Raw genomic sequence first — 41568 nt, forward strand, 5'->3', positions numbered from 1 at the left:
GAATGGACTTGTCCTCAATGTGGCACTCACCATGATCGTGACGAGAATGCCAGTGCAAACATAAGAGCAGAAGGAATCAGAATGCTTTCCGTCTCTGGAACGGGGACGGCTGCGGTAGGAGGGGATAGAAGTCCTAAACTTGGTCGTCAGGTCAAATTTGGGCATTCCCCTACGAGTATCGAAGCCCCGACCTCGCGTTAGCAGGTTGGGGTAGTTCACCTGAGGCACAGAATACTCATCATTAGAAGGGATAGTCAAAGGTGTGACCTAGTTTTAAGCCTAAGAGAATCCATTCTTCCAGAACAGAACGTAATTCATTTGCACATTCGCCTTGAGTTGGGGCAAAGGCAATCACTCCTTTTGCTGGTGGAATACGACCGCAAACTCTCCCATCTTCAAGTTCTTCAAAAATTGCTTGTGATAGGGCTTCTTCAATGTATTGAGTCAAGATATACCGAACACTCACTAACTAAACCTCATCATAAATTCCTTTAAGGTTTCCACCACTTCAGGGGTAATTTCATGCTGCATTGGAAACTCGCGGTAGGTCACGTTAACCCCTTGTTGTTCTAGTGTATCTCTAGCTTTTTGTGCTGCACTCACTGGAACAACTGGGTCTTGTCTGCCATGAACGATTAGCGTGGCTGGACTGTTTGCACTTACTTTCGGTTCGGAATGAAGATAGCCGGATAAGGCACATAACCCGGCAAAAGGAAAAGACAATCCCACATCTAACGTCATTGCGCCCCCTTGGGAAAATCCAATTAGAAAGGTCCGTTGGGAAGGAACACCGGTGTTTTGTTCTAAAGTCCTTAGCCAAGTAGTGAGGGTTTGACGACTCTGGTTTAAACCGTCTTCATCTGGCTGCTGCAAGTCGTACCACATTTTCCCCCCTGGCACTTGCGGATGGGGAAAGGGGGCATTCGGGAACATCATTTGGGTATGTTTCCAATCCAAAATCGGCGCTAAACTCGCTAAGTCTTGAGCATTTGACCCCCAGCCATGTAAGGCAATTAAGAGATATTGAGGAGATTCACTTTGGGACGGAATAGTAATTGTTTCTAAGGTCATTTGTTTAGTTACGATATTTCATCGAATATCTTTTATTTAGCGTCCTGAGAAGATGCTCACTAAAGCTCCGCTCCGATATAGCGAGAGCTTGTCGGGCTGATGAACCAGGACATTTACAATCAGTTTACCTATCTTGTAAGGCATTGTTGAATTAGAGGAGGTTTCGCGATGTGGCGAAGCCACCGCCCTTCGGGCATCGCGCAGATTTAGTCTTGTCATATCTTGATTCAGCAACGCCGACATTCCAGGAACCTATGCAAAAGATCTAAATTGGTAAAACCTGGTTAAACTCCACAATATTTGACCTAGCGTGAGCACTTTTTGCACACCTGTCGGCTGTACTTCTTAATACTCTGAGTGACATCTCCCGTCGCTAATTGCTGACGCAATATAGCGCGGGCTTCCCATCAACTCCACCTATCGGTTCGGATACTCGATGGGCTTTACTACTGGCGGGATGCCCCACCGCCAAATTTTTGATATTAATACTGGCATTCAAATCCCTATCTGCTTCGTAACCACAGAAGGGACAAGAATGCCATCTATTACTTAGTTCTTTCTTGACTACCTTTCCGCAATTGGAACAAGTTTGGCTCGTGCCGTTGGGATTCACTGCTATACTTATCAGTCCAGCATTTTCGGCTTTGACTTTAAGGAGAGACAGGAATTGTCCCCAACCGGCATCATGAACCAATTTGCCCAATCTTGTCCGAGATAATCCTTTGATGTTTAAGTCTTCATAAGCAACAATATCATACCGATCTAGCAAGCTCTTGACTACCTTGAAGTGGAAGTCCTTTCTAGTATCTGCGACCTTTTTATGTTGTTTGGCTAGTACTCAACCAAGGAAGTTATGACAGGTGGAAAATTTATAAAATAATCGAAATGTCAATTCAATCACATTATAGTCTGCTGTCACAGTCACTATAGTTAATTTCTCAAAGCTTATTAACTTTAAAAATCATAAATAAAAATGATAGATAACTAAATATAAAAGTGTTCTGAATTACCTAAAATCAACATTGATCAAAAACCTAACCGGTTCGGAGTTTAAACCAAAATAATAATAATTGCATAGCTATTCTTGTGTAAGTTTTGTCAGTAATCCTACTGAACAATAGTTGTAAATTCTTAACTTTCTTGATATTTTTACGTGTTTTAACGTATATTTACTGAATTTACTCTAGGAAAATAAATTAAATTTCTTAAAATATTTATTGAATTTAGAGATTCATCGTTGTTTTTTTACGTATTTTCATCTAAGATATGACTCAGTGATATTCACTAAATAATTTATTGACCTCTATCAAATTAAGGTAGTGTTTATGTTTGATTTATTGCTCGATGCTCCCATACCTTCAATTGATGAAGATGATTCTGGCTTTGTGACAGGTAGCGTTATTAATTTAGATATACCTGGTAACGAAGTAACGCTAGAGATTGACTTTGGTGATCCGTTATCACCACCACAGACGCAATCATTCACAGTCAAAGATGATGGTACAGGTGCTGATCTCGTTGCTGGGGATGGTATTATCGAATTTTCAATTCCAAAACAATACTTAGATGACAACCCGACAGGGACGCCGTTTGATGACTACACCGTTGATGTCAGCGCTCGCGAAAATGTTGTCAGTGGAACTGATGCAGTTTTCGTTATTGACGTTTCGGGAAGTACAAGTAGTAGATTCGGGAGTATAGATGTTGATGGTGACGGACTCAACGACAGCATTCTTGAAGCAGAAGTGGCAGCATTTAAAGCGCTTAATCAAGATCTAATTAATCGAGGTTTAGGAGACACGGCTAAAGTCTCCATTTCAGCCTATGGCTCAGGTGCAAACCTCCTTGATCTCGATCCAGTAACAACAGGAGTTCAAACCTTTACCACACCCAATGCAGATGCTGACGGTAATGGCGTTCGAGATGTAGACCAAGCACTAGGTGATCTATCCAGTGGTGGCGGCACTAATTTTGAGGCAGGACTTCAGCAGGCAATTACTGCTGTCAACAATGCTGGAACACCTCCTGGTGGTGGTAGCGTCATCTTTTTATCCGATGGTTTTAACAACACGGGTGGCTCTCCTCTAAACGAAGCAGATACCATTCGCAACACTTTGGGCCAAAATCTTCGGGCTTTTGGTGTCGGATCGGGTTCCTCCCTACCAGACCTACAGGACATTGATCCTAACGCGGAAAAATTCACAGACATCTCCGAATTGCTGGGGTTATTTAGCGGTACGGGGTCAAATGTCAATCAGGATTCTGAGTCTACAACTGTCACAGTTAACAATGTAGCTCCCACAGTTAACCTCGACCAGCCAAGCGATATTAATGAAAGTGAAACGCTTACTCTAACAGGAGCTTTCCAAGATCCAGGTTCCCTTGATACCTTCACTGCTGAAATTGCTTGGGGGGATGGTTCTGCTGATTCCACATTCACTCTCCCCGACATTGGCGGATTAACTGCAGGCGATACCTTTAATTCAACCACTGATAGTGCTGTTTTTACCGTTACATCCATTGATGGGAGTGCTGGTGAAGTTGGCTTCAGCGTTGACCACACTTATCAGAATGATGGCTCGATCAATATTGATGTCTCTGTAACTGACGATGATACTGGTGTCGGTACTGCAGCGGTTCAGCTTGAAGTTCTAGATGCAACTACTCCTACTATCCCAGTGATTCCTAACCTTAAATTCGATCCTCTCAATGCTGTGGGTGTGAGTGGAACAGATGACAATGATGCCCTTACAGGTACAGAGGCTGACGAGCAATTAGAGGGCTTCGCGGGGAACGACGTTATCTCTGGTGGAGCTGGTACTGATTTAATAGATGGCGGTGAGGGCAATGACACTGTTGTCTATCAATTTGATGATCCAGGTGTCGTTGTCAATTTGGACCAGGGAGGTGCGGTTGACGGCAACGGCGACACAGACACCATTGTTGACATTGAAAACGTCATTGGCTCAGAGTTTGATGATGTCATTGGTGGTGATGACGATAGCAATAATCTCTCTGGACGTGCTGGAGATGACGTAATCTCAGGTTTAGGGGGCAACGACTTCATCGTAGGCGGTGCCGGCGCAGATGAGTTAGAAGGTGGCTTAGGAAGCGACAACTTTGCATACATTATGCCTTCCGACGGTGGAGACACAATCTACGATTTCGAGACTGGAGTAGACAAGATCTTCATTGTTGGAGGCGTCTTCCAGAACTTTAGCACTGGAATTTCAGGTGGTCTGGTCTCCTCAGAGCAATTCTTCTCTGGCGCCGCTGCTAGCTCAGGAGATCATCGCTTTGGTTATGACTCTACTACCGGGGATGTTCTTTTTGACAGCGATGGGCTTGGTGGGGCTGATGCCCAAGTCTTGGCAAACATTGGCGCAAATACTCCGTTTACCAACACTGACATAACCGTTGTCTAAATTACAGTAAAAGCTCAACGGAAAAATTGGATATTCCGTTGAGCTGTCACTTCAATTTGCTTGCTACCTATTGTAGTTTTAGTTGAAGCTTTTTTGAGCAAATAGAAACAGTTTGCTCCACCTAATTTAATCAAAAAATAGTGATCTTAAAGGATTTCATGTAATGATTCAATCTTCATCCTTAACCCCTGAAACCTTAATTGTTGCGACCCAGACTGCTGTTATGGCTGAGTTAGGTAGCGAGGCAATTGTACTCGACACGGCATCGGGTAATTACTACGGTTTCAAAAATGAGGTGAGTACTCGCATCTGGCAATTGATTCAACAGCCTACCCCAATCAGCAAGATTTGTGAAGCCATATATACAGAATATGAAATTGATTTGGCACAATGTAAAAGTGATGTGTTAAACTTTTTAAAAGTGATTTTCGATAAAGAGCTAGTGGAAATTTACGATGAAAAAGTTGCTTAGGTTGCTGGCGCTTAGCCAGTCTGAGCGCTATTTACTTCTCCTAACCTTGCTTTGGCTGGGAAGAATACGATTTAGGCTCTGGTTGCTTCCATTTCAACAGCTACAGCAACAGTTGACTGAGGTGAGTCAAAAACCTCACTGCTATCCCTTCCGGCCATTGCCATCAGTCAGCAAGATTGTCTGGGCGGTTCAGGTTTGTAGTCGTTATCTGCCCGGCAAGGTCAGATGCCTAGCCCAAGCCCTAACGACACAAGTCATTGCTTCTCAGCTGGGTTACTCACTTGACCTCCAAATTGGTGTAATGAAACGTGATACTTGTCAATTAGAAGCTCATGCTTGGGTAACCTACCAAGGCAAAGTTGCCATTGGTTCCCTTCCTTATTTAAGCCAATTTGTTCCGATTTGGTCGCTCTCAGGAGGAAAGCCATGAGTGGGATCTGTGGTTTCTATTACCGTCAGGATGAACCGGTCAAGTCCAGTCAACTTTCCAAAATGTTGGCGCAGCTGACCCATCGCGGTCCCGATGATTCAGGAGTATGGTCTCAAGACTCAGTCGGGTTGGGACATCGCCTGCTCTGGACGACACCGGAATCGATGAATGAGCAACTGCCCAGAGTTCATCCGAGCGGTCAATTCGTGATCACAGCTGATGTCCGCCTCGATAACCGGCGGGAACTCCTCTCTGCTCTCAAGGTCAAAGCAGATGGCGCAGAGACCATCACCGACACTCAATTGATTCTCGCTGCCTATGAACAGTGGGGAGAGCGTTGTCCCGAATATTTGTTAGGGGATTTTGCCTTTGCCATTTGGGACCACCGCGACCAATCGTTGTTCCTTGCCCGAGACCATTTTGGCGTCAAACCCCTGTATTACTATCTCAATCCTCAGCTTTTCGCCTTTGCTACTGAAATCAAAGCTCTACTTTCTTTACCCGAGATTCCTCATCAACTGAATGAGGTGAAAGTTGCTGATTACTTACTAGGCGCGTTTGAGGATCAAACGATTACTTTTTATCAAGATATTTGGCGGTTAGCCCCCGCTCATTGTCTCAAAGTCAAAGCGCAAGGGCATCAGCTCCATTCTTATTGGGAGTTAGACCCGACCCAAGAGCTGCATTTAGACTCCGATGAAGCCTATGCTGAAGCTTTTCGGGAACACTTCACGACTGCTGTGCAATGTCGGTTGCGCAGTGCTTTTCCTGTGGGCTCCCTCTTAAGCGGCGGCTTAGACTCCTCATCCATTACTTGTGTCGCCCGAGAGTTGCTCTCTGAGAAAAGGAAACTGCCCTTAAAGACGTTCTCCGCTGTCTTTGACCAGGTGACGGCGTGTGATGAACGGCCCTTTATCCAAGCCGTTATCGATCAAGGCCAGATTGAACCGCATTTTGTTCCTGCCGATCAAATCAGTCCCTTAACGAATCTCAAGGCAATGTTTTGGCATCAGGATGAAGCCTTTTATGCCCCGAACTTATTCATGCATTGGGCGTTGTATCAATCGGCGCACCGGCAAGGAGTGCGGATTATATTAGATGGATTTGATGGGGATACCACCGTCTCCCACGGCTTTCCTTACCTAAATGAACTGGCTCGTCAAGGTCGCTGGATTAGCTTAATGCAAGAAATTCAGGGAGTCTCGCGCCATTTTAACCGTCCTTTAGCTCCTCTTTTGTGGCAGTATTTCTGGGGACCGGGCATCAGACCTCGTTTACCGCTCTCAGCTCAGAAACTGGAGCAACGCTTGACCCAGAAATGGCAACGGCAGAAGCAACCGACCCTGGGGATAAACCCTGATTTTGCCAAGCGTATGAGGTTAGGAGAGCGTATTGAGCAAATCAATGCCCAACGTTCTACAAAGAGCGATACCGCTCGCGAAGCGCATTATCGGCGCTTAAGTTGGGGGGTTCTGCCTTTCACTCTCGAAGTCGCAGACCGAGCCGCTGCCGCTCACACAATTGAACCGCGCTTTCCCTTCTTCGACAAGCGCCTCGTTGAATTTTGCCTGGCAGTTCCCCCAGAACAAAAAATTCGCCAAGGTTGGACGCGGCTGATCATGCGCCGAGCCTTGAATAATTCTCTCCCGAGCCAAGTGCAGTGGCGCGGTGGCAAGTCCGATCTCAGTCCCAACTTTCATCAGGGACTGCGCAGACGAGACCGACCTTGCTTCGACCGCGTTCTGCGGGAAGATACAGACTTGATCGAACCCTATGTGGATATTGCTCTCTTGCAGCGGACTTATCAGCAATTTCTTAGTGATCAGACCCTGCCCGATTGCGATGTCCTTTCGATCTGGAAACCGGTCACACTGGCCTTATGGCTCAAGCAAACCGGATTAAACTGATGACGTTTTATTTTAATTAAGGAGAATCTAATCCGATGAAATCGCAAATGAAAAAACCTTACGCTAAACCTCAATTTGTTGTTTACGGTCCCATGGAAGTCATTACTCAAAGCGGTGGCTCGGGTGGTATCGATGGCATCATCGGCATTGATATTGATGGGGATGGCAATGTTGATGTTGGCACGGGTGTCACCACTGGATCAGTTTAATCATTGGATTGGTCAAGGTGTATTTTTATCAAGCTTATCGCTTAAGAATTTATTCTGCTCTGCCGCTACCTGAGCTGGTTGCTCATTCCGGAGACAAACCGGATGTTGTCATTCAGTTTGGGGAGCTAATGCCGCCCCCAACAACTGAGGAAACAAGAAACCATCACTACTGGCTGGCTGGGCAGGATATTTACTTGTTTTGGCGAGAGTTGGGGACCTTTCGGGTTCGGGAGGGGCGGGAAATTATGATTGACCCCGCACCCAACATAAAGGAAGTTCGCCTGCGACCCCCGATCCTAGGAGCTTGCATGGCTGTGTTACTCCATCAACGGGGCGATCTGGTCCTCCATGCCAGTGCCGTGCAACTCCCCACAGGCGTTGTTGCTTTTCTGGGGGATAAAGGCTGGGGCAAATCGACCATGGCGGCCGTTCTGCATCAGCGCGGCCATCCCTTTGTCACCGATGACATCCTGGCGGTTGCACTCAACTCTTCTTCTCAACCTCTCGTTTTTCCGGCTTTTCCCCAAATGAAACTTTGGCCCAGTGCCGTTGTTGCCCTGGGGGAAGATCCGGAAACTCTACCCCGTCTCATTCCCCAACTTACGAAGCGGCAGCACCGTGTTGCGATGACGGCTAGCCAAACCCCAATGCCACTGCAAGCGATTTATCTGCTGGGTCAAGGCCCCTCTCTCAAGATTGCGCCTCTGGCGTCACCAGAAATCTTTGCTGCTTTATTGCGTCATTCTTACGGCGGACGCTTTGGCAAAGCTTTATTACAGCATGGCGAAGCCAGTCATTTCCAACAATGTATGACCCTCGCCCAACAGGTACCCACTTACCAGTTGCAGCGTCCGTCCGACCTCTCCTTGTTACCAACAATTGCCGAAGCTGTGGAAGGGCATGGGAGGGAGAGTGCGACGAATTAAGTCAGTTCTTAGGGACAAAGTAGAGAAGCGGTTACACCTCCTGCCTACCCTTCGTTTAGTGTGGAAAAGCAGTCCGCGTTGGACGATGGCTCGGAGCTTGCTCCTTGTTCTTCAGGGAATTCTTCCTTTACTATCGATTTATTTAGCCAAGCTGATTGTCGATACCCTCACTACCAGTCTGACTGTCGTGGATCAAGGCGCTGTTTTTCAGTCGATTATCCTCTGGCTTGCCTTGGCAGCAGTCGTCACGCTTCTGATTACCCTTTGCAATTCACTCAGTAACTTGGTGCAAACGGCTCATTCCCTACGCGTAACTGATTACATGCAAGGGCTGATTCACGCCCAATCCATTGCGGCAGATCTCGAATACTATGAAAATGCTCGCTATTACGATACCCTGCGGCGGGCTCAGCAAGAAGCTTCCCAGCGCCCGGCGCAAATTATCAATCGCTTAGCAGAACTCGGACGGAATGCCATTTCCTTACTCGCGATGGCGGGACTCCTTTTCGCCCTCCACCCCTTGATTGTGCTGGTGCTTTTTGTCACCGCTATTCCCACGGCATTGGTACGCTCTCGTTACGCCCGCCTTCTCTATCGCTGGCAGCGACGACGGACGCCTTGGGAACGGCAGTCTCGATATTTAGGGTGGCTCCTGACGACGGATTTGTTTGCCAAGGAAATCCGTTTATTTAATTTAGGTTCCTTTTTCAGTCAGTGGTATCAACGGCTTCGGCAGCAACTTTATCAAGAGCGGTTAAGTATTACCGCTCGTAGCACGGTTGCTAACTTTCTTAGCCAAGGGCTCGCAGGACTGTTTGTCTTTGGTATCTACGCTTATTTGGTCTACCAAACCCTGCAAGAACAACTGACCCTCGGGGATCTGGTGCTCTATCACCAAGCCTTACAACGAGGACAGTCCAATTTGAAGGGACTGTTCAGCAGTCTCTCGGGACTAGATGAAGATAATCTCTTTTTGGCGAATCTGTTTGAATTTTTTGCCTTAAAACCTCGGGTTAAGGAACCTCTAATTCCCGAACCAGTGCCCTCTCCACTCCACAGGGGAGTCGAATTTCAGGACGTGGATTTTCACTATCCCGGCACCACTCGCCTGGCTTTGAATCAAATCAGCTTCAAAGTTCGTCCTGGGGAAACCATTGCGCTAGTGGGAGAAAACGGTTCCGGCAAAACGACCTTGATTAAACTGCTTTGCCGCCTTTACGATCCCACAGCTGGCACGATTACCCTTGACGGCATTGACCTCCGCCAATTTGCAATTCCCGATCTCCGTCGCCACATTAGCGTCATTTTCCAAGATTATGCCAAATATCATCTCACTGCTCAAGAGAATATCTGGCTCGGAGATGTTGACTTACCGGCTAATGATGCCAAAATTCCTCAGGCAGCCTGTCGTGCCGGGGCAGATGAAGTGATTCGGCGGTTACCACAAGGCTACGACACGCGATTGGGCAAGCTGTTTGCAGACGGAGAAGAACTCAGCATTGGCCAATGGCAGAAAATTGCTCTGGCAAGGGCTTTTTTAAGAGAGTCGCCTCTGATTGTCCTCGACGAACCTACTAGTGCGCTGGATCCGCAAGCGGAAGCGGAAGTCTTTGGGAAATTTCGCCAGCTCATTGAGCAGCAAGCGGCGATTCTCATCAGCCATCGCCTCTCTACCGTCAAAATGGTAGATCGGATTTATGTGATGGCACAAGGAAAGATTGTTGAAAGTGGCACTCACTCTGAACTGATGCAAAAACAAGGAACTTATGCTCACCTCTTTGAAACCCAAGCTCAACAGTACCGATAATCAAGCGACAGATTCCCAAAAGCAATTCTCTTCTTTCTCCCCTGAATTTGAGTTATTACTCAGTTGCGTTCGGATGCACTTCCATCCCGACCAGGGAATTCTACCCCTCTGCCAACCAGGGATGGACTGGCATCAGCTTCTCCAACTCGCCTCTCATCATGGGGTCTTGCCCCTTTTGCATCAGAGCCTGGAACAACTGGATTCCGATGCGATTCCTCCTTACGTTTCACAACGCCTTCAACAGTATTGCCGAGTGAACGCAATGCGCAATCTGGGCTTAACCCGAGAACTGGTGCGGTTACTGTCAGTGTTTGAGGCTCACAAGATCCAGGTAATCCCTTATAAAGGCCCCACACTGGCAATGATGGCCTATGGCGACTTATTCCGGCGTCAATTTTGCGATCTCGACTTTTTGATTCCTCCCCAGGACTGGCTTCGAGTGCAGAGGGTATTGGAGGCGGAGAGCTATTGGTTGCGATGGGAAACGGTCATGTCTCCGGCTCAGCAAGCACTCTATTTTCAATCGAGCTGTGAATATACGTATATTAGTGCCGATCAGAATTTTGCCGTTGAACCTCACTGGAATATCCTCCCGAGGCGGTTTTGGATTCCCTTGAATTTTCAGGCTTTTGGGGAAGCCCCAACCTCGGTTCGGTTGTTGGGCCAACCGGTTGCTACCTTTAGCCCAGAAGCGACACTACTGATTCTGTGCTTGAATGGCACAAAGGACCGCTGGCGGAAGCTGAAACTGATCTGCGATGTCGCAGGGCTCGTACAAACTCATCCTGCTCTCGATTGGGATTGCCTTTTAGAAATGGTCGCCCATTCCGGATGCCGACGCATTTTATTTCTGGGGCTATTGCTCGCAAAAAGGCTGCTGGCTACCCCGTTGCCCGACTCAATTGGACAAGCGGTGCAAGCCGATCCCGTCGTTCAGGCTTTGGCGGCGGAAGTGATGGCGGGGTTCAAGGATCCGGCGAGGGTCGCGTCTAAGCCGGTGGGGATCTCCAACTTTTCCCGGTGGGACCTCAAGGTTCGGGAACGTTGGCCGGACAAGATAGGGTACTGCTGGAATTTGCTTGTGACTCCCAATGAAGGAGATGCTGCTTGGCTTGAGTTGCCTCCCTCTCTTTATTGGCTTTATTCACTGCTGCGACCGTTGCGACTGCTCAGCCGACAAGTAAAAGCACTGGTAAGTCAACTTTAGTCATAGCACAACTGTCCTGATTCATCTCTCACACCTGGGTGAGGGTCTTCTCAGGACGTAAGATAAAAGAGAGCTAGGAGGTACTTTAATAGTGCTGCTCAGCATAACTTTTCGGGACAAGATAAAGAAAGAGCCACCACCAAACTAAAATAGCCACACTAACGGGTAGCGTTAACCACCAAAGATGAGTTATCGACCAAACCGCTGTGGGAATAACAATTCCTGTTAAGATAATTGACCAAGGTTGGCACCACCAAGGCTTTTTTTGCCAAATTGAAGGACCTGTTTTTTGTTTTGTCATTTTAATCAAAAATTGTTGAGTGTTATGTTACCTCAAGAGCGAATTATTGTTCCTTTAGATGTTCCCGATTTAGAAAGCGCGATCGCGCTCGTAGAAAAACTCCCCGATGTAACATTTTGGAAAGTGGGACTCGAATTATTTGTAAGTGCAGGAACTTCAATTTTAGATTATCTCAAAGAACAAGAGAAACGGATTTTTCTTGACCTTAAATTCCATGATATTCCGAATACCATTGCTGGGGCTTGCCGTTCTGCGATTCAATACAACGTCGATTTACTCACCATCCATGCTACAGCAGGAAAACAAGCCTTACAAGCAGCAGCAGAAGCGAAAAAAAGCATCAATGGAACCACTAAATTAGTTGCCATTACCGTTTTAACGAGTATTAATGCCCGGGAACTAGCAATTGAATTAAAAGTCCCCCTTGAGCTCCCTGAATATGCCCTACAAATGGCAATTTTAGCGCAAGAAGCAGGACTTGACGGTGCAGTTTGTTCTCCTCAAGAAGCCAGTGAATTGAGGCGGGTTTGCGGGGATGATTTTTGGTTAGTTTGTCCAGGAGTCCGTCCCAGTTTCTCTCAAATTGGCGATCAAAAACGAGTGATGACGCCCAAAGAAGCCTTACAAGCAGGGGCTGATTATTTAGTGATTGGTCGTCCCATTACTGGGGTAGAAAATCCAGAAATGGCATGGCAACAAATTTGTCAGGAGATTATGAATTGATGCGGTATTTTCTCGTGGGATTAGGCAGTGTGATTGTCCTTTCATTACCCGTAGCGGTGAAAGCCCAATCCGCTTGTTCTCAAACGATTCATTCTCTCACGACCAACCTCTTAAAAGATCTCCCAGGATATGCGAATCGTGTTATTCAACGTAGCCGACTGCCTTCTCGTCATCAAGGCAATTCAACATATATTATTCTTGCCGGACAACCCGATTTTAATCCCCTAACTGAAAACCTTGCTGGAAACTATACGCCGGCCTTTCCGCAAGCAGAAACCGAGGAAGTTAAACAAGTTTTTTTTACTACCTTAGAACGCCGCTATATTGAGCAAAAAGTATATTCGGTAGAGAGTTATCATTGGCTATTTTTAACCGCAACGGAGGAAGGATGGTATTTGGTTACCCTCTATTCTCGCTTTGGTTTACCGGATAAAACTCATCCTCCTACCCCTCCTCAGGAAACCAGTAATGGGATTATTGGCAAAGCGATTCAACTCTGGTTACGGGATTGTCGGTTTCAAGAATAGTTGATGTCTAGCCTTCTGCCGTCAAATGATCGCGCACTTGATTCGTTAAAATTTCTGCACTCACAACTCCCCCATGTAACCCCGTATCACCTTTTAAAGTCAGCCAAAGTTACGCCAATAATGTCTGCTTCATCATTACTGGGGCTTAAGGCATGACAGCGAAGCTACAAAAATGAAGATGCCAGCTGCATTTGCAAGGATTATGGTAATGCGGCATCTGGCTACTAATCTCTTACTAAAGAAACGGGGTCTAAGTAAGAAATCCAGGCTAAGCGTTTGCAAGCGGGATGCAATAGTGATTAAGACCACATATAAAGACAAGCAACTTTTTTTCCTCATAATTCTGAAATCTGAACTATCCTCCCAGTAGGCGAATGGAAACGTTTATGCTACAAGAAATCTTGTTCAGAATCAGGAAGCGCTTTACTTTCAAAATTTGATATTATAATGAGAGCATTGTAAATAAATATTACGGTTTTATTGATGTACCTTTATTACGCTCTTGGATTTATCGCATTGCTCCTTGTGATTGGTATTGTTGTCTACCTCATCACAGCTCGTAGTTATGAATCGTCTGAGACAGTCGCCAATTCCTACGATGAATGGACGCAAGATGGGATCTTAGAATTCTACTGGGGCGAACATATCCATTTAGGTCACTATGGTTCACCGCCACGACGCAAAAATTTTTTGCAAGCCAAAGCTGACTTTGTACACGAAATGGTGAAATGGGGAGGGTTAGATTCCTTACCCCGCGGGACAACTATTTTAGATGTCGGCTGTGGTATTGGCGGAAGTACTCGCATCTTAGCCAAAGAATATGGGTTTGACGTTACCGGGGTGACGATTAGCTCCAAACAAGTCCAACGGGCAACAGAATTAACTCCGGAGGGGGTTACGGCTAAATTTCAAGTGGATGATGCTTTAGCATTATCTTTCCCGGATAACAGTTTCGATGTGGTTTGGTCAATCGAAGCGGGTCCTCATATGCCAGACAAAGCAAAGTATGCTTCAGAAATGGTGCGTGTCTTAAAACCCGGAGGAATTTTAGTGGTTGCAGACTGGAATCAGCGAGATGACCGGCAAAAACCACTCAATTTCTGGGAAAAAATCGTCATGCGCCAACTCTTAGACCAGTGGTCACATCCTGCGTTCTCCAGTATCGAAGGCTTTTCTGAACAAATAGCAGAAACCGGATTAATAGAAGGAGATGTCGTAACAGCAGATTGGACTCAAGAAACCCTCCCCTCCTGGTTTGACTCCATTTGGCAAGGAATTATTAGACCGAAAGGATTAATTAAGTTCGGTTTCTCAGGATTTATCAAATCCCTCAGAGAAGTACCGACCATGTTGTTGATGCGATTAGGATTTGGGGCTGGTCTTTGTCGATTTGGAATGTTCCGCGCTGTTAAATCGCAAGCAGTTTCCCAACCAACAGAGACATCTACTACGAAAGCGGTCAACGCCTAAGTAACCAAACACCAATTGTCGAGAAATATGCTACAGATGAAAATCAAATTGACCGATCAATCTGTAGCATTCTTCATAGAAAAACAAACTGATGCAGGATGAAATTGCAATAGTCGGCGCAGGGATTGGTGGTTTAACTCTTGCTCGCAGCTTAGAGCAAAAAGGTCTTCCTTTTCAACTATATGACCAAGCAGATTCCTTTGAAGCTTTAGGATATGGAATTCAAGTCAGTCCTAATGTGGTAAGAGTACTAAATGACTTAGGTGTCAAAAAACATCTAGAGAGCATATCTCATCGTTGTCTGGGTTTTGAATTGCGATCTTTTAATTCCGATAAAGTTTTAGCAAAATGGACGCTAGATTGCAATACACCTTATTATCAATGCCGACGGGCAGATTTACACCAATTACTGTTTAATTCCATTCAAGACAAAAGTAACATTCATTTCTCACGACGCTTGGCGTCTTATCAGCAAAACGGAAATCACGTATCTCTCTACTGGGACAACTCTGAACCCATAACTGCAAAAGCATTGATCGCAGCCGATGGGGTTCGTTCAGCGGTCAGGCGATCGCTGTTTCCCCAGCATCAAGTTCAATATGCAGGGTATGCTGCTTTTCGAGCAATTTTACCCTATCGAGAAAAATATCGTTCTTTCCTGGGTCAAGCAACGGTTTGGATGGGAAAAAATCATCATGCTGTGGTCTATCCGATTGGGAATGAACAGGAGGGTAAATCTTGGCTCAACTTAGTCTTAGTTGTCAAAGATACCAATTGGCACGAGCAAGGTTGGACAATTCCTGCCGATAAAAAAGCAATCGCTCGAGATTTTGCTAATCAATCCGATGAACTTAGTGCTCTTTTAGAGGATTTGCTTGCAAGTCCCGAACCTTGCTTTAAATGGGGCTTATTCATCCATCAGCCACTCCCTTATTGGTCAGAAGGGAACGTCACTTTATTAGGGGATGCTGCCCACCCAATGCTTCCTTTTCAAGCCCAGGGAGCAGCAATGGCAATCGAAGATAGCTATGTTTTAGCGCACTATCTTGCTCGTGAAAGTGATATCGAAAAAGCCTTTGTTAAGTATCAAGAAGCTCGAATCAAACGTGCTACAAGAATGCAGCAAGTATCAAGAAATAATGCGAATGTCTTCCATGCTTCAGGAGTTAAAGCAGCTTTGAGAAATTTCGCTTTGGGGTTAGTGTCGGTCATTAATCCTAATTTACTCAATAAAAAATCCGCTTGGATTTATGATTATGATGCCAAAACTGGTTAGGGAATTAAAGACCTTTCCACTCAATCATGATCTTAAACGCCAAGATCAATCATTTCTAATCAATTTCTCCCAGCGCAATCTTACTCAAAAAAAATGAACTGTGTGACAACAAGCTTGATAAAAATACAACAACTTAAAGCGAGGAGTACGATCAGCTAACTGAGATCCAAAATAAAGATTTTAAACTAGATATAAGGCAGATCCGGTTAAGAAAATAGGTATTCTCAACTTTCTGCCCTTCGCTTATCCCAAACTCAGGTAAATTATGCTAGAAGGCTCAATTTTAGAAAAACTCTATACTGCTCACCAAAATACAGATCACCCCCTGAATTTGGGTGTCTACTATAAAAATACGTTAGTGGCACTGTGTCATGCCCTGGAAGATTTTATTCTCAATAGTAAAAGTAATCCCTTGGTCATTACTGCCTTTCAGCAGGGGAAGTGGTATATGCAAGAAGCGGATCGTTATGGGGATATTGCTCAGAAAGCCCAGAAAATTGCAATTATGGCAGCTCCAGGGGCTGGTTTTTCCGAACATCCCACCAGTCAGAAAGAAAATGTTGATTTAGTGAGTCTAGATGCAGCTACTGATCCAGTGGCTCAAGAATGGCATCTCATGATTTGTTCTCCCAGCTATACAGCAATGGTGCTGTGTCAAGAACTATCAGAAGAAGATTATGGGAAAACGGGGAAACCGGAACATGATTTAGAACGAAAGTTTTATGGGTTTTGGACATTTGAACCTGATTTGGTTTTAGAAACAGTAGAAATCGCGATCGCGCACATTGGCAACTATAATCGTGCCCTCTCCGCTGAGTTAGAACAGCATTTTCTCGCGATTACCTCAGCTTTGGGCACTGTAGAAACAGAAGACACCGGTGTAGTTGTTTCCCAAGTGGTTGATTATCTCCAAAACTCCCAAGCCGAACTCCTGAATCGTCAACAAGCAACAGCCGATCGCGAAGCCTCCTATTTACCGCAAGCTCAAAACTTGGACGATAATTTACTGTCCAACGAAATGCAAGCCTTCTTACGGATGGCACAACTGATTGACCAAGCTGATATTCAGAATCCGATGGCTGCTTCAGAAGTGGCTGCTTTAGCAGAAACCATGGGACAAGTCTTAGATCTACCCGCTTGGCAACAAAAACGACTCCGGTTAGCCAGTTTATTGCACCGTTTGGTTCCTTCCTTGGGAACAACACCCAAACCAGAAAGAGATGAAAATGAAGCTCCTTCCTGTGAATTAATCCCGAGTGTAGAAGCCTTGCGAGCGATGCCCAGAATGAGCGCGATCGCGCGGATCATTACCCATCAAACCGAACACTGGGACGGCACCGGCACCCCAGGACAGCTTGCCCATGATAATATTCCTCTAGAATCGAGAATTTTAGCCCTTGTCAGTTACTTTCAACACTGCGTGAATGATTTACGCATGAAGGGACAAACCGACACCCGGGAAGCAACGCTCAACCAAGCCTACGACGAGTGTAAAGAGCGGACCAATACAGTTTTTGATCCCAAATTGGTGGAAGCGCTTGGTTTACTTGTTATGGGAATGCAACAGGGCATGAGCTTGGAAACGGCTCAACCCAAAATTTCTGCAGGGATGTGGCTTTTAGACACAGAACAAGAAGAAAATCTCACACGAACTTAAGGCAAAGAACATGGATATTGAAGCAATCCGGAGTGGCAAAATTCAAGAACTGGCAGGGGTAGACCTAGAAGATGAAATATTAACAGAAGCCAACTTAGAGAAAGTAAACTTGAGCGGTGCAAATCTGGTTGGTATTGATTTATCTCATGCCAAGTTACAATCAGCTCACCTCAATGGAGCTAACTTACTAGGCGGAAATCTTACTGCTGCCGATATCCGGGCGAGTTTGATGGGAGTTAACTTAACCCAAGCCAACTTAGAAGGGGCTGATCTGCGAGGAAGCAACCTCCGCGGCGCCAATTTAATGGGGGCAACCTTATCCCGAGTGAGCTTAGCCGGTGCATTTCTCAGCGGTGCTAATCTCAGCGAAGCGAATTTGCAAGGAGGAGATTTACGCAGCAGTGATCTACGAGGCGTTAATTTTCAAGGGGCAAACCTCAAGGGAGCTAATTTATCTGATGCAGAATTACAAGGGGCGAACTTAAGTGGGGCGAACTTAGAAGAAGCAGATTTACGAGGGGCAAATTTAAGCGGCGCCAACTTAGATTCGGCTAACCTCTTGTGTGCAGAATTGGATCGAGTAAACCTTAAAGGAACTAATTTAGGAGGAACTTGTTTGTTGGGGACACAGGAAGACATTTCAATTATAAAGTCCTAGTTTCCTGTCTTCTGTTCGGGGCGGAACGCCCTTCAGGAGCTGGTCACTGGCTACCTTAATCGTATTAAGCCGCGCTCAATTAAAAAGGATATTGATCAATAATTTCTCCCTCTACAATTCTATAGCCCCATTCGGGATGTTTTCTAATTTGTTCTTCCACCCAACTGCGGGTCATCGGAGATTGATAGAGTTTTTGTAAGTCTTGCCAGCTAGGAATATCGGATGTTTTTTCCTCTTCTTCTGGGGATAAGGTTTTTTCGGGCGGTTGATCTTCTTCTAACAAGGGTGTATTGCCTTGTAACTGTGAAAATTTTGCCATGACACTTGCTTTGGTCACCGTGGTTTGCTCACTAAAAGCCGGGGGAAGATAGGGGGTTTGGACCCCTGCCTTTTTCGCTTTTAGGGCTTCATCCGCAACGCGATCGCATTTTCTTAAAAATCCATCCCATAAGTCTTTAGCTTTTACGGGGTTGCGTAACTCAGATCGCGCCTTGGCTACCGCTGCTTCTAAGGGTTCCCCTTGATGGACATAATACTGAATCCGTTCACTTTCAAACGCCGGATAGGGAACTCCGGGTTCAATTTCCCATTCCTGTTGGACTTTTTGGCTTTCCCCAAAGGGAATCCCTGCCACAAATTCATCCCAGAAGGGAGATTTGATGCCTTTGCTGATGCTGTCAATAATCTTAAAAACCCATCCCCCGGGATTAGAATAACCCCGGTGTTTAGCGTAGTTGAGAAGCGCATCTTGAAAAGCGTCTAATTGTTGTTGCGATTCCCAGGGACCTTCAAATTGATAGTGCGGTGTGACATTAACCGCTATGGGTTGACGACGAGGAGGGAAATAGGGGTCACGTTTAGCCGATGTTGGTGCAGGAGAAACTGTTTGGTCGAAAACGGATGGATGATTCAGCAATCGCTGTTCCAATTGCTCCACGTTTAAAGTATAGGAGTAAACAGGCGGTTGCGAACAAATCAAACTAAATTCAAGCAGCGATCGCGCTTTCAGGGCATCTCTGGCTAATGCTTGCTCTTCCTCGCTTAATCCAGTGGCAGCTGTCATTTCTTGAGACGAACACTGTACCGTTGCCTTTTGACCCAGCCAATGCCATAAGGTTTGATAGAGAATAGCAGCACTGACCCCTCCCATTTTTTGTGCTAACTGAGGATAGTAAACTGCTCCTTCACCGAAACTTTGCCAGAATTGCCTTAAATCCATTCGTCTCTATCGTTTTGCTGGTCCAGCCCAGGTTGCAAGGGCTCGAGGAGTAAATCCATTTGTCGTTTGTGCCGTTGGGTTGCCATCGGAATAGCGGCTCTGCTTTTTTAAAATTATACGAGCAATGTACAAAGGGAACCGGGGTTGATGATAGAGTGAGTGAAGCATCAGTGGTGATGTCGGAGAATTTGGAATGACAGAAGAAAATAATAAGCCTTCAGAAGAAACGCCAACACCAGAAACAGAATCGGAAACCCCAGCAACGGAACCGGCAAAAGCAAAGCCTGGCTTTTTCACAGGGCTAATCATTCGCCTCTTGCGAGGGATCATTGCTCGTTTGGAAAAGACAGTTGAAACACTAGAAACACAATCGACAACAGAAGCCACGGCAACCGCAGCAAGCCAACCTCAAGTTCCCACCGAAGAACTGCGGGGCTGGGATAAGATTTTACAGCAAGTGAGAAATCGAGTTCCCTTGACTGGCAATCTTCCTGATTTTTTACTCACCACCCTTTTAGTCGGAGCAAGTTTGGCGATTGTTTGGGGGGCAGTTGCAATTATTCCAGAAGGTTTGTTCTCTTCAACTCCCTCATCACCGCCGGAAGAAGAAATTTCCCAACAGCCCGAGCAACCGGAAGCACCCATCCCCCCGCCGGAAGCGAGAGAAGAACCTGAAATTAGTCCGGAACCGCCATCGGAGTCACGACCAGCAGCAGAACCGGAACCCGAACCGGAATTAACCCCAGAACAAGGCTTAATTGCTGCGATTCAGGAACAAGTTTCTGAAATCACCACCCGTTATGCGGAAGGACTTATTGAGTCCATTGAAGCCAACTTCCGAGATGGTCGTTTAATCATCGCCATCAGCGATCAGTGGTTTGAGTTATCCGATGCCCGTCAAGATGAACTGTCTAAAGAAATGCTAGCGCGATCGCGCCAACTCGACTTTACTCGCCTTGTCCTGACTACCCCGGATGGTAAACGCTTAGCCCGTAGCCCAGTGGTGGGAGAGAAAATGGTTATCCTGCAACGGGATAATCCTTCTTCTCCCCCTAATCCAGCTTAGTTCTCTTTCGCAGAAGAACGACGGCGACGACGACGAACTACCTTTTGTTCTTGGGGAGGCTCTTCTGAGGTAGCAGATGCAGTTTCCTCTGGCCCGGCAGCGATTTTAGTTTCTTCACTCGTCTCGCTAGCAGCAGAAACGGTCTCGGTTTCTACCGGTTCAGGTTCAGGAGCAAACTCTGGAGCTGAGGTTTCACCGTCCCCTGTTTCCTTCTCCAGTTCTTTGGTATTTTCCTCACGACCATTATCCTCATGAATCGGGGTTTTGGTTTTAATACTTCCCTCTTGACCATTGGTGTCTGGGCTTTTTTCACCCGGTGCAACTGCATAAACCAAGGTTTTGCGCCGATCCACTTCTTCGTCTAAACGCACTAACGGGGATAACCCCATCAAGGCATACATTTCCTGTTCAAGCGGGCTCATTTCCACCGCAATTTTCTGTTTTGGTTCTTCCCGTTGCGGCGAACGACTACCAGATCCTGCTTTTGTTTTAACCTCTTTACTCTCTTTTCCCTCTTTACCATTCTTTTGGCTGGTCTCGGAGTCATTACTTCCTCCTTTAGCGCCATTACTCACTTTCGGTTTAGAACCCGAGTCCGCTTTAGTGGGAGGATCAATGCTGCGACGACGGCGACGACGAGTCACACTATCCCCACCTGACTCTTGATAGCTAGGATGATTCACCAACTCTAAATCTGAGCTATCTTCTTGGGGAGAGTAAGGCACAGATGGCGTCGGCAAGGCTTCAACTGGTTTTTCTTGGGTATCTTTGGCTGATACTCTAGGCAGTGTCGGAATGCCTGCCACAGGAACCGCTGGCACAGCTTCTTGTTCTCCCGGTAAATGGACCAAATGTCCTAACCCGCCACAAGTGGGACAAGTCTGCCCAAAAATCTCGTAGAGGCTTTGTCCTTGGCGTTTACGGGTTAACTCAATTAGTCCTAACTCCGATAACTGAGAAATTTGGGGACGGGCTTTATCTTTTTTCAACGCTTGTTCAAATGCTTCGAGAACCTTCATTTGATCCTGGCGAGAGTCCATATCAATAAAATCAACAATAATTACACCGCCAATTTTGCGTAATAACAATTGACGAGCAATTTCCACCGCTGCTTCACAGTTCGTCCATAAAACGGTTTCGCGAGAAGTGGCTGAGCGCGTAAATGAGCCAGAGTTGACATCAATGACGGTTAAAGCTTCCGTCGGTTCGATAATGATATAGCCTCCTGAAGGCAAATCGACCCGTGGTTTGAGGGCTTCGCGAATCGCAGCATTGACGCGAAAATATTCGAGAATGGGCTGTCGTTCCCGATGATGATCCACCAATACCCCATTGGGTAAACGTCCACCACTCCAACTAGCCAGTTGTTGTTTGACGCGTTTGACACCAATATTGGAATCAACGACAATCCGGTTCACTTCACTGGTGTAAATGTCCCGTAAGACCCGTTGGATAAAATCATCATCACGGTTTAACAAAGCAGGGGGACGGGTGGTATTCGCTGCTTGTTGAATGGACTCCCATTGTTGTTTAAGAGCCTCTAAATCTTCAATAATGGCTTCTTCCGGCTGTCCTTCTGCCTCAGTGCGGACCAGCAAGCCCATTCCGGCTGGTTTCACTAGAATAGCCAGTGCGCGTAAGCGACTCCGTTCGCTCTCTTTCTTGATCCGTCGGGAAAGATTAACCCCACGACCATAGGGCATCAGGACTAAATACCGCCCCGGTAAACTAATATTGCCGGTTAGCCTCGGTCCTTTATTCCCCGTCGGCTCTTTCATCACCTGAACCAAAGCCTTTTGTTGCGGAGCAACTAACTCAGTAATTGCCCCAGCACTACGTTTTAAGCGTAACGGTCCCAAATCTGTGACGTGTATAAACCCATTGCGCTCAGCATCGCCAATATTGACAAAAGCCGCATCAATTCCAGGAATGACATTCTCGACAACGCCCAGGAAAATATCTCCAATTTGTTGATTTCCTGTAGCAATAACCATCTCTTCAATGAGATTTTCGGAAAAAATTGCGGCGGTGTGGTGTTGCTCTGCAATAATAATTTGTTTTGGCATTCAATTCCCTCAAATTTCTTGCATATAAACTCGGCAATTAACAATTAAGAATTAACAATGAATGACGTTGAATTAATTGTTCATTGTCAGTTGTGAATTATTTAATCTGTCTCTAAGAACGGGTTGGTGTTGAACCATCAAAATTTTTTTCAGTTCTCCTTTATTAGGAGCGTTAACTATATCTTTTCCCACGATTAAGGTTTTAAGATAGCATCTTGCCAAAACTTATGGTCACCAGTTTGAGGATAAATGTTTCTCAAATGACAAAGCCTTGGCACGGCTCGGTTGATGGCTACGTTGTGATCATCGTCTGAGTTGTTCGTTGAACAAGTTTGGCTTTACTGTATCTGCTGAAGATACGCCACAAGCGAAAAATGAAATCGGTTTCCTAAAGGAGACTCTAGAACAAAAAACATGAATGGGTCAACGCAACTTTTAGCATTATCCTGAAAGACAAAGGGAGCTTGCTACATCTGGATTTAATCCTCAGTTGGCTAGCAGCGCCCAAGTTCCCTGCTATTTTATCACGAAAGTTTCATTGGTCGTTGCCCCAAAAAAGCAGAGGAAGCAACTTCTCCCCCTGCTTCAGCGTATTGCATGGTGAAAGTCTTACTAGAATGTTAGATGACAGTATCATCAGGAATCGTTGCATTTTTCAGGATGACAACGATACCACTGCGAATATAAAAGCCTTCGTCTTCACGATTAGCTTCTTCTACGCGGTCTTTGTTCATGATTAAAACGTTCTTACCAATGCGGGCATTTTTATCCACGATCGCGCGACGAATTTTACTATTTTCGCCAATGCCAATCGGAATCTGATTATTTTGCCGTCCCCCCGAGGCTCTCTCACCATGAGATTCATAGTAATCTGCTCCCATAATCATACTATTTTCGACGGAGCAGCCCTTTTCAATGCGCGTGCGAATTCCTAATACAGAATTGCCGACGGTACATTCTTTGAGAATACACCCTTCACCAATGATTGATTCAGTGACATCGCAGTGTAAGAGTTTTGTCGGGGGAAGATAACGGGCGCGCGTATAAATCGGTGCAGCTTTATCGTAGAAGCTAAAGGGGGGTTCTGGCTGCATGGTCAGGGCAAGATTTGCCTTGTAGAAGGCTTCGATGGTTCCGATATCTTCCCAATAACCATTGAAGAGGTAAGCTTGTACGCGGTGATCTGGTGCAGCAGAGGGAATAATTTCTTTCCCGAAGTCCGTCTGTTCCGGATTGGCCTGTAATAATTTTCCTAAAACTTCTTTCTTGAAGACATAAATCCCCATTGAGGCAATATAGGGCATTTGTTGCGCTTGGGCGGCATCTAACCCCAAAGTCGTCGTATCGACCTTCATTTGCCGGAGGGCATCCCCTTTGGGTTTTTCACTAAAATCAACGATCCGTCCGGTATCGTCAATTTTCATTAATCCGAAGCTGCTCGCGCGTTTTTCATCAATCGGAATCACCGAAAGCGTAATATCGGCATTGGTTTCTCGGTGATGATGAATGAATTTATCATAGTCCATCCGATAGAGATGGTCCCCAGATAAGATTAAGTATTCATCAACATCCCACTCTTGAAATAACCATAAATATTTTCGGACTGCATCTGCCGTTCCTTGGAACCAATTCGGATTTTGTGGGGTTTGTTGGGCAGCAAGAACCTCGGCAAAACCATCGGTAAAACCAGAAAAATTATAGGCGCGACTAATGTGACGGTTTAATGAAGCAGAGTTGAATTGGGTCAATACATAAATTTTTTCTAAGCCGGAATTGATACAGTTACTGATTGGAATATCAATGAGGCGATATTTTCCAGCGAGGGGGACGGCTGGTTTAGCGCGTAATTTAGTTAAGGGATACAGGCGCGTTCCGGCACCGCCACCAAGAATGATACTTAAAACTCTTTTCATAAAAAATTTCTCCTGAGTGCCAAGGTTGCCCTTGCGGAAAGAGGGTCTGGGAAAGAACTTCTGTTGTAGAAACCTTTCTCCCTAAAGTGTAGGACTGTGCGGTCAACCTGGAAAGAGGTAAATTTTACCAGCAGCGATTTGTCTTTGATGATTGCTCAGTTGGGTCACGCGCTGAGAGGGTAATCGAGTAAACCCGGTTAAAGGGATTGTTAACTGTGCTGTAGGCTTTCCTCATTGAATGACCCTTGACGAATAACCAATGACCGACAAAAGAAGATAAATTAGTAGAGGACTCTCATTGTGAAATTGACCGTAACTTATGCCAGAACAGCCTCAAGCCGCTTCTCTTTCTGAAGACAATGCCCGTGAATTATTGCGACAACTCCGACAAAAAGAAGGAAACTGGGTTGAGTGGGGAAAATCTTGTCAACAGTTACACAAAGCAGGATACGATACACAAACGATTTTTGAAGCCACTGGATTTGAACCGATTCACCAAAACCAAGTTATTGTTGCCTCACAAGTGTATGATAGCCTGATGCAAGTTGGGGTAGCCGAAACGGTGCAAGAACGTTTTACCAGTGGGGGAAGTGATATTTTGTATGAGTTCCGGATTTTGCCGCCAAAAGAACGCTCTCAAGCGGCAACCCTCACTGTAGAAAAGAATTTAACCCAACCGGAAGCGCATGATATTGCCAAAGCGATTAAAGATTTTTTGTATTTAAGTTCTCTACCCGAAGGATTTACCGATTCGGCTGGAGATGCGGTGGGGTATCATTACTGGAAATTGGCGCGGGGGAAAAAAGATTTACAAGCGCGATCGCGCCTCATTGCCCAAGGGTTACGGTATGTGGAGTCCCATACCGCTCGGGAAAAAATCGAAAGCCTCCTCAGCGATTTCACGGTTGTTCCAGCCACCCCTGCTCCCAAGTTGCCCATCTATCGTCTCGAACAAGAAGAGGAATTACCGCGCCTTCTGCCGGTTGCTCCCCATTTAAAGATTACTCCTGACCAATTGCAGCATTATTCGCAACCGCAACCGCAAGGCTTGTTTAGTGTCACCGCACTTTCGGGAGAAGGACAATGGGTGGCGCTTCCCGGTTGGCACATGATTTGTGCGGCTAGCGATCCCATTGCAATTCCTTGTACCCGTGAAGATCTCCCGAAATCAGAGTCGCTGGCGAATGAACCCTTACTCTTAGTGGTGGATCGCGCTGAGACGCAATGGTATCTTCACAGTTACTTTTTAGTTGCCCAAGGTGACGGCTTAGGAGTGCAATGGTTTGAACAAGCCCCGAACCAAGAGCTTTTAGGCAAACTAATTTTGATTTTACGTCCCAAACGCATTGTCGATGAGGGCGCGATCGCGCAAAGTTGGCAACTGGAAGAGTAATTGATTACAGATGGGTCAAGGGAAGGATGGTGTAGCATGATCGAATCAGACCCTGAAACAAAGGACATCAAGATGGAAATCGGCGTTCCCAAAGAAACCAAAGACCAAGAATATCGCGTTGGGTTAAGCCCTAGTAGTGTTCGTAGTTTGTGCGAAAGGAAGCATCACGTTTTTGTTGAAACCCAAGCTGGAGTGGGAGCGGGTTTTACGGATGAAGATTATCAAGACGCTGGGGCGACAATTGTTGTCGAGGCAAAAGCCGCCTGGAATCGGGAGCTCGTCGTGAAAGTGAAAGAACCGCTTCCTGCTGAATACACCTATTTACAAAAAAATCAACTATTATTTACTTATCTTCACCTGGCGGCGGATCGGACGTTAACAGAAGCTTTAATTGATTCGGGGATTACTGCGATCGCCTATGAAACGGTGGAACTTCCAAGTGGCAAATTGCCCCTTCTCAATCCGATGAGTATTATCGCGGGACGATTGTCCGTTCAATTTGGAGCCCATTATCTGGAAAAACAACAGGGCGGACGCGGTGTTTTACTCGGTGGCTTTCCCGGCGTGCGTTCCGGGCGAGTGGTCATTCTCGGGGGCGGCGTCGTCGGAACAGAAGCGGCTCGCATGGCAGTGGGAATCGGTGCGCAAGTCCAAATCCTGGATGTCAACGTGGAACGCTTAGCAGAACTGGAAAACCTTTTTGGATCCCGCATCGAACTCCTCTATAGCAATTCCTCACAAATTGAAACGGTGGTTCCAGAAGCGGATTTGCTCATTGGTGCCGTGCTCACTACTGGAAAACGCGCCCCCAAGTTGGTGACGCGTCAATTAGTGCAACAAATGCGTACCGGTAGTGTGATTGTCGATGTCGCCGTCGATCAAGGGGGTTGTGTGGAAACATTACAAGCAACGTCTCATAGCCATCCCACTTATACCGAAGAAGGCGTCGTTCACTTTGGGGTTCCGAATATGCCTGGCGCTGTGCCATGGACCGCGACGCAAGCTTTAAACAACAGCACCCTTCCTTATGTCATCCAACTGGCGGATCAAGGCTTAGCCGCACTGAAAACCAATCCCATTCTCGGTAAAGGGTTGAATGTTCAGCAGCAGCAACTCGTCCATCCAGCAGTGCAAGAAGTCTTTCCAGATTTAGTGTAATAGCTATGGCTGCTAAATGATCAATCAGGGCAAATTGGTTTGGAATAGCTTTCGGTTACCTTTCCACTTGCAACGGGGTTTCTTGATCCGGTTCTAAGTCTTCTGCAACTGCTTGAATCAGGAGCGGTAAACCAGCTCCTTTTAACCCCCGGCGAATTTGCTCTGAGGTCTCTGTAAACCCAACAAAAAGCGGATAGGCTTTTTGCGTTCCTTCACTGAAGATATGTTCTTTACCGAGAGGCATCATCCATTCATATTCTTGATTCAGCCAGACTTCAGTTTGTCGCCAACGACGGAGTAATTCCGAAAATTGTTCTTGGGGGCGATGGATAAAGACCATAATTTCTACTCCCATTTTGATTTTCCATTCGGGATCACAGGTGAGAATGGCTAAGTCACAAGGCAGTTGCACGGCTTTGGGATGAGAAAAACTACCGTCAGCAGATTTTGCTGTTCGTAAACGAAGTAGGGGTAGTGGAATCGTAATGACACTTTCATCAGGACGACGCAAACTCGGTAACATTTCCAAATAAGGTCGATATTGTCGCAAGAGCGCGATCGCGCTGGAACGATTGCTATATTCAGCAAGTAGGGTTTCGTACTGTGACTGTCTAATCAGCATAGTTCGTCTAAAAATCAGATTAACCCCTTTAACCGAGTTGGTCAAAGATTTTGAACATGGGGAGATACATCGACAAAAGAATGACACCGACCATAGTGGCAACGCCAACCATCATCAGTGGTTCAATTAAACTCGTAAGCGCTTTTACAGCTTGTTCTACCTCATCTTCATAAAAGTCTGCCACTTTCATCATCATCGCATCGAGTTCCCCCGTTTCTTCCCCAATGCTCATCATTTGAATCGCTAGGGGAGGAAAAACTGCTTCTCGCTGTAAGGCGAGACTAATCATTCCCCCTTGCTGAACTTCTTGTTTAGAAGCTTCAATGGCATTGGCATATACTTGATTCCCCGCCGTATCACGAACAATATCTAACGTACTTAAAATCGGAACCCCTGAGCGAGTCAAGGTTCCGAAAATTCGACAGAATCGTGCGACAGCATTTTTTTCTAGCAAATCCCCAAAAACAGGAATTTTCAACATCAACTTATCGATTTGTAAACGTCCCACCGGCGTTTTGTAGTATTGTCGAAGACCAAAAACAGTACCACCGATGATGACAATGGGAATCAGGATTCTGGGGCTTCTTAAAATCGCACTGAGATTCAGCATAAACTGAGTTAAAGCCGGCAATTCCACCCCTAACCCTTCAAAAATCCCAGCAAAAATCGGAATCAAAAATACGGTCATGCCAATAAACACGGCAAACGCAAATAAACCCACTGCGACTGGATAAGCCATGGCAGATTTAATTTGTCCTTGCAATCTCGCCATATCTTCTAATAATTTCGCGATCCGATTGAGCACCTCATCGAGAACCCCACCTGCTTCTCCTGCTTCTACCATACTCACATAGAGTTGGTCAAAACACTCGGGATGTTTACTCATTGAATCCGAAAGATTCACGCCTTGTTGGACATCACTACTAATCCCGTTTAAGGCTTTACGTAATTTTGGATTGGCGCATTGCTCACCGAGAACTCCCAAGCAACGGACAATTCCCACCCCCGCATTCACCATCGCGGCAAACTGACGAGAAAAAACCGCTTTGTCCTTAACGCCAACACTAGACAGCTTTTCTTCAATAACCGATAAATCGATATCGAGATCTAATCCGGCTTTTTTCGCCCGACCGATTTTCGGGTATTTCCCCCGCAATAAGCGCTGGGCTTCCACAGGCGATCCGGCCTTCACTTTCTCTTTCGTCCGTTTTCCTTTCGCGTCTTGAACTTCTACCAAATAAGTTGTCATGGCTTGATTTCCCTAATCACTCATCTTCTTCTAGCGACGTGCATTTGCTCTCACTTTTGCCCGGCCTGAGGCGCCTCCTGCGGTTAAGCGGTAAAGCTCATCGGGTTTACTACTTTTGGAGAGTGCTTCTTCCATGGAAATGACCCCCTTATTCACCCACTCGGCAAGTGACTGTTCCATCGTTTGCATCCCCAACTTCATTCCCGTTTGAATCGAAGAATAAATCTGTGACGTTTTTCCTTCTCGAATTTGGTTGGCAATTGCCGGTGTCACAACCATAATTTCCTGCGTTAAGGCGCGTCCAAATTCACCGGGTTTCGGATTTTGCTTTTTCGGTAAACATTGACTGAACACGGCAATTAAGGATCCTGAGAGTTGTGCCCGAATTTGCTCTTGTTGTTCAGCAGGGAAGACATCGACCATCCGATCAACTGTCGCAGCTGCAGAACTGGTGTGTAAGGTTCCAAACACTAAGTGACCGGTTTCTGCTGCCGAGACAGCCAGAGAAATCGTTTCTAAGTCCCGCAATTCTCCCACCAGAATGATATCCGGGTCTTCCCGTAAAGCGGCTTTTAGAGCATTGGCAAAGCTTTTCGTATCTTCACCTTTTTGGCGCTGGTGAAAGAGACATTTGTCATTGGGGAAAACATACTCAATGGGATCTTCAACCGTTAAAACGTGCTCATGGCGCGTGCGATTAATTAAATCCAGAATCGCAGCTAGAGTCGTGGTTTTTCCAGAACCCGTCGGTCCCGTTACTAAGATCAAGCCTCGCGGGCGACCTGCCATTTCTTTAACCACATCAGGTAAGCCTAGCTTTTCGTAGTTGGGAATTTTTGAGGAAAGTGCTCGTAAACAAGCGGCGTAGCAACCCCGTTCTTTATAAACATTGACCCGGAACCGCGCCAGTCCTTTTACCCCATAGGAACAGTCTAATTCCCAGTTTTGCTCTAACTGTTTGCGTTGGCTATTGTTGAGCATGGTAAAAATAAGCCGTTGCGTTTCCTGGGGAGTCAACGGATCATCAGTAACCGGTTCTAATTTCCCGTTGTAGCGGAAATAAACAGGAGCACCGGCTTGAATATGCATATCCGATCCGCCTTTTTCCACCAATTCTTCCATTAAGTCTTCAATCATTAAATCCATCGCGATTATTCCTCTAGGATGACAAAAAGTTGAGTTGAGGTTTTTAGGGTCTAGCTTTCCCTAATCTTGGAAGCGAGGTGTCAAACAATAAGGGCAATCTAACCATTCCGGTTGCAGTTCCGCTGAGCAAGTATTGCAACTGAGTGAACTCTTGCGTTTGGCTTTAATTTCGGCTTCGAGACCGGAGTCGGTAAAGGTCACTCGTTCCACTTCCTCTAAGGTGGTGTATCCTTCTCGCACGAGGTTTAAGCTATAAGACAGGAGCGTTTTCATCCCTTCTTCCACGGCAGCTTCTTTAATCCGTTCGGTGGGTGCTCCTTCATTGATCAAAGTTTGTAAATGCTCGCTCATTGCCATGATTTCATAGACCCCAGCCCGCCCTTTGTAACCGACGCCATTGCATTTACTGCACAGTTTATTTTTCTGACGCGCTGTTTCAATTTCATCCGGTTGCAGGGTGTTGGCTTTGTAGAAAGTGATTTCTTCTTCTTTGGCGGCAGATAAACCAAAACGAGCTAATTCTTCTTGACTGGGATTATAAGCAATTCGGCATTCACTACAAACGCGACGCATTAAACGTTGGGCTAGCACTCCGATCAATGATCCCGAAACCATAAAGGGTTCCACTCCCATTTCGTCTAAGCGCGCGATCGCGCCGGCAGCATCATTGGTGTGTAAGGTCGTTAAAACTAAGTGTCCCGTTAATGCGGCTTCAATTGCCGTTTTTGCCGTTTCTTTATCTCGCGTCTCACCCACCAGAATAATATCGGGATCTTGCCGCAGAAAGGACCGTAAAATTGACGCGAAATCCATTCCTTTTTCTCGAATAACCTGTACCTGCGTAATGCCGGGTAAGGTATATTCAATCGGGTCTTCTGCTGTGCTAATATTCACCCCCGGATCATTGCGTTCTGCCAAAATGGAGTACAGTGTGGTTGACTTCCCAGAGCCGGTGGGACCAGTTACGAGAATTAATCCAAAGGGGCGGCTTGCCATATTTCGCACTAAGTCGAGACTAGCGGGATCGGTAATTAATTTATCGAGCCCCAACTGCGTAGCACTGTTATCCAAAATCCGCAACACAATTTTCTCTCCGAAGCGACTGGGTAAACTGCTCACCCGAAAATCCACATTACGCCCTTGATATCGGCGGCGAATCTTACCGTCTTGCGGTAGCCTCCGTTCAGCAATATCTAATTCAGCCATAATCTTAAAACGGGCTGCGATCGCGGGAGCAATTTTAATCGGCAAATGATCGAATGTTTTTTGGAGAACCCCATCCCGGCGCATTCGCACTCTCACATGTTCTTCTTGCGGCTCAATATGAATATCAGATACTCCTTCTTTCAAGGCTTTAATTAAAATCCGATTCACCAGATTGATAATCGGTGCTGCTTGGGCATCTCCCAGGGATTTTTCTAGATCGGCATCTGCTTCATCATTAACCTCTTCTAAACCTTCCACATCGAGGTTAGCGATGTCTTTAGTAACATCGAGTTGATCGTCTTCTGCCGCTTTTTCTTCCTTAGCCGATTGTTCATCTAGATATTTACCAATGATTCTTTCATAATCCTCCAAAGTCATGACCACCCGCTGTGCAATCAATCCCTTGGGACGAAGAATTCGGAGCAGATCATCTTGAGCGGTAAGTTCATCAGGGTCTACCATCCCCACTAATAGCGATGGGGGACGGGTATCGCGCTTGGTTAAAGGCAGCAATTTGTGACGACGACACAGATCAAGGGGGATAACATCGTCAATTAACTCTGTAATTGGATATTCCTCAAGGTCAGTTACTTCCGGATCAAGAGACTCTACCCCATAGTAAATTTTTAATTCAAATAGATGATGTTTTTTATACTGACGATACAGTTCCGGTGGCAAGTCTTTTCCGGTGACAGCCCTCAGAGCTTCTGTAAAAGATTGCTTGCCTTCGGATTGGGTAACTTCTTGTCTAGCTTGTTCAATCTCTTTGCTGCTTGCATAGCCAGCTTGAATTAATTTATTCCCAAACGGGGAAGAGTCACGTAAAGTTGTGAGAGCTCTTTGACGTTTTTTAGCCGATGAGGAATGAGTCATAGCAATAATCGCTGCAGATAGGACATTATACGAATGGTTGTTGGAAACTCGATCTTTATTAAAGGGAGAGCTTGATTTCAAGCTTGCTTGGTTCAAGCAGATGCTCTCACTTCAACAACAGAGTAATCTAGGAATGGTTACTTTTTGTAATTAAAATCAAATTAATTTAGTAATTTCAATCTTATCTATATATTTATAGGATGTCGATCATCATCTGAAGAAACTAGTGTCATTCTTGGTATTACCACTTATTGTTCCCTTGTATTTCGTTTCGATGATCTCCCCTCTCTTCTTCCTTAGCTCAGGACGGAAAAGAGTAATAATATTGTCAATATTCTTTATAAAATAGTGCTTTAGTGCTATTGGCTTGCTAAAAAGCTAGCTCAAAATCAATCAGGGTATCGGCTTTCAGCTTTCTAAACTCGATCTTGAATCCTGTTTTTTGTTTTTGTAACTATTTATATAAAATAGTTTTATAAATTTTTTTAATACAACTTTGATTTAGCTCAAAAATATTCTAAACAGATTTTAGCTATCTTACTTCTTTAATAATATTTTTAGCTTTGTTTAACGTCCTAAGTTTCATTAACCCAGTCTTTCATTTTCAAAATCGCTACGTAATAATTGCAATTAACTAGGCAAAGAACGAGGAAAACACTGTGAAGTTATCAGTTTACGGAAAAGGCGGAATTGGAAAATCGACGACAAGCTGCAACATTTCAGTCGCCCTAGCCAAACGAGGTAAAAAAGTATTACAAATTGGATGTGACCCAAAGCATGACAGTACTTTTACCCTGACTGGATTTTTAATTCCGACGATTATCGATACCTTACAAGAAAAAGATTTTCACTATGAAGATATTTGGCCGGAAGATGTCATCTATCGCGGTTATGGCGGCGTAGATTGTGTAGAAGCCGGCGGTCCTCCTGCTGGTGCTGGTTGTGGCGGTTATGTGGTCGGCGAAACGGTGAAGTTACTCAAAGAACTGAATGCGTTTGACGAGTATGATGTCATTCTGTTTGATGTGCTGGGTGATGTCGTCTGTGGCGGTTTTGCTGCCCCCCTTAATTATTCCGACTATTGCATGATTGTGACGGATAATGGCTTTGATGCGCTATTTGCAGCCAACCGGATTGCAGCTTCCATTCGAGAAAAATCTCGCACTCATCCCTTACGCTTAGCGGGGTTAATTGGTAATCGGACCTCGAAAAGAGATTTAATTAACAAATATATTGAAGCGGTTCCCATGCCAGTTTTAGAAATCTTGCCCTTAATTGAAGATATTCGCGTGTCTCGGGTGAAAGGAAAAACCATTTTTGAAATGGCAGAAACAGAACCGATGTTAGAGGAAGTAGCGCAATATTACCTCAACATTGCCGATCAACTCCTTGCCTTACCCGAAGGGGTTGTTCCGGATGATGCGCCTGATCGCGATCTCTTCTCTTTATTATCTGATTATTACCTCAATCCGGCTGATGGCAACAGCACGAAAGGTGCGCCAGTAGAAGAAAGCGAAGAATTAGAAGCATTAATGGTTTAAATAGTCCTTTGTCCTTCGTCCTTGGTGATTCGTAAGGCAAGAACAAATGACGAATGATAAAAATACGGAGAAAATAATGGCTGCAGAAGAACAAACGGCTTTAAATTTTGAATGTGAAACAGGAAATTATCATACCTTTTGCCCGATTAGTTGTGTAGCGTGGCTGTATCAGAAAATTGAAGATAGCTTCTTTTTAGTCATTGGTACGAAAACTTGCGGCTATTTCCTGCAAAACTCGATGGGGGTGATGATTTTTGCTGAACCCCGTTATGCGATGGCGGAGTTGGAAGAAGGGGATATTTCCGCTAAACTCAGTGATTATGATGAATTGAAGCGGCTATGTTTGCAAATTAAGCGCGATCGCAATCCCAGTGTCATTGTTTGGATTGGCACTTGCACCACCGAAATTATCAAAATGGATTTAGAGGGAATCGCACCGAAACTCGAAGCCGAAATTGGAATTCCCATTGTGGTGGCGCGGGCAAATGGCTTAGACTATGCCTTTACCCAAGGGGAAGATACGGTTTTAGCGGCAATGGTGAATCGGTGTGATGAGACGCCCCAAATTGAACCAGAAGCGGAACCGGAACAAAAGAAAAACGGATTGTCTCGCTTCTTGAACTTCGGACAGAAAGAAGAAGAAGAAGCGCAACCGGAAGCAACAGAATATAAAGACCATCCTCCCTTAACTTTATTTGGATCCGTTCCAGATGCTGTAGAAACTCAATTAAGTCTGGAGTTGAAAAAACAGGGGATTAAAGTTTCCGGGTGGCTACCCTCCAAACGCTTTACAGAGTTACCCAGTATTGAAAAAGGAAATTATGCCTGTGGCGTACATCCTTTCTTAAGTCGGACGGCAACGAATTTAATGCGTCGCCGCAAGTGTAAACTCATTGGTGCGCCCTTCCCCATTGGTCCGGATGGCACTCGCGCTTGGATTGAGAAAATTTGTTCTGTCTTTGAGATTGAACCGGAAGGTTTAGAGGAACGAGAAGCCCAAATTTGGGAAAGTGTAGAAGACTATGTGAAGTTAGTCCGTGGCAAGTCTGTCTTCTTTATGGGGGATAATCTCTTAGAGATTTCCTTAGCCCGTTTCCTCGTCCGTTGCGGAATGACGGTTCATGAAATTGGTATTCCTTATATGGATAAACGCTATCAAGGGGCAGAGTTAGCTTTATTAGAAAAAACCTGTGCTGATATGGGTGTGGGACTGCCAAGAATTGTCGAAAAACCGGATAATCATCATCAAATTGAACGGATTATGGCAGAAAATCCGGATCTGGTCATTACGGGAATGGCACACGCGAATCCATTAGAAGCCCGTGGCTTTAGTACCAAGTGGTCGGTTGAGTTTACTTTCTCGCAAATTCAAGGCTTTACTAATACTCGCGACTTACTAGAATTGGTCACTCGTCCCATGCGTCGCAATAATAACTTACAAGAGTTAGGCTGGACTAACTTAGTGCAGGAAGAGGACGCAAAACGAATTACAGTTTAATTTAGCATTCTTCTTTTCTTCTTCGGTCAGAGATTACGCCTTCCTAAACTGCGGAATGAGGAGGGACCCTGCGCGGGTTTCCCGCGCAAAGGAACGCCCGACGATGCGGTGCCGCTTTCCAACTGGAATTCGATTCCAGTTGGGTCGGCACGAAAGGCGCCTATCCTCACTAAAGCTCCGGTGACCGTTGGTCAGAGCGTGGTAATTTTGAGCAAGATCATCACGCTTTTTTCCTTGGGAAATGGAGGACAAGTTGCTATCATACAGCAGTAGAGTCTTTAATACCGCTTTAAGAGAGAATAGGAACTATGGATATTTTGACACTGGGTTGGGTTGCATTTTTAGCTCTGTTTACTTGGTCGATTACGATGGTGGTTTGGGCACGTAACGGATTCTAAAAGAGGTGGACTGTGGAAATTTTAACTCCCCTAAATGTACTGTTTCTGGTTGCGTTTGTCTTGTTGATCTTAGTCAGTGGTGGAATTTTGTATCTCACCGCGATCGAGTGGCGTGACAGACGTCGTCAGTCGCGGGATCAAAAGGGGAAGTAACCTCTCCCAGCTTCAATCAGAAACAGATTTACCCGACAAACCTTTAGCGTTAAAAGCAAATACTAAAGCGACTATTGGGCGGAACGAATTTCCGCCTAGTTTTTTTTGCACTAGGGATTAACCAGTAAAAGACTCCTCCTGAATTCAGAGGAGGAGAGAAAATAGAATGTATGGGCAATTAATTGTAAATCAATCTAGTTTTCGGCTTGTTGGACTCGCGATTCTGCTTTTGCCATGACTTCGGCTTTATTATCGAGCATTTGACCCGGATAGTGTTCTAATTCTTTGGTGGACAAGGCAATCCGTCCTTGATATTCATCCACATCCACAATCATCACTTTAATGGTTTCGCCAACGGTTAACACTTCTTCGAGAGATTCGACCCGTTTTTGACTGACTTGCTTGATATGAAGTAAGCCGGTGACTCCCGCAGCCAGTTCAATAAAGGCACCATAAGGCTTAAGATTAACCACTTTCCCTTCGATCAAGCTACCGGCAATAATTTGACCCATCGCATCGGCTTTCGCTGCTTCCCGTTGCGATAGCACCAACCGTTTGTCTTCGGGATTGACTTCAATGAGGAGTCCAGTTACGCTCTGACCAATGAGGTCATCTAAATTATCCGCTGCTAAGAGATGCGATCGCGGTACGAATGCCCGCAACCCCATAATTTCTCCCTTGACACCACCGCGATTACTGCCAGTCACTTGCATTTCTACTGGTTTGCGATCCGTTTGGTACGCTTCTAACGTTTCCCAAACCCGTTGTTCTTGTAGCTGACGGCGGGAGAGTGTGACTTGTCCGTCTGCATTTTGTTCGCGAATTACTAAAAATTCCAATTCTTCATCCAGGGGAATGATGTCATCAAAACGAGTGGCGCCACCGAGATTGGCTTCTGAAAGGGGGAGGAGTCCAGGAGATTTTCCGCCAATATCAATGTATGCCACCTCATTATCATAGTTAACTGCTTTCCCACGCACCACTTGTCCTTTTTGAAAGTGGTAATCATAATCGGCAAGGGCTTTGGCAAAATCATCTTCAGAGAAAGGAACGTTCGCTTGAGATTCGGGAGAAGGGGTGAAATCAGAGGTCATCTTCAATTAAAGAGTATGCGTAGAAAATAGAGGTGGGGGAAACGGTTAAGAAATATTTATATTGGCTTCCCCCGGTTGGGTTACGTTGACTGGTTTACTGCTTCAGAGTTTCCTGAAACAATCCTTTGACTCGTTCCCAGGCATCTTGAGCAGCGGTTGGGTGATAGCTTGCTCGTTGGTCACAGAAAAAGCCGTGATCGGCTCCATCATAACGAAAGATGCGGTGAGGAATATTCTGTTTTTTAAGTTCTGCTTCAATTTGGTCAACTTGTTCTAAGGGAATGAGAGGGTCTTGTGTCCCAAAGAAGGCGTAAATGGTCCCTTTAATCTCTTTGGTGCGAGTAATCGTCGGTTTTCCCCCACCCGGCGTTTGTGTGGCAATGCCAGCACCATAGAAGGAAGCGGTCGCTTGAACATCAGGGAGAGTAGCAGCGAGATAGGCAACATGACCGCCGAAACAAAAGCCAATGCAGCCAAACCCCTTGCCTTGGCATCGAGGAAGAGATTTTAAGTAATTAATCGCAGTTTGAATATCGTTAAGCAGTTCACTGGCTTTAGTTTGTTCTTTATATTTTCTTCCCTCTTCTAAGTCTTCGGCGGTATAACCCACGGCAAAACCGGGGGCTTGGCGCTGATAAATCGCCGGCGCGATCGCGATATAGCCTTCTTTGGCGAAGCGTTGGGTGACCTCTTTGATATGGTCATTGACACCAAAGACTTCCTGAATGACAATCACACCCGGATAAGTCCCTTCCGCGTCGGGTTGGGCAAGATGAGCATCCACTTGCACATCTCCGGCATTCAATTGAATATCTTCTGTTTTAATTGCAGACATAGTCCTTGCTCTAAATTTGTTTAAAAAACCTCGCTTTGAATTTTAACGAAGCACAGTCCCTTTGCTGGCGGTGCTAATCAGCCTGTCCAGATTACAGTGATAGCAACGCTTTATTCCTCACTTTGACCATTCCATCCCTTGATCATGCCATCTTCAAGATAGGTAACGCGATCAGCAACATCTTTAATTCTAGGGTCATGGGTAACAATTAAAACAGTGCAGTGATGTTCTTTCGCTAAACGACGCAGTAATTCAGTGATGCGATGTCCACTCTGAGAGTCTAGGGCAGCGGTGGGCTCATCTGCCATAATCAGGGGAGGATTACCGGCAAGCGCACGAGCGATGGCAACCCGCTGTTTTTGCCCCCCTGACAAATCTCTCGGTTTCTGATTCGCATACAGTTCTAATCCCACTTGTTCTAATAGAATTTGGGCTTCGTAACGGGCTTGGCTACCTTGAACGCCTTTAACATTAAGAATCAGCTCGACATTTTCTGCCGCAGTCAGCGCTGGAAAAAGGTTAAAGTTTTGAAAAATAAAACCAATGTGTTGGCGACGAAATGCGGTTCGTTTTTTCTGAGAGAGTTTGGTAATTTCTTCTCCTAATAAATACACCTTGCCACTTGTGGGGGTGAGGAGTCCCGCCAGAATAGAGAGAAAAGTGGTTTTCCCAGAACCAGATGGTCCCATTAGCAGTTGAATACTGCCTCGTTGGGCTTCCCAGTTAATGTCTTGCAGGATCGGAATGTTTTGTCGCCCTGATTGAAAAAACATCGTAATGTCTTGGGCGTAAATTGAAGTATTAACAAAGGCATGGGAGTCTGGAGAAGAATTTGATCGGGCTGGAGTTTTAAATAACACAGTAAATGATGCCGACAAGACTATCTATGCTTTAAAGACAATGGCAGGGTCAACGCGGTTGACTTTTTGAATAGCAAAAATCGCCGAACCTATACACATAATAATCGTGAGGACAAAAATCGCGATCGCGCTAACGGGGGTAATCAATAATAAGGTTCCTTGCTTCCAGTTGATCCAACTAGCAATCCCCAAACAGATTAGGGTTGCCGGTAAATAGCCTAAAATGGCCATCCACAACGCCTGTTCAATAATAACCTGATAAATCATCCCTGCTGAAGCTCCCATTGCCTTCAGGGTGCCAAATTCTCGAATATGGTCGGATACCGAAGAATACAAAATCTGACTCACCACAACAATCCCGACAATAATGCCAACCACCGTACCTAAACCTAAAATTAAGCCAATGCCAGTCCGCTGTTGCCAATAAGTTTGCGTTTTTTGGATGAGTTCTTCCTGAGAATAAACCGTAACTTGGTTTAATTCGCTCTCCAATCGTTCTTTGAGCGTGGAGAGTTCCACTCCCGCTGCGGGCTGAATCAAGATAAACGTCAGAATATCTGATGCCACTAAATCTCTCGGCGTACTCGGCACTGGCTCTTGATTATTCTCCCCTTCCACGGCATCAAAGCGATTGACACATTCCAACTGTGATGAACCTTGGGGTAAGCGACAATTCAGCTGTGAGGTTCGTCCCGCATTAAGATAAGCATTCGCATTTCTCAGAGAGGTTAAAACAAATGGGTTAGAAATCATGGAGGCATTCCCATCGGTTAATCCTACTACCTGCGCCGGTAAAGAGTTCAATTGCACTTCGGTTCCCAACTGTTCGATACTTAAAGTATCTTGATCGGTACGGTCAATCATGACTTGATAAGGCTCATTCAACTGGTTGAGATTCCCTTCGAGAATTTTAGGGGGACGATAGAGTTTCCCGCTGGGATTAAACCCAATCAGTCTTGCTCGCGCCATTTCTCCTTCTGGGGGATACCATTGTGCCCCGGAAAAAAGTAAGCCCTCGGCACGGGCGACGCCTGAGACTTGCCGCGCTTTAATTAACTCGGAAACGGGAATGGGTAAGGTCAACTCTAGCTGCACGAGGGAATCTGAAGCCACCCAAAGCGCTGCCGAAGAATTATTAATGAGCGCCACGGTTGACTGACTAAACCCACTAAAAATTCCGGTTTGCAACGTGACAAGACTCACGGCAAATAAAATCCCAGCTTGGGCAACTAAAAAACGGGGAATATCTTCCAGGAGATTTTTACGAGCAAGAGAAACCATAAAAAACAAGTGCAATAAAAATTATTGTTATGCGTATGAAGGCCAAAAGGTTTTAGAACTGTGGAATATCAACTCAAGAAATTAGGTGCTGATGATCTTGACTTAATGGACAGTCTTCTTGATTGTTTCGGAGAAGCTTTTGAGGAACCAGATACCTACGGAAAATTCAGGCCAGATGCAGACTATATGAGAGAGTTGCTTGGAAGTAATATGTTTATCTCTATCGTTGCGCACATCAATAGTAAAGTTATAGGTGGACTGGCAGCATACGAATTGAAAAAATTCGAGCAAAAGCGTAGCGAGATATACATCTACGATTTGGCGGTTGCCACTAAGTATCGAAGGAAAGGTATTGCCACAGCTCTCATTAGGGACTTGAAAAGCATTGCCAAAGCTCGTGGTGCTTGGGTTGTTTTTGTGCAAGCTGATTATGTAGACCATCCTGCAATAAATTTGTACACAAAATTAGGATTCAAAGAAGAGGTTTTGCATTTTGATATACCATTGGAGACAGATCAATCTAACGCATAATAAATAATTGTTCTAGCTGTAATTATAGACAATGACGCGCAACGGCGAATTCAACTGGATGGAACTTCAGACGCATGATCCTGAAACTGCAATTGAATTTTATCGGGCGACTGTGGGCTGGGAGTTTCTCGAGGAAGCAATGCCAACGGGCGGCACTTATTGGTTGGCGCTGGTATCGGGTAAGGCGGTTTGTGGATTTTGGACGCTGGGCGAAGGGGATAGTAGTGGGGATCGCTGGATAACCTACATACATGTCGATGATCTAGAGGAAGCGATATCAAGAGCAAAGGGCTTCGGTGCAGAGGTCGTCCGTGAACCCTGGTTGGTCCCAGGGATTGGGCGCGTGGCAATGGTCCGTGATCCGGGTGGAGCGGAGATGGGGTGGGTCACACCTCTTCACACGGGGGGTACCTAACTCGGTGTTAGCCTGGACTACCGCTTAGTACTACCCTGCAATTCTCATTTAAGATGGAGATTCTAGAACGTGACTACGAAAAACATTCCATGAATGTGCTGAAGAGCTAGAGGTGGTCAACAAAAGTTTTAGAACTGCTTTCACTAATAGTTCCGAAGTAGATCAGATCAGATTATCCAGCATCAATCAGCATAGGATAGTGAGACAACAGCCAATATAGATTAGTAAAGTTCTAAGCAGTGAAAATTAGGATTCTCTAAAAGTTCTTCAATTGCCTCTTGCCCAGAGCGCATGAGAGTTTCAACCTGATCAGTTAGTGCATTTCCACATCTTAACCATACTACTTTCGGCGGAGAACCATATAGTCGGCTTCTTTCCGCGAAATCTGCATCTTGAGTCACAATGCAGAAATCGTTTAGCTTAGCGAATTCCCAAATCTCTGTATCTGTCTTCTCTGCCAACCCATGAAATTGGACATGGCTGGCATTCGGAAAAATATCAGCCAATCGAGTAACAAGTTTTCGGCTCAAATTTTGGTCAAAAAGTAGTCTCAAGCGGCGCTCACCGAAGCAACTAAACGATGTTCACGATCAGCTGCAAACTCTAAGCAAGCTCTGATATCTGCCTCTGTCAGTTCGGGGAAGTCATCAACAATTTCAGGAATAGACATCCCAGCGGCTAGCCAGCCAAGAACGTCATAAACCGTAATTCGCATTCGGCGAATACAAGGCTTCCCTCCACGTTTATCAGGTTCAATTGTAATAATGTCGCTATAGCTCATAATTACAGAGAAGAAGTTCACATCTACATTTAAGTCTAAAGCAGGCTAACACCGCGCTGCAACGGACAGTATCGAAATCCTGGCGGAGATGCTAAACTTGCTTGTCACCGTTGAACTATGCCGTTAGATAGCAACTAGTACACGAAGGCGCAAAAGGAGCCAATGCTTCTCGGTTAGCGATCGCGCTTTTACCCTAAAATCTGC

General features: G+C 45.5%; 40 protein-coding genes. 23 read left to right on the forward strand and 17 right to left on the reverse strand.

The genetic code is table 11. From position 1 onward, the window contains the following. The coding region (locus GVY04_21950) for a transposase (GenBank protein ID NBD18693.1) at positions 1 to 201 on the forward strand (201 nt) is incomplete at its 5' end. A gap of 40 nt (positions 202 to 241) precedes the next feature. Here the strand turns inward: GVY04_21950 and GVY04_21955 are convergent. From GVY04_21955 to GVY04_21965, 3 genes are all read right to left on the reverse strand, one after another. Further along, a complete protein-coding gene (locus GVY04_21955; GenBank protein NBD18694.1) occupies positions 242 to 451 on the reverse strand; it encodes a type II toxin-antitoxin system HicB family antitoxin in 210 nt (69 codons plus the stop codon). A 14-nt stretch (positions 452 to 465) separates the two neighbouring features. Further along, positions 466 to 1071 carry an alpha/beta hydrolase gene (locus GVY04_21960; protein NBD18695.1) on the reverse strand — a complete coding sequence of 202 codons (606 nt, stop codon included), beginning with the start codon at positions 1069 to 1071 and terminating at the stop codon, positions 466 to 468. Between the two features lie 373 nt (positions 1072 to 1444). Continuing rightward, positions 1445 to 1840 (reverse strand): transposase, encoded by a 396-nt coding sequence (locus GVY04_21965; GenBank protein NBD18696.1) that lies wholly within the window; start codon positions 1838 to 1840, stop codon positions 1445 to 1447. 556 nt (positions 1841 to 2396) lie between these two features. On the opposite strand from GVY04_21965, the gene GVY04_21970 reads away from it, so the two are divergent. From GVY04_21970 to GVY04_22005, 8 genes are all read left to right on the forward strand, one after another. Then, a complete protein-coding gene (locus tag GVY04_21970) occupies positions 2397 to 4496 on the forward strand; it encodes a hypothetical protein (GenBank protein ID NBD18697.1) in 2100 nt (699 codons plus the stop codon). Positions 4497 to 4659: 163 nt separating this feature from the next. Continuing rightward, the gene (locus tag GVY04_21975; GenBank protein NBD18698.1) at positions 4660 to 4968 is read left to right on the forward strand and encodes a PqqD family peptide modification chaperone; all 309 of its coding nucleotides are present in this window, start codon (positions 4660 to 4662) and stop codon (positions 4966 to 4968) included. Continuing rightward, the gene (locus GVY04_21980; protein NBD18699.1) at positions 4952 to 5398 is read left to right on the forward strand and encodes a lasso peptide biosynthesis B2 protein; all 447 of its coding nucleotides are present in this window, start codon (positions 4952 to 4954) and stop codon (positions 5396 to 5398) included. Before GVY04_21975 ends, GVY04_21980 begins: the two co-directional genes overlap by 17 nt. After that, a complete protein-coding gene (locus tag GVY04_21985; GenBank protein ID NBD18700.1) occupies positions 5395 to 7305 on the forward strand; it encodes a lasso peptide isopeptide bond-forming cyclase in 1911 nt (636 codons plus the stop codon). Before GVY04_21980 ends, GVY04_21985 begins: the two co-directional genes overlap by 4 nt. A gap of 47 nt (positions 7306 to 7352) precedes the next feature. Then, positions 7353 to 7514, forward strand: a complete 162-nt coding sequence (locus GVY04_21990; protein NBD18701.1) for a hypothetical protein — start codon at positions 7353 to 7355, stop codon at positions 7512 to 7514. Positions 7515 to 7531: 17 nt separating this feature from the next. After that, positions 7532 to 8440 (forward strand): hypothetical protein, encoded by a 909-nt coding sequence (locus tag GVY04_21995; protein NBD18702.1) that lies wholly within the window; start codon positions 7532 to 7534, stop codon positions 8438 to 8440. Next, on the forward strand, positions 8415 to 10247 hold the full coding sequence (locus GVY04_22000) for an ATP-binding cassette domain-containing protein (protein ID NBD18703.1): 1833 nt from the start codon (positions 8415 to 8417) through the stop codon (positions 10245 to 10247). Before GVY04_21995 ends, GVY04_22000 begins: the two co-directional genes overlap by 26 nt. After that, positions 10207 to 11454, forward strand: a complete 1248-nt coding sequence (locus GVY04_22005) for a hypothetical protein (GenBank protein ID NBD18704.1) — start codon at positions 10207 to 10209, stop codon at positions 11452 to 11454. Before GVY04_22000 ends, GVY04_22005 begins: the two co-directional genes overlap by 41 nt. Positions 11455 to 11539: 85 nt before the next feature. Here the strand turns inward: GVY04_22005 and GVY04_22010 are convergent, their stop codons facing one another. Next, positions 11540 to 11755 carry a hypothetical protein gene (locus GVY04_22010; protein NBD18705.1) on the reverse strand — a complete coding sequence of 72 codons (216 nt, stop codon included), beginning with the start codon at positions 11753 to 11755 and terminating at the stop codon, positions 11540 to 11542. A gap of 24 nt (positions 11756 to 11779) precedes the next feature. Here GVY04_22010 and pyrF point away from each other — a divergent pair, with 24 nt between their 5' ends. The 6 genes from pyrF to GVY04_22040 all read left to right on the forward strand — a co-directional run bounded on the left by pyrF (position 11780) and on the right by GVY04_22040 (position 18066). After that, a complete protein-coding gene (pyrF, locus tag GVY04_22015) occupies positions 11780 to 12478 on the forward strand; it encodes an orotidine-5'-phosphate decarboxylase (protein NBD18706.1) in 699 nt (232 codons plus the stop codon). Then, complete coding sequence (locus GVY04_22020; protein ID NBD18707.1) at positions 12445 to 13005, forward strand: hypothetical protein; 561 nt, start codon at positions 12445 to 12447, stop codon at positions 13003 to 13005. The genes pyrF and GVY04_22020 overlap by 34 nt, the downstream gene beginning before the upstream one ends. A 483-nt stretch (positions 13006 to 13488) precedes the next feature. Further along, on the forward strand, positions 13489 to 14475 hold the full coding sequence (locus tag GVY04_22025) for a methyltransferase domain-containing protein (protein ID NBD18708.1): 987 nt from the start codon (positions 13489 to 13491) through the stop codon (positions 14473 to 14475). Positions 14476 to 14566: 91 nt separating this feature from the next. Continuing rightward, positions 14567 to 15751, forward strand: coding sequence for an NAD(P)-binding protein (locus GVY04_22030; protein ID NBD18709.1), 1185 nt, complete (start codon positions 14567 to 14569; stop codon positions 15749 to 15751). Between the two features lie 265 nt (positions 15752 to 16016). After that, a complete protein-coding gene (locus GVY04_22035) occupies positions 16017 to 17408 on the forward strand; it encodes a metal-dependent phosphohydrolase (protein ID NBD18710.1) in 1392 nt (463 codons plus the stop codon). Between the two features lie 10 nt (positions 17409 to 17418). Beyond that, positions 17419 to 18066: a pentapeptide repeat-containing protein gene (locus tag GVY04_22040; GenBank protein ID NBD18711.1), complete on the forward strand. Its 648-nt coding sequence runs from the start codon at positions 17419 to 17421 to the stop codon at positions 18064 to 18066. A gap of 79 nt (positions 18067 to 18145) precedes the next feature. Here GVY04_22040 and GVY04_22045 read toward each other — a convergent pair whose 3' ends face one another. Next, positions 18146 to 19285, reverse strand: coding sequence for a hypothetical protein (locus GVY04_22045; GenBank protein ID NBD18712.1), 1140 nt, complete (start codon positions 19283 to 19285; stop codon positions 18146 to 18148). Positions 19286 to 19478: 193 nt separating this feature from the next. On the opposite strand from GVY04_22045, the gene GVY04_22050 reads away from it, so the two are divergent. Continuing rightward, positions 19479 to 20351, forward strand: coding sequence for a hypothetical protein (locus GVY04_22050; GenBank protein ID NBD18713.1), 873 nt, complete (start codon positions 19479 to 19481; stop codon positions 20349 to 20351). Here the strand turns inward: GVY04_22050 and GVY04_22055 are convergent. Continuing rightward, positions 20348 to 22417, reverse strand: a complete 2070-nt coding sequence (locus GVY04_22055) for an Rne/Rng family ribonuclease (protein ID NBD18714.1) — start codon at positions 22415 to 22417, stop codon at positions 20348 to 20350. The two genes, GVY04_22050 and GVY04_22055, sit on opposite strands and share 4 nt — an antisense overlap. 620 nt (positions 22418 to 23037) lie before the next feature. After that, positions 23038 to 24330 carry a glucose-1-phosphate adenylyltransferase gene (locus tag GVY04_22060; protein NBD18715.1) on the reverse strand — a complete coding sequence of 431 codons (1293 nt, stop codon included), beginning with the start codon at positions 24328 to 24330 and terminating at the stop codon, positions 23038 to 23040. Positions 24331 to 24649: 319 nt separating this feature from the next. On the opposite strand from GVY04_22060, the gene GVY04_22065 reads away from it, so the two are divergent. Together GVY04_22065 and ald are read left to right on the forward strand one after the other, a co-directional pair. Next, the gene (locus GVY04_22065) at positions 24650 to 25723 is read left to right on the forward strand and encodes a hypothetical protein (GenBank protein NBD18716.1); all 1074 of its coding nucleotides are present in this window, start codon (positions 24650 to 24652) and stop codon (positions 25721 to 25723) included. Positions 25724 to 25795: 72 nt separating this feature from the next. After that, a complete protein-coding gene (gene ald, locus GVY04_22070; GenBank protein ID NBD18717.1) occupies positions 25796 to 26881 on the forward strand; it encodes an alanine dehydrogenase in 1086 nt (361 codons plus the stop codon). A gap of 55 nt (positions 26882 to 26936) precedes the next feature. Here the strand turns inward: ald and GVY04_22075 are convergent, their stop codons facing one another. The 4 genes from GVY04_22075 to GVY04_22090 are packed head-to-tail and all read right to left on the reverse strand — an operon-like array spanning position 26937 to position 31977. After that, complete coding sequence (locus GVY04_22075) at positions 26937 to 27503, reverse strand: hypothetical protein (protein ID NBD18718.1); 567 nt, start codon at positions 27501 to 27503, stop codon at positions 26937 to 26939. A gap of 28 nt (positions 27504 to 27531) precedes the next feature. After that, on the reverse strand, positions 27532 to 28752 hold the full coding sequence (locus GVY04_22080; protein NBD18719.1) for a type II secretion system F family protein: 1221 nt from the start codon (positions 28750 to 28752) through the stop codon (positions 27532 to 27534). 30 nt (positions 28753 to 28782) lie between these two features. After that, a complete protein-coding gene (locus GVY04_22085; GenBank protein NBD18720.1) occupies positions 28783 to 29898 on the reverse strand; it encodes a PilT/PilU family type 4a pilus ATPase in 1116 nt (371 codons plus the stop codon). A 60-nt stretch (positions 29899 to 29958) separates the two neighbouring features. Beyond that, positions 29959 to 31977: a type II/IV secretion system protein gene (locus GVY04_22090; protein NBD18721.1), complete on the reverse strand. Its 2019-nt coding sequence runs from the start codon at positions 31975 to 31977 to the stop codon at positions 29959 to 29961. A 659-nt stretch (positions 31978 to 32636) separates the two neighbouring features. Here GVY04_22090 and GVY04_22095 point away from each other — a divergent pair. From GVY04_22095 to petN, 3 genes are all read left to right on the forward strand, one after another. Next, positions 32637 to 33518: a ferredoxin:protochlorophyllide reductase (ATP-dependent) iron-sulfur ATP-binding protein gene (locus GVY04_22095; protein NBD18722.1), complete on the forward strand. Its 882-nt coding sequence runs from the start codon at positions 32637 to 32639 to the stop codon at positions 33516 to 33518. 76 nt (positions 33519 to 33594) lie between these two features. Continuing rightward, positions 33595 to 35016 carry a ferredoxin:protochlorophyllide reductase (ATP-dependent) subunit N gene (locus GVY04_22100; protein ID NBD18723.1) on the forward strand — a complete coding sequence of 474 codons (1422 nt, stop codon included), beginning with the start codon at positions 33595 to 33597 and terminating at the stop codon, positions 35014 to 35016. Positions 35017 to 35324: 308 nt separating this feature from the next. Beyond that, entirely contained in the window at positions 35325 to 35414 is a 90-nt protein-coding gene (gene petN / locus GVY04_22105) for a cytochrome b6-f complex subunit PetN (protein ID NBD18724.1), read from the forward strand. Positions 35415 to 35761: 347 nt separating this feature from the next. Here petN and GVY04_22110 read toward each other — a convergent pair whose 3' ends face one another. The 4 genes from GVY04_22110 to GVY04_22125 form a co-directional block, all read right to left on the reverse strand. Beyond that, positions 35762 to 36661, reverse strand: a complete 900-nt coding sequence (locus GVY04_22110) for a S1 RNA-binding domain-containing protein (GenBank protein ID NBD18725.1) — start codon at positions 36659 to 36661, stop codon at positions 35762 to 35764. Positions 36662 to 36755: 94 nt separating this feature from the next. After that, positions 36756 to 37496: a dienelactone hydrolase family protein gene (locus GVY04_22115; GenBank protein ID NBD18726.1), complete on the reverse strand. Its 741-nt coding sequence runs from the start codon at positions 37494 to 37496 to the stop codon at positions 36756 to 36758. A 110-nt stretch (positions 37497 to 37606) separates the two neighbouring features. Continuing rightward, a complete protein-coding gene (locus GVY04_22120) occupies positions 37607 to 38269 on the reverse strand; it encodes an ATP-binding cassette domain-containing protein (GenBank protein NBD18727.1) in 663 nt (220 codons plus the stop codon). Positions 38270 to 38380: 111 nt separating this feature from the next. Continuing rightward, positions 38381 to 39637, reverse strand: coding sequence for an FtsX-like permease family protein (locus GVY04_22125; GenBank protein NBD18728.1), 1257 nt, complete (start codon positions 39635 to 39637; stop codon positions 38381 to 38383). Between the two features lie 60 nt (positions 39638 to 39697). On the opposite strand from GVY04_22125, the gene aac(3)-I reads away from it, so the two are divergent. Both aac(3)-I and GVY04_22135 read left to right on the forward strand, forming a co-directional pair. Next, positions 39698 to 40168: an AAC(3)-I family aminoglycoside N-acetyltransferase gene (gene aac(3)-I / locus GVY04_22130; protein NBD18729.1), complete on the forward strand. Its 471-nt coding sequence runs from the start codon at positions 39698 to 39700 to the stop codon at positions 40166 to 40168. Between the two features lie 31 nt (positions 40169 to 40199). Then, positions 40200 to 40583, forward strand: a complete 384-nt coding sequence (locus GVY04_22135) for a VOC family protein (protein ID NBD18730.1) — start codon at positions 40200 to 40202, stop codon at positions 40581 to 40583. A gap of 221 nt (positions 40584 to 40804) precedes the next feature. Here GVY04_22135 and GVY04_22140 read toward each other — a convergent pair whose 3' ends face one another. Both GVY04_22140 and GVY04_22145 read right to left on the reverse strand, forming a co-directional pair. Continuing rightward, the gene (locus tag GVY04_22140; protein ID NBD18731.1) at positions 40805 to 41137 is read right to left on the reverse strand and encodes a hypothetical protein; all 333 of its coding nucleotides are present in this window, start codon (positions 41135 to 41137) and stop codon (positions 40805 to 40807) included. Beyond that, on the reverse strand, positions 41134 to 41364 hold the full coding sequence (locus tag GVY04_22145) for a DUF433 domain-containing protein (protein ID NBD18732.1): 231 nt from the start codon (positions 41362 to 41364) through the stop codon (positions 41134 to 41136). Before GVY04_22145 ends, GVY04_22140 begins: the two co-directional genes overlap by 4 nt. Positions 41365 to 41568 lie beyond the last annotated feature (204 nt).

It is taken from the genome of Cyanobacteria bacterium GSL.Bin1, from assembly GCA_009909085.1.
Classification (GTDB): domain Bacteria; phylum Cyanobacteriota; class Cyanobacteriia; order Cyanobacteriales; family Rubidibacteraceae; genus Halothece.

Coding starts and splice junctions, on each gene's coding strand:
- ald (NBD18717.1), top strand. CDS start 25,796: ATGGAAATCGGCGTTCCCAAAGAAACCAAAGACCAAGAATATCGCGTT.
- GVY04_21985 (NBD18700.1), top strand. CDS start 5,395: ATGAGTGGGATCTGTGGTTTCTATTACCGTCAGGATGAACCGGTCAAG.
- GVY04_22030 (NBD18709.1), top strand. CDS start 14,567: ATGCAGGATGAAATTGCAATAGTCGGCGCAGGGATTGGTGGTTTAACT.
- GVY04_21960 (NBD18695.1), bottom strand. CDS start 1,071: ATGACCTTAGAAACAATTACTATTCCGTCCCAAAGTGAATCTCCTCAA.
- GVY04_22075 (NBD18718.1), bottom strand. CDS start 27,503: ATGCTGATTAGACAGTCACAGTACGAAACCCTACTTGCTGAATATAGC.
- GVY04_22110 (NBD18725.1), bottom strand. CDS start 36,661: ATGACCTCTGATTTCACCCCTTCTCCCGAATCTCAAGCGAACGTTCCT.
- GVY04_22085 (NBD18720.1), bottom strand. CDS start 29,898: ATGGATTTAATGATTGAAGACTTAATGGAAGAATTGGTGGAAAAAGGC.
- GVY04_21990 (NBD18701.1), top strand. CDS start 7,353: ATGAAAAAACCTTACGCTAAACCTCAATTTGTTGTTTACGGTCCCATG.
- pyrF (NBD18706.1), top strand. CDS start 11,780: ATGTTACCTCAAGAGCGAATTATTGTTCCTTTAGATGTTCCCGATTTA.
- GVY04_22050 (NBD18713.1), top strand. CDS start 19,479: ATGACAGAAGAAAATAATAAGCCTTCAGAAGAAACGCCAACACCAGAA.
- GVY04_22035 (NBD18710.1), top strand. CDS start 16,017: ATGCTAGAAGGCTCAATTTTAGAAAAACTCTATACTGCTCACCAAAAT.
- GVY04_22020 (NBD18707.1), top strand. CDS start 12,445: ATGGCAACAAATTTGTCAGGAGATTATGAATTGATGCGGTATTTTCTC.
- GVY04_22000 (NBD18703.1), top strand. CDS start 8,415: ATGGGAGGGAGAGTGCGACGAATTAAGTCAGTTCTTAGGGACAAAGTA.
- GVY04_22005 (NBD18704.1), top strand. CDS start 10,207: ATGCTCACCTCTTTGAAACCCAAGCTCAACAGTACCGATAATCAAGCG.
- GVY04_22115 (NBD18726.1), bottom strand. CDS start 37,496: ATGTCTGCAATTAAAACAGAAGATATTCAATTGAATGCCGGAGATGTG.
- GVY04_22010 (NBD18705.1), bottom strand. CDS start 11,755: ATGACAAAACAAAAAACAGGTCCTTCAATTTGGCAAAAAAAGCCTTGG.
- GVY04_22055 (NBD18714.1), bottom strand. CDS start 22,417: ATGCCAAAACAAATTATTATTGCAGAGCAACACCACACCGCCGCAATT.
- GVY04_22135 (NBD18730.1), top strand. CDS start 40,200: ATGACGCGCAACGGCGAATTCAACTGGATGGAACTTCAGACGCATGAT.
- GVY04_22120 (NBD18727.1), bottom strand. CDS start 38,269: ATGTTTTTTCAATCAGGGCGACAAAACATTCCGATCCTGCAAGACATT.
- GVY04_22100 (NBD18723.1), top strand. CDS start 33,595: ATGGCTGCAGAAGAACAAACGGCTTTAAATTTTGAATGTGAAACAGGA.
- GVY04_22060 (NBD18715.1), bottom strand. CDS start 24,330: ATGAAAAGAGTTTTAAGTATCATTCTTGGTGGCGGTGCCGGAACGCGC.
- GVY04_22080 (NBD18719.1), bottom strand. CDS start 28,752: ATGACAACTTATTTGGTAGAAGTTCAAGACGCGAAAGGAAAACGGACG.
- GVY04_21980 (NBD18699.1), top strand. CDS start 4,952: ATGAAAAAGTTGCTTAGGTTGCTGGCGCTTAGCCAGTCTGAGCGCTAT.
- GVY04_21975 (NBD18698.1), top strand. CDS start 4,660: ATGATTCAATCTTCATCCTTAACCCCTGAAACCTTAATTGTTGCGACC.
- GVY04_22045 (NBD18712.1), bottom strand. CDS start 19,285: ATGGATTTAAGGCAATTCTGGCAAAGTTTCGGTGAAGGAGCAGTTTAC.
- GVY04_22090 (NBD18721.1), bottom strand. CDS start 31,977: ATGACTCATTCCTCATCGGCTAAAAAACGTCAAAGAGCTCTCACAACT.
- GVY04_22040 (NBD18711.1), top strand. CDS start 17,419: ATGGATATTGAAGCAATCCGGAGTGGCAAAATTCAAGAACTGGCAGGG.
- petN (NBD18724.1), top strand. CDS start 35,325: ATGGATATTTTGACACTGGGTTGGGTTGCATTTTTAGCTCTGTTTACT.
- GVY04_22025 (NBD18708.1), top strand. CDS start 13,489: ATGTACCTTTATTACGCTCTTGGATTTATCGCATTGCTCCTTGTGATT.
- GVY04_22125 (NBD18728.1), bottom strand. CDS start 39,637: ATGGTTTCTCTTGCTCGTAAAAATCTCCTGGAAGATATTCCCCGTTTT.
- GVY04_22065 (NBD18716.1), top strand. CDS start 24,650: ATGCCAGAACAGCCTCAAGCCGCTTCTCTTTCTGAAGACAATGCCCGT.
- GVY04_21970 (NBD18697.1), top strand. CDS start 2,397: ATGTTTGATTTATTGCTCGATGCTCCCATACCTTCAATTGATGAAGAT.
- GVY04_22145 (NBD18732.1), bottom strand. CDS start 41,364: ATGAGCTATAGCGACATTATTACAATTGAACCTGATAAACGTGGAGGG.